The 54,465-nt window shown below is 59.3% G+C and carries 47 protein-coding genes, 2 tRNA genes, 1 pseudogene and 1 riboswitch (1 of these 51 running past the window's edge); of the genes and pseudogenes, 20 read left to right on the top strand and 30 right to left on the bottom strand.

Going from position 1 to position 54,465, the window contains the following annotated elements; genetic code table 11:
- The 6 genes from AC07N4_RS23525 to ltaE all read right to left on the bottom strand — a co-directional run bounded on the left by AC07N4_RS23525 (position 1) and on the right by ltaE (position 5,811).
- Positions 1-73, bottom strand: a tRNA-Arg gene (locus tag AC07N4_RS23525).
- 107 nt (positions 74-180) lie between these two features.
- Positions 181-271, bottom strand: a tRNA-Ser gene (locus AC07N4_RS23520).
- 62 nt (positions 272-333) lie between these two features.
- Entirely contained in the window at positions 334-522 is a 189-nt protein-coding gene (gene csrA / locus AC07N4_RS23515) for a carbon storage regulator CsrA (protein ID WP_002554426.1), read from the bottom strand.
- Between the two features lie 187 nt (positions 523-709).
- A complete protein-coding gene (locus AC07N4_RS23510; protein WP_096818090.1) occupies positions 710-1,951 on the bottom strand; it encodes an aspartate kinase in 1,242 nt (413 codons plus the stop codon).
- Positions 1,952-2,041: 90 nt separating this feature from the next.
- Positions 2,042-4,660, bottom strand: coding sequence for an alanine--tRNA ligase (gene alaS, locus AC07N4_RS23505; RefSeq protein WP_493065962.1), 2,619 nt, complete (start codon positions 4,658-4,660; stop codon positions 2,042-2,044).
- A gap of 146 nt (positions 4,661-4,806) precedes the next feature.
- Positions 4,807-5,811 (bottom strand): low-specificity L-threonine aldolase, encoded by a 1,005-nt coding sequence (gene ltaE / locus AC07N4_RS23500; RefSeq protein ID WP_102621025.1) that lies wholly within the window; start codon positions 5,809-5,811, stop codon positions 4,807-4,809.
- Positions 5,812-6,008: 197 nt separating this feature from the next.
- Positions 6,009-6,180: riboswitch (FMN riboswitch) on the top strand.
- A gap of 102 nt (positions 6,181-6,282) precedes the next feature.
- Between ltaE and AC07N4_RS23495 the strand changes: the two genes are divergently transcribed.
- Positions 6,283-6,792 (top strand): 6,7-dimethyl-8-ribityllumazine synthase, encoded by a 510-nt coding sequence (locus AC07N4_RS23495; protein WP_457383046.1) that lies wholly within the window; start codon positions 6,283-6,285, stop codon positions 6,790-6,792.
- A 120-nt stretch (positions 6,793-6,912) separates the two neighbouring features.
- Here AC07N4_RS23495 and astE read toward each other — a convergent pair whose 3' ends face one another.
- The 7 genes from astE to AC07N4_RS23460 all read right to left on the bottom strand — a co-directional run bounded on the left by astE (position 6,913) and on the right by AC07N4_RS23460 (position 14,623).
- Entirely contained in the window at positions 6,913-7,923 is a 1,011-nt protein-coding gene (astE, locus tag AC07N4_RS23490; RefSeq protein WP_493065963.1) for a succinylglutamate desuccinylase, read from the bottom strand.
- Between the two features lie 12 nt (positions 7,924-7,935).
- On the bottom strand, positions 7,936-8,226 hold the full coding sequence (locus AC07N4_RS23485) for a topoisomerase II (RefSeq protein WP_192558776.1): 291 nt from the start codon (positions 8,224-8,226) through the stop codon (positions 7,936-7,938).
- A 62-nt stretch (positions 8,227-8,288) separates the two neighbouring features.
- Positions 8,289-9,635, bottom strand: coding sequence for an N-succinylarginine dihydrolase (astB, locus tag AC07N4_RS23480; RefSeq protein WP_192558777.1), 1,347 nt, complete (start codon positions 9,633-9,635; stop codon positions 8,289-8,291).
- Between the two features lie 73 nt (positions 9,636-9,708).
- Positions 9,709-11,178: a succinylglutamate-semialdehyde dehydrogenase gene (astD, locus tag AC07N4_RS23475; RefSeq protein ID WP_176504809.1), complete on the bottom strand. Its 1,470-nt coding sequence runs from the start codon at positions 11,176-11,178 to the stop codon at positions 9,709-9,711.
- Entirely contained in the window at positions 11,175-12,200 is a 1,026-nt protein-coding gene (gene astA / locus AC07N4_RS23470) for an arginine N-succinyltransferase (protein WP_096818101.1), read from the bottom strand. The genes astD and astA overlap by 4 nt, the downstream gene beginning before the upstream one ends.
- 51 nt (positions 12,201-12,251) lie before the next feature.
- The gene (aruF, locus tag AC07N4_RS23465; RefSeq protein WP_096818103.1) at positions 12,252-13,271 is read right to left on the bottom strand and encodes an arginine/ornithine succinyltransferase subunit alpha; all 1,020 of its coding nucleotides are present in this window, start codon (positions 13,269-13,271) and stop codon (positions 12,252-12,254) included.
- A gap of 131 nt (positions 13,272-13,402) precedes the next feature.
- Entirely contained in the window at positions 13,403-14,623 is a 1,221-nt protein-coding gene (locus tag AC07N4_RS23460) for an aspartate aminotransferase family protein (protein ID WP_096818105.1), read from the bottom strand.
- A gap of 306 nt (positions 14,624-14,929) precedes the next feature.
- Here AC07N4_RS23460 and AC07N4_RS23455 point away from each other — a divergent pair, with 306 nt between their 5' ends.
- Positions 14,930-22,636: a dermonecrotic toxin domain-containing protein gene (locus AC07N4_RS23455; protein ID WP_493065964.1), complete on the top strand. Its 7,707-nt coding sequence runs from the start codon at positions 14,930-14,932 to the stop codon at positions 22,634-22,636.
- A 48-nt stretch (positions 22,637-22,684) separates the two neighbouring features.
- Here the strand turns inward: AC07N4_RS23455 and argR are convergent, their stop codons facing one another.
- The 7 genes from argR to acs all read right to left on the bottom strand — a co-directional run bounded on the left by argR (position 22,685) and on the right by acs (position 30,576).
- Positions 22,685-23,665, bottom strand: a complete 981-nt coding sequence (gene argR, locus AC07N4_RS23450) for a transcriptional regulator ArgR (RefSeq protein ID WP_273540237.1) — start codon at positions 23,663-23,665, stop codon at positions 22,685-22,687.
- Between the two features lie 111 nt (positions 23,666-23,776).
- A complete protein-coding gene (locus AC07N4_RS23445) occupies positions 23,777-24,541 on the bottom strand; it encodes an ABC transporter ATP-binding protein (RefSeq protein ID WP_003227281.1) in 765 nt (254 codons plus the stop codon).
- 23 nt (positions 24,542-24,564) lie between these two features.
- Positions 24,565-25,677, bottom strand: coding sequence for a succinylglutamate desuccinylase/aspartoacylase family protein (locus AC07N4_RS23440; RefSeq protein ID WP_493065965.1), 1,113 nt, complete (start codon positions 25,675-25,677; stop codon positions 24,565-24,567).
- Position 25,678: 1 nt separating this feature from the next.
- Positions 25,679-26,377, bottom strand: coding sequence for an ABC transporter permease (locus tag AC07N4_RS23435; protein WP_102621033.1), 699 nt, complete (start codon positions 26,375-26,377; stop codon positions 25,679-25,681).
- Complete coding sequence (locus AC07N4_RS23430) at positions 26,374-27,063, bottom strand: ABC transporter permease (protein ID WP_096818114.1); 690 nt, start codon at positions 27,061-27,063, stop codon at positions 26,374-26,376. Before AC07N4_RS23430 ends, AC07N4_RS23435 begins: the two co-directional genes overlap by 4 nt.
- Positions 27,064-27,154: 91 nt before the next feature.
- Complete coding sequence (locus AC07N4_RS23425) at positions 27,155-27,928, bottom strand: ABC transporter substrate-binding protein (protein WP_096818116.1); 774 nt, start codon at positions 27,926-27,928, stop codon at positions 27,155-27,157.
- A gap of 692 nt (positions 27,929-28,620) precedes the next feature.
- On the bottom strand, positions 28,621-30,576 hold the full coding sequence (acs, locus tag AC07N4_RS23420; RefSeq protein ID WP_102621034.1) for an acetate--CoA ligase: 1,956 nt from the start codon (positions 30,574-30,576) through the stop codon (positions 28,621-28,623).
- 394 nt (positions 30,577-30,970) lie between these two features.
- On the opposite strand from acs, the gene AC07N4_RS23415 reads away from it, so the two are divergent.
- The 3 genes from AC07N4_RS23415 to AC07N4_RS23405 all read left to right on the top strand — a co-directional run bounded on the left by AC07N4_RS23415 (position 30,971) and on the right by AC07N4_RS23405 (position 33,920).
- A complete protein-coding gene (locus AC07N4_RS23415) occupies positions 30,971-31,231 on the top strand; it encodes a DUF2790 domain-containing protein (protein ID WP_102621035.1) in 261 nt (86 codons plus the stop codon).
- 561 nt (positions 31,232-31,792) lie between these two features.
- On the top strand, positions 31,793-33,040 hold the full coding sequence (locus AC07N4_RS23410) for a ribonucleotide-diphosphate reductase subunit beta (RefSeq protein WP_096818122.1): 1,248 nt from the start codon (positions 31,793-31,795) through the stop codon (positions 33,038-33,040).
- A 346-nt stretch (positions 33,041-33,386) separates the two neighbouring features.
- Positions 33,387-33,920, top strand: a complete 534-nt coding sequence (locus AC07N4_RS23405) for a BRO-N domain-containing protein (protein WP_134334342.1) — start codon at positions 33,387-33,389, stop codon at positions 33,918-33,920.
- Between the two features lie 126 nt (positions 33,921-34,046).
- On the opposite strand, the gene AC07N4_RS23400 is transcribed toward AC07N4_RS23405, so the two are convergent.
- The gene (locus tag AC07N4_RS23400) at positions 34,047-34,859 is read right to left on the bottom strand and encodes an HNH endonuclease (protein WP_134334289.1); all 813 of its coding nucleotides are present in this window, start codon (positions 34,857-34,859) and stop codon (positions 34,047-34,049) included.
- A gap of 261 nt (positions 34,860-35,120) precedes the next feature.
- Here AC07N4_RS23400 and AC07N4_RS23395 point away from each other — a divergent pair, with 261 nt between their 5' ends.
- Positions 35,121-36,107: a hypothetical protein gene (locus tag AC07N4_RS23395; RefSeq protein ID WP_493065966.1), complete on the top strand. Its 987-nt coding sequence runs from the start codon at positions 35,121-35,123 to the stop codon at positions 36,105-36,107.
- Positions 36,108-36,110: 3 nt separating this feature from the next.
- Here the strand turns inward: AC07N4_RS23395 and AC07N4_RS23390 are convergent, their stop codons facing one another.
- The 3 genes from AC07N4_RS23390 to AC07N4_RS23380 form a co-directional block, all read right to left on the bottom strand.
- Positions 36,111-37,301 (bottom strand): hypothetical protein, encoded by a 1,191-nt coding sequence (locus AC07N4_RS23390; RefSeq protein ID WP_493065967.1) that lies wholly within the window; start codon positions 37,299-37,301, stop codon positions 36,111-36,113.
- A gap of 126 nt (positions 37,302-37,427) precedes the next feature.
- Positions 37,428-38,576: a hypothetical protein gene (locus AC07N4_RS23385; protein WP_493065968.1), complete on the bottom strand. Its 1,149-nt coding sequence runs from the start codon at positions 38,574-38,576 to the stop codon at positions 37,428-37,430.
- A 90-nt stretch (positions 38,577-38,666) separates the two neighbouring features.
- Entirely contained in the window at positions 38,667-39,482 is an 816-nt protein-coding gene (locus AC07N4_RS23380; RefSeq protein WP_493065969.1) for a sulfite exporter TauE/SafE family protein, read from the bottom strand.
- A 112-nt stretch (positions 39,483-39,594) separates the two neighbouring features.
- Here AC07N4_RS23380 and AC07N4_RS23375 point away from each other — a divergent pair, with 112 nt between their 5' ends.
- From AC07N4_RS23375 to AC07N4_RS23360, 4 genes are all read left to right on the top strand, one after another.
- Positions 39,595-40,362, top strand: a complete 768-nt coding sequence (locus AC07N4_RS23375) for an AraC family transcriptional regulator (RefSeq protein ID WP_493065970.1) — start codon at positions 39,595-39,597, stop codon at positions 40,360-40,362.
- Between the two features lie 93 nt (positions 40,363-40,455).
- Positions 40,456-40,773 carry a helix-turn-helix domain-containing protein gene (locus AC07N4_RS23370; protein ID WP_493065971.1) on the top strand — a complete coding sequence of 106 codons (318 nt, stop codon included), beginning with the start codon at positions 40,456-40,458 and terminating at the stop codon, positions 40,771-40,773.
- A gap of 42 nt (positions 40,774-40,815) precedes the next feature.
- Complete coding sequence (locus AC07N4_RS23365; protein WP_102621050.1) at positions 40,816-41,169, top strand: type II toxin-antitoxin system RelE/ParE family toxin; 354 nt, start codon at positions 40,816-40,818, stop codon at positions 41,167-41,169.
- 2 nt (positions 41,170-41,171) lie between these two features.
- Positions 41,172-41,492: a helix-turn-helix domain-containing protein gene (locus tag AC07N4_RS23360; protein WP_102621051.1), complete on the top strand. Its 321-nt coding sequence runs from the start codon at positions 41,172-41,174 to the stop codon at positions 41,490-41,492.
- A gap of 49 nt (positions 41,493-41,541) precedes the next feature.
- Here AC07N4_RS23360 and AC07N4_RS23355 read toward each other — a convergent pair whose 3' ends face one another.
- Together AC07N4_RS23355 and AC07N4_RS23350 are read right to left on the bottom strand one after the other, a co-directional pair.
- Positions 41,542-43,059, bottom strand: coding sequence for an amidase family protein (locus tag AC07N4_RS23355; RefSeq protein ID WP_493065972.1), 1,518 nt, complete (start codon positions 43,057-43,059; stop codon positions 41,542-41,544).
- A gap of 112 nt (positions 43,060-43,171) precedes the next feature.
- Complete coding sequence (locus AC07N4_RS23350) at positions 43,172-44,245, bottom strand: MBL fold metallo-hydrolase (RefSeq protein ID WP_493065973.1); 1,074 nt, start codon at positions 44,243-44,245, stop codon at positions 43,172-43,174.
- 214 nt (positions 44,246-44,459) lie between these two features.
- Here AC07N4_RS23350 and AC07N4_RS23345 point away from each other — a divergent pair, with 214 nt between their 5' ends.
- The 5 genes and pseudogenes from AC07N4_RS23345 to AC07N4_RS23325 all read left to right on the top strand — a co-directional run bounded on the left by AC07N4_RS23345 (position 44,460) and on the right by AC07N4_RS23325 (position 48,361).
- Positions 44,460-45,068 (top strand): TetR/AcrR family transcriptional regulator, encoded by a 609-nt coding sequence (locus AC07N4_RS23345; protein WP_096818148.1) that lies wholly within the window; start codon positions 44,460-44,462, stop codon positions 45,066-45,068.
- Positions 45,069-45,215: 147 nt separating this feature from the next.
- The gene (locus AC07N4_RS23340) at positions 45,216-46,268 is read left to right on the top strand and encodes a diguanylate cyclase (RefSeq protein WP_493066063.1); all 1,053 of its coding nucleotides are present in this window, start codon (positions 45,216-45,218) and stop codon (positions 46,266-46,268) included.
- A 184-nt stretch (positions 46,269-46,452) separates the two neighbouring features.
- Positions 46,453-47,226, top strand: a pseudogene (locus AC07N4_RS23335) (PAS domain-containing protein); the annotation flags it as partial.
- A gap of 87 nt (positions 47,227-47,313) precedes the next feature.
- Complete coding sequence (locus AC07N4_RS23330; RefSeq protein WP_493072592.1) at positions 47,314-47,772, top strand: methyl-accepting chemotaxis protein; 459 nt, start codon at positions 47,314-47,316, stop codon at positions 47,770-47,772.
- 61 nt (positions 47,773-47,833) lie between these two features.
- Positions 47,834-48,361 carry a DUF1003 domain-containing protein gene (locus AC07N4_RS23325; protein WP_273535638.1) on the top strand — a complete coding sequence of 176 codons (528 nt, stop codon included), beginning with the start codon at positions 47,834-47,836 and terminating at the stop codon, positions 48,359-48,361.
- Here AC07N4_RS23325 and AC07N4_RS23320 read toward each other — a convergent pair whose 3' ends face one another.
- Complete coding sequence (locus AC07N4_RS23320) at positions 48,362-49,303, bottom strand: LysR family transcriptional regulator (protein ID WP_493065974.1); 942 nt, start codon at positions 49,301-49,303, stop codon at positions 48,362-48,364.
- A gap of 15 nt (positions 49,304-49,318) precedes the next feature.
- On the opposite strand from AC07N4_RS23320, the gene AC07N4_RS23315 reads away from it, so the two are divergent.
- Positions 49,319-50,026: a CTP synthase C-terminal region-related (seleno)protein gene (locus AC07N4_RS23315; RefSeq protein WP_493065975.1), complete on the top strand. Its 708-nt coding sequence runs from the start codon at positions 49,319-49,321 to the stop codon at positions 50,024-50,026.
- Complete coding sequence (locus AC07N4_RS23310) at positions 50,023-50,343, top strand: antibiotic biosynthesis monooxygenase family protein (protein ID WP_493065976.1); 321 nt, start codon at positions 50,023-50,025, stop codon at positions 50,341-50,343. Before AC07N4_RS23315 ends, AC07N4_RS23310 begins: the two co-directional genes overlap by 4 nt.
- Here the strand turns inward: AC07N4_RS23310 and AC07N4_RS23305 are convergent, their stop codons facing one another.
- On the bottom strand, positions 50,344-50,670 hold the full coding sequence (locus tag AC07N4_RS23305) for a DUF2025 family protein (protein WP_085730336.1): 327 nt from the start codon (positions 50,668-50,670) through the stop codon (positions 50,344-50,346).
- A gap of 215 nt (positions 50,671-50,885) precedes the next feature.
- On the opposite strand from AC07N4_RS23305, the gene AC07N4_RS23300 reads away from it, so the two are divergent.
- Both AC07N4_RS23300 and AC07N4_RS23295 read left to right on the top strand, forming a co-directional pair.
- Complete coding sequence (locus tag AC07N4_RS23300) at positions 50,886-52,013, top strand: glycerophosphodiester phosphodiesterase (protein WP_493065977.1); 1,128 nt, start codon at positions 50,886-50,888, stop codon at positions 52,011-52,013.
- The gene (locus AC07N4_RS23295; protein WP_493065978.1) at positions 52,013-52,696 is read left to right on the top strand and encodes a helix-turn-helix transcriptional regulator; all 684 of its coding nucleotides are present in this window, start codon (positions 52,013-52,015) and stop codon (positions 52,694-52,696) included. Before AC07N4_RS23300 ends, AC07N4_RS23295 begins: the two co-directional genes overlap by 1 nt.
- A gap of 1 nt (position 52,697) precedes the next feature.
- Here the strand turns inward: AC07N4_RS23295 and AC07N4_RS23290 are convergent, their stop codons facing one another.
- Positions 52,698-53,576: a sterol desaturase family protein gene (locus tag AC07N4_RS23290; protein ID WP_493065979.1), complete on the bottom strand. Its 879-nt coding sequence runs from the start codon at positions 53,574-53,576 to the stop codon at positions 52,698-52,700.
- A gap of 154 nt (positions 53,577-53,730) precedes the next feature.
- On the opposite strand from AC07N4_RS23290, the gene AC07N4_RS23285 reads away from it, so the two are divergent.
- A complete protein-coding gene (locus AC07N4_RS23285; RefSeq protein ID WP_065259299.1) occupies positions 53,731-54,036 on the top strand; it encodes a PepSY domain-containing protein in 306 nt (101 codons plus the stop codon).
- A gap of 263 nt (positions 54,037-54,299) precedes the next feature.
- Here AC07N4_RS23285 and AC07N4_RS23280 read toward each other — a convergent pair whose 3' ends face one another.
- A protein-coding gene (locus AC07N4_RS23280; RefSeq protein WP_493065980.1) for a hypothetical protein crosses the window boundary here: on the bottom strand, positions 54,300-54,465 show its 3' end. 278 nt of this gene lie beyond the right edge of the window; only the last 166 of its 444 coding nucleotides appear in the window; the start codon falls outside the window, past its right edge; its stop codon occupies positions 54,300-54,302.

Here is a 54,465-nt window from a genome sequence, read left to right as displayed (position 1 = left end):
GTACTCGACAGGATTCGAACCTGTGACCGCTCGGTTCGTAGCCGAGTACTCTATCCAGCTGAGCTACGAGTGCATTTGTTGCGCCGCATTATAGCCCGTCTAATCTCTATTCCAACCACTTTTTCTATTAATTTCAACAACTTACAGAAAAAGCCAGATTACAACGTACTAAGCAAATAATGGCGGAGAACGGGGGATTCGAACCCCCGACACCCTTGTGAGGTGTACTCCCTTAGCAGGGGAGCGCCTTCGGCCACTCGGCCAGCTCTCCGCAACACGGGGCGTATCTTAACCAACCTTTTCCCCGTTTGCAAACATAAAAATCGATAAAAATTAATGGCTTGGTTCTTCGTCCTTCTCTTTCTTTATACGCAGGTAGATTTCCTCACGGTGCACGGCGACCTCTTTCGGGGCGTTGACGCCGATACGCACTTGATTTCCTTTGACGCCGAGCACGGTCACGGTGATTTCGCCATCACCGATAATCAGGCTTTCTGCGCACCGACGAGTCAGAATCAGCATACCTTTCTCCTCACGCGAATCATTTCAGGGACAACAGTCTGCAAAAAAAAGGCACCCGACCTACAACCGGAGCGATCGTAGCCCTACATGCCTGAGTATTGACCAGCGCGAGCAAAAGAACAGTTCAGGGCTCGCGCCATTCAAAAAATAAAGGGCGCGGTCAGACCGCGCCCTTCATTGACCAGGATTACTCGCCCTGACGGGCCGGAGCGTCCAGTTCGAAAGCCGTGTGCAGGGCGCGCACGGCCAGTTCCAGGTACTTCTCTTCAATCACCACGGAAACCTTGATTTCCGAAGTCGAGATCATCTGGATGTTGATGCTTTCCTTCGCCAGGGACTCGAACATGCGGCTGGCCACACCTGCGTGGGAACGCATGCCGACGCCGACGATCGAGACCTTGGCAATCTTGGTGTCGCCGACGACTTCACGGGCACCGATCTCGCGAGCGGTGTTTTCCAGCACGGTCTGTGCGGCCTGGTAGTCATTGCGGTGCACGGTGAAGGTGAAGTCGGTGGTGTTATCGTGCGCGACGTTCTGCACGATCATGTCGACTTCGATGTTCGCGGCACTGATCGGGCCGAGAATCTTGAACGCCACGCCCGGGGTGTCTGGCACGCCACGGATGGTCAGCTTGGCTTCATCGCGGTTGAAAGCGATGCCGGAAATGATCGGCTGTTCCATGGTTTCCTCTTCATCAATAGTAATGAGGGTGCCCGGACCCTCCTTGAAGCTGTGCAGTACGCGCAGCGGAACGTTGTACTTGCCGGCGAACTCCACCGCGCGGATCTGCAGCACCTTGGAACCGAGGCTGGCCATTTCCAGCATCTCTTCGAAGGTGATCTTGTCCAGACGCTGAGCGACCGATACCACACGCGGGTCAGTGGTGTAGACACCATCGACGTCGGTGTAGATCTGGCATTCGTCAGCCTTCAACGCAGCGGCCAGCGCCACGCCGGTGGTGTCGGAACCACCACGACCCAGGGTCGTGATGTTGCCGTGCTCGTCGACGCCCTGGAAACCGGCAACCACAACCACGCGGCCAGCCTTCAGGTCGCCGCGAATCTTCTGGTCATCAATCTGCAAGATACGCGCTTTATTGTGCGCACTGTCCGTCAGGATCCGCACCTGATTACCGGTGTACGACACCGCTGGCACACCGCGCTTGATCAGCGCCATGGCCAACAGGGCAATCGTCACCTGCTCACCGGTGGAAACGATCACGTCCAGTTCACGCGGAACCGGTTGATCTTCGCCACTGATTTGCTTGGCCAGATCGATCAGACGGTTGGTTTCGCCGCTCATTGCAGACAGCACAACCACCAGGTCATCGCCGGCATCGCGGAATTTCTTAACCTTGTCGGCGACCTGCTCGATTCTCTCGACAGTGCCGACCGAGGTGCCTCCAAATTTCTGTACGATCAAAGCCATTTCAAAGCCGCCTCTGCCCATGAAGGGCGCCCAATAATCACTCAAACAGCCGCCAGGCCCGCCACTAGACTGCGGGCCCGACGGGCCGTCTTATAAACCCTGCTCGACGAATGGAACGGTCAGCGCCAGTGCGCCATCCAGTGCGCCGGCGTCGATACCGCCGCCCTGCGCCATGTCCGGACGACCACCGCCCTTCCCGCCCACTGCCGCAGCAGCCTTTTTCATCAAATCACCGGCTTTGAGTTGGCCAGTCAGGTCCTTGGTCACGCCAGCGACCAGTACGACCTTTTCCTCATGGACACTGCCGAGCAGGATCACTGCGCGACCGAGTTTGTTTTTCAGCTGATCGACCAGCGCCAGCAGCGCCTTGCCGTCCTGACCATCCAGACGCACGGCCAGGACCTTCACGCCCTTGACGTCCACGGCCGAGGCCGACAGATCGTCGCCTGCGGCAGCAGCGGCCTTGGCCTGCAACTGCTCGAGCTGCTTTTCAAGCGCACGGTTGCGCTCCAGCACAGCCGACAGCTTGTCGATCAGGTTGTCGCGGCTGCCCTTGACCAGGCTGGCCGCTTCCTTGAGTTGTTCTTCAGCAGCGTTCAAGTAAGCCAGCGCCGCAGCGCCGGTGACCGCTTCGATACGACGCACACCCGATGCCACACCGCCTTCGCTGATGATTTTCAGCAGGCCGATGTCGCCGGTACGGTTGGCGTGGATACCGCCGCACAGCTCGACGGAGAAATCACCGCCCATGCTCAGCACGCGCACGTTGTCGCCGTACTTCTCGCCGAACAGCGCCATCGCGCCTTTCTGCTTGGCGGTTTCGATGTCGGTTTCTTCGGTTTCAACAGCGGAGTTCTTGCGGATCTCGGCGTTGACGATGTCTTCCAGCGCTTTGATTTGCTCAGGCTTGATCGCTTCAAAGTGGCTGAAGTCGAAGCGCAGGCGCTGGCTATCAACCAACGAACCTTTCTGTTGAACATGCTCACCCAGCACCTGACGCAATGCAGCGTGCAGCAAGTGGGTGGCCGAATGGTTCAACGAAGTCGCATGACGCACCTCGGCATCCACGTGGGTTTCCACTGGTGCGCCGATGAGCAGGCTGCCGGACGCCAGCACGCCGTGGTGCAGGAACGCGCCGCCGGTCTTGGTGGTGTCGCGCACGTCGAAACGGCTGTTGCCGGCCTGCAGATAACCGCAGTCGCCCACCTGGCCGCCGGATTCAGCGTAGAACGGCGTCTGATTCAGAACGATCACCGCCTCTTCGCCTTCATTCAAGACGTCGACCGACTGGCCATCTTTATAGATAGCGACAATTTTCGCCGAACCGCTGGTGTCGGTGTAACCGGTGAACTCGGTGGCCACATCGACCTTGACCAGCGTGTTGTAGTCCAGACCGAACGAACTGGCCGAACGTGCACGAACACGCTGGGCTTCCATCTCGCGTTCGAAACCGACTTCGTCGATGGTCAGGCTGCGCTCGCGAGCGATGTCCGCGGTCAGGTCCATCGGGAAACCGTAGGTGTCGTAGAGTTTGAACACCACGTCACCCGGCACCACAGTGCCTTTGAGCTCCAGCAGATCCTGCTCGAGGATCTTCAAGCCGTGATCCAGAGTCTTGGAGAACTGCTCTTCTTCAGCCTTGAGCACGCGCTCGATGTTGGATTGCTGCTTCTTCAGTTCCGGGAACGCTTCACCCATTTCGGCGACCAGCGCTGCAACGATCTTGTAGAAGAAGCTGCCGGTGGCGCCCAGCTTGTTACCGTGACGGCAGGCACGACGGATGATCCGGCGCAGCACGTAGCCACGGCCTTCGTTGGACGGCAGCACGCCGTCGGCGATCAGGAAACCGCACGAACGGATGTGGTCCGAAACAACCTTGAGCGACGACTGATCGCCATTTTCGCAGCCGATTGCTTCGGCCGATGCGCTCAGCAGGTTCTTGAACAGGTCGATTTCGTAGTTGGAATTGACGTGCTGCATCACCGCACTGATCCGCTCCAGGCCCATGCCGGTATCCACCGACGGCGCTGGCAACGGATGCAACACGCCGTCGGCGGTGCGGTTGAACTGCATGAACACGTTGTTCCAGATCTCGATGTAGCGGTCACCGTCTTCTTCCGGCGAGCCCGGAGGGCCGCCCCAGATGTGGTCGCCGTGATCGTAGAAAATCTCGGTGCATGGGCCGCACGGGCCGGTATCGCCCATGGTCCAGAAGTTGTCGGACGCGTAAGGCGCGCCTTTGTTGTCGCCGATGCGGATCATGCGCTCGACCGGCACACCGACTTGTTGGGTCCAGATGTCATACGCTTCGTCGTCGGAGGCGTAGACGGTGACCCAGAGCTTTTCCTTCGGCAGTTTCAGGACACCGGTCAGGAACGTCCAGGCGAAAGTAATCGCGTCGTGCTTGAAATAGTCACCGAAGCTGAAGTTACCCAGCATTTCGAAGAAGGTGTGGTGACGGGCGGTATAACCGACGTTTTCCAGGTCGCTGTTCTTGCCACCGGCACGCACGCATTTCTGGCTGCTGGTCGCACGGGTGTACGCGCGCTTTTCCTGGCCCAGGAAGCAGTCCTTGAACTGGTTCATCCCCGCGTTGGTGAACAGCAGGGTTGGGTCGTTGCCCGGAATCAAAGAGCTGGAGGCTACACGGGTGTGGCCTTGCTCTTCGAAGAAGCGAAGGAAGGCTTCACGGATTTCTGCGCTTTTCATTAGGTTCTTCCACGGAGGCTGCGGCCAAAGGCCTGTACGAAACGTCAACAGACGAAACGACGGCAAAGGGCCGCATTATATCGGCCCTGCGCGCGGGGTACAGCGTGTTTATACGATAGAAACGGTCAATTGAGGGGCTAACGCTGTCACTTGCGCGAAAACTCGACGAATGTCGCGATCACTTGCTCGATTTGCGAACGATTGACGTCCATGTGCGTGACCATCCGCAGACGGGCGGCAGCGCTCAATTTGATCCCGCGCTCGGCGGCAAACGCCTTGATCGCCTCGGCACGGTCGCCCATCTGCACGTAAACCATGTTGGTCTGCACCGGCTCGACGGTGAAACCGGCCGCACGCAGGCCTTCGGCCAGAAATTGCGCGTTGGCATGATCATCCGCCAGACGCTCGACGTGATGATCCAGCGCATATAACCCCGCCGCCGCCAGCAAGCCCGCCTGACGCATGCCGCCGCCGACCATCTTGCGCAGGCGCCGCGCCTTGCCGATCAACTCGACCGAACCGCACAGCACCGAGCCGACCGGTGCGCCGAGGCCTTTGGACAGGCACACCGACACCGAATCGAAGTGTTGCGTGATTTCCCGGGCATCGACCCCTAGCTTGACCGCCGCGTTGTACAGCCGCGCGCCGTCCAGATGCAGGGCCAGTCCGTTGTCCTGAGTGAACTGGCGAGCCCGGGCCAGATACTCCAGCGGCAGCACTTTGCCTTGCATGGTGTTTTCCAGCGCCAGCAGACGGGTGCGGGCGAAGTGGAAGTCGTCAGGTTTGATCGCCGCCGCCACCTGATCCAGGTCCAGCGAGCCATCGGCCTGCACTTCCAGCGGCTGCGGCTGGATCGAACCGAGTACCGCTGCGCCACCGCCCTCGTACTTGTAGGTGTGCGCCTGCTGACCAACGATGTACTCGTCACCGCGTTCGCAATGCGCCATCAAGCCCAGCAAGTTGCTCATGGTGCCCGTCGGGACGAACAGCGCCGCAGCAAAACCCAGCCGTTTTGCCAGTTCGGCTTCCAGACGATTGACCGTCGGATCTTCGCCATACACATCGTCACCGGTGGCCGCAGCGGTCATCGCGTCGAGCATGGCGGGAGTCGGTTGGGTGACGGTGTCGCTGCGAAGATCGATAACGCTCATGAACCTGGCCTCTAGTCAGCAGGGGAAATCCCTTTTCGTAGAGGAATTACTGCGGGCATGACGCGGATTAATCAACCCTCGCGCAAGGAAAAGTCGTTTCCACGCTTCGAAAAATCCGATGGCAATCATCACAAAGGCGCAATGCACAGCCCGCCGATCTGTGTTAAAAACGCTGCGCCGCCCGATAAAGGGCGGCGAAACGTTCTCAGGGCGGGGTGCAATTCCCCACCGGCGGTAATTGCGCGCAATGCGCATAGCCCGCGAGCGCTTGGTGTCAGGCACGGCAAAAGCCGTGAGCGGCGGCAAGGTCAGCAGACCCGGTGTGATTCCGGGGCCGACGGTCATAGTCCGGATGAAGAGAGAACGGGATTGACGCCAAAGGGCCGTCCGCCGTGTTCGCGCGAGCGTGCGTACCCTTGAATCCCTTTCGATTCATAACGCCCTGTTTTTCACACAAACAGGAGTCAGAACATGCAACCCACCGCTATCGACAGCAAAAGCAAACACACTCACGGCGAGCGCGTCGCGTTCATCCAGGCCTGCTGGCACAAGGAAATCGTCGACCAGAGCCGTAAAGGCTTCCTCGCCGAAATGATCGCCCAGGGCTATCAGGAATCGGACATCGATTTCTTCGAAGTCGGCGGCGCCTTTGAAATGCCTCTGCACGCCAAGCTGCTGGCCAAGACCGGTCGTTATGCCGGTATCGTTGCCGCCGCCCTGGTGGTGGACGGCGGGATCTACCGTCACGAGTTCGTCGCCCAGTCGGTGGTCAGCGGCCTGATGCAGGTTCAGCTGGAAACTGAAGTGCCGGTGTTCTCGGTGTCCCTCACCCCGCACCACTTCCATGCCGGCGAAGAACACCACAAGTTCTTTTTCGAGCATTTCGTGCACAAGGGTCAGGAAGCGGCGAAGACTTGCGCGGATACGCTGCAGAAAGTGCGTGCGTTGCGCCGCACCGAGCCGCGTGCTGTAGCGGTCTAAGCATCATAAAAACTGTGGGAGCGAGCTTGCTCGCGAAAGCGGACTGACAGTCAACATCAGTGTTGAATATCAGATCGCATTCGCGAGCAAGCTCGCTCCCACATCGGTGATACGGTGCTATCAGGCGAGATTTTCGTCAGTGGTCGGCACGATCAGAATGCCTGCCCGCAGGCCGTTCTTGACCTTGGGATTGGGGAAGATGATCCGCGCGCCCTGCTCTTCGATGATCCAGCGGGTATTGGCCAGGTCTTCGGCCAGCACATAACCCACATCCAGTTCCGAAAAGTTTTCGATGTCCGCCGGCAGGTTCAGGCGGAACGCATCGCTGTGCTTGATGATTTCCCGGGCCACGCTGAACAGTTGCAGACCGTCCAGCCCCTGCTCGGCCATCTCCGGCTCGGTACCTTCGATGATCTGCTTCAGACGGGTTTCCAGCAGCGACACATTGACCCCGGCGTTCTGCCCGAACGGCCGCGCCTTGCCCAGTTCCAGGGTGAAGGACTCGGCACCGAGCTTGTCGTAGGTGTAGGAACTGAACACGATCGACGGCTTGTTCTGCAACAGCACCGCCTCCATGCCGGCCGCACGCAGACGGGACAGTTCAAGACGGGAATGCTGGCGACCTTCCTTCCACGGATACAGGGCGAACTGCTCGATCTTCGAACCGCGAATCGCCGTGTGCAAGTCGTAGTGCAGACGCTGACGATCCGGCACGCTGAAGAAGCTCGCCGCCAGGCGTTCCAGCTCGCAGGCGCGCAGGGCTTCGGAGCCACTGCTTTGTTCATGACGGCCGTTGAACAGCCGATTGACGTCCTGCTCGATGAAACGCTCGCCCTTGCGAATCGCTTCCGGGTTGCCGAACAGGAACAGAATGCGTGCGCGCGGCTTCAAGTCGCCGCGGGCGATGTCATGCAGCAACCGGTCGAGCAATTCGATCGGCGCCGTTTCGTTGCCATGGATGCCTGCCGACAGCAGTAGATCCAGGCCATTGTCGCGTGCTTCGGGTGGCCGGACTTCCAGCGCACCCTCGCTCAACCAGCGCATGCGCACGCCTTCGACAGTCAGTTGAGTCTTCTCCGCCGGTTCGCGGCCGGCGAGGGTCAGTTCAAGCAGTTTGCCGAGGGCGAGCATAGAGCGGTTTCCTTAGTGGTCGTGGTTGCAATCCGGGCCGTGCACGTGACCGTCATCGTCGCCGAGGTCAGCCGGTTCCATCTCCAGTTGCAGACTTACCAGATTAGTCGCCAATGGGCGCAACAGCAGGTTGGCGTATTCAGCATCGCCTTCTTCGACGTCCACGCCGATCAACAGTTGGCCGCGGCCGTCCTGCTGTATCCACAGCTCTTTGCCTTGCCACATGACCGCGACGCGGGTGCAGGAAGTTTCCAGTTGCTTGCCGTCGGTGTCTTCAAGGATCAGCCGCAGGGAATCGCTCATGTCTTTTTTACGCTCTGTTGGGGTGACAAGCCGCGCGCCGCGTTCAGGCGGCGCGCCGGCCATCAATTGATCTGGAATGGATAAACCGCGCCCAGTTTAAGGATTTGCGTCAGTTCATCCAGTGCCGTCCGGCATTCAAGCAGCAATTGCGGGTCCGCCAGATCGCTTTCGCTCAGGCGGTCGCGGTAGTGCTTTTCAACCCATGCGGTCAACGAACCGTACAACGGGGCGGTCATGATAACCCCTGGGTTGACGGCCGCCAGCTCGGTTTCGTTGAGCGCGACGCGCAGTCGCAGGCACGCCGGGCCACCGCCGTTCTGCATGCTTTGCTTGAGGTCGAAAACCTTCACTTCACGGATCAGGCCGCCGGAGCTGGTCAGGCCTTGCAGGTAGTTCCACACGCGCTCGTTGCCACGGCACTCTTCCGGCACGATCAGCAGCATCGAACCGTCAGGGCGCGACAGCAATTGGCTGTTGAACAGGTAAGAACGCACCGCGTCGTCCACGGTGACCGCCGAGCGTGGCACGCAGACCGACTGGAACTTGCCGCCGACCTTGGCCAGCTTGGTTTGCAACTCGGCCAGCATCTGCTCGGTGTCGAGGAACGCGTCCTCGTGATAGAACAGCACCTCGCCGTTGCCTACCGCGATCACGTCGTTGTGGAACACGCCCTGATCGATCACGGCCGGATTCTGCTGCGCGTAGACCACGCCTTCGTCGCGCAAGCCGTGCAGACGGGCAACGGCTTGCGAGGCTTCGAGGGTCTGGCGCGCCGGGTACTTTTGCGGCGCCGGGTAACGGGTGTCGAACGCACTGCGACCGAACACGAAGAACTCGACGCCCGCCTCGCCGTACTCACGGCAGAAACGTGTGTGGTTGGCCGCGCCTTCGTCACCGAACTGCGCCACCGCCGGCAATGCGGCGTGGTGAGCAAAGTGTTGCTGGTCAGCGAACATCGCACCGAGCACGCGGCTGGTGGTCGGGTGCTCGATGCTGCGGTGATATTTGCAATTGAGGTTGGCGGCGGTGAAATGCACGCGACCGTCAGCGGTGTCGGCACTCGGGCTGACCGTGGCGGCGTTGGCCACCCACATGCTCGACGCCGAGCAGCTGGCGACCAGCAGCGGCATCGCGTCTTTCGCGGCGCGCTCGATGACCTGGGCGTCGGTGCCGCTGAAACCCAGACGGCGCAAAGCAGCCACGTCCGGACGCTCCTGCGGTGCGAGAACGCCCTGCTGAAAGCCCATTTCCATCAGCGCTTTCATTTTCGCCAGGCCTTGCAGCGCCGCTTCCTTCGGATTCGAGGACTGCTGGCTGTTGCTCTGGGACGCAACGTTGCCGTAGGACAGACCACCGTAGTTATGGGTCGGCCCCACTAGACCGTCAAAATTGACTTCAAAGGATTTCATCAGCGAGGCTCCACGAGAATCTGTTTTTATAGGCATCAAATAACAATCGAGTGCAATCGAGGCGCGACGCGCCTCACGCCATCTTCACGCCAGGCGTCAGGGCCGCCGGCATCACCAGGCTCGGGGTTTCCAGCGAGGCCACCGGGTACGCGCAGTAATCCGCCGCGTAGTAGGCACTGGCGCGGTGGTTGCCCGAAGCGCCGACACCGCCGAACGGCGCGCTGCTCGCAGCCCCCGTCAGCTGTTTGTTCCAGTTGACGATACCGGCACGGCTTTCCAGCCAGAACTGCTGGTAGCGCTCTTCGGAATCCGACAGCAGGCCAGCGGCCAGGCCGAAAGCAGTGTCGTTGGCTTCGGCGATCGCTGCCGCGAAATCGGCGTAGCGGATCACTTGCAGCAACGGGCCGAACAGTTCTTCGTCGGAGCGATCGGCAACCGCCGTCACATCAACGATGCCCGGGGTCAGCAGCGCCGACTGCGCCTGTGGCTGAGTCATTGCCAGCAGCGACACTGCGCCATTGGCCAGCAGATGTGCCTGGGCATCCATCAACGCTTTCGCCGCGCCGAGGGAAACCACCGAGCCCATGAACGGCGCCGGCTGCTGATCAAACGCGCCGACTTCGATGGTCGAGCTGACGTCCACCAGACGCTTGAGCAGACTGTCGCCCCACGCGCCTTGCGGCACCAGCAGACGACGGGCGCAGGTGCAACGCTGACCGGCGGAAATGAACGCCGATTGAATGATCGTGTACACCGCCGCATCGAGGTCAGCGACCTGATCGACCACCAGCGGGTTGTTGCCGCCCATTTCCAGCGCGAGGATCTTGTCCGGACGACCGGCGAACTGCTGGTGCAGGTGATTGCCGGTACGACTCGAACCGGTGAAGAACAGACCGTCGATGCCCGGATTCGCCGCCAGAGCGATCCCGGTTTCACGGGCGCCTTGCAGCAGGTTCAGCACGCCGGCCGGCAGACCGGCTTCGATCCAGCACTTGACCGTCAGCTCGGCGACTTTCGGCGTCAGCTCGCTTGGCTTGAACAGCACGCTGTTACCGGCCAGCAGCGCCGGCACGATGTGGCCGTTCGGCAAATGCCCAGGGAAGTTGTAAGGGCCGAACACCGCTACCACGCCGTGGGGCTTGTGGCGCAACACGGCGGTGGCGTCGCCCAATGGGCCGCTCTTCTCGCCAGTACGTTCGCGGTAGCTTTGCACCGAGATCGCGATCTTGTTGACCATGCTGGTGACTTCGGTCGCAGCTTCCCACAGCGGTTTGCCGGTTTCCTCACCGATGGTGCGGGCCAGTTCGTCGGCGTGGTTTTTCAGCGCGGCGGCGAAAGCCTCGAGCACGCTGATGCGATCTTCCAGGGTACGACGGGCCCAGCCCGGGAACGCCTGACGCGCAGCCTGCACGGCCGACTCGACCTGAGCGGCGGTGGCCCCCTCCCCCGACCACAGCACTTGCTGGGTCACCGGGTTCAGCGATTGAAAGGCCTCGCCCTGACCGGCCAGCCACTCACCTGCGATGTATAGCGAATTCATTATTTCGACTCCCGAGCAGCGGACAACGCCACGGCGCGAACCTGATCGCCAGCGTTGAGTTGAAGACGTTTGGCGGTCAGCGGATCGACCACCAGCGTGCCGGCGGCCAGACGGGCCGGCGCAGCCGTGATGCGGCAGTCTTCGCGTTTGCGGTTATGGATGATGAACGGCGTGGCGTCTTCGCCCGGCGTGCCGATGGCCAGCACCAGCGCCTCGCTGTCACGCACTGCGCGGATCTTGCTGGTCTCGCACTCGATGGCCGGGCCGGCATCGAAGATGTCGACATAGCCCTGATAGCTGAAACCTTCGCTCTTGAGCATCGCCAGCGCCGGCTCGGTGTCCGGGTGCACCTGGCCGATGACGTTGCGCGCGTCCGGCGACAGGAAGCAGGTGTACAGCGGGAATTTCGGCATCAGTTCGGCGATGAACGCCTTGTTGCCGACGCCGGTCAGGTAATCGGCCTGGCTGAATTCCATTTTGAAGAAGTGACGGCCCAGGCTTTCCCAGAACGGCGAACGGCCGGCTTCATCCGACACACCGCGCATCTCGGCAATGATCTTGTTGCCGAACAGCTGCGGGAATTCGGCGATGAACAGCATCCGCGCCTTGGACAGCATGCGACCGTTGAGGCCGGTGCGGTAGTCGGCGTGCAGGAACAGCGAGCACAGTTCGGAGTTGCCGGTCAGGTCGTTGGCCAGGAACAGCGTCGGGATCTCGCGATAGATGTTCAGCTCCTGCGAGGCGCTGACGGTCAGGCCGACACGGAAGTTGTACCAAGGCTCACGCAGACCGACGGCGCCGGCGATGGCGGAAATCCCCACCACGCGACCGTTGTCGTCTTCGAGCACGAACAGGTAGTCCGCGTCGCCACGGCCGGCTTCACCGCGAAAGGTCTTCTCGGCCCAGCCGACCCGGTGGGTCAGGCGCTCTTCGTTGGCCGGCAACGTGGTCAGGCCGGTGCCGGTGCTGCGGGCCAGGTCGATCAGAGCGGACAAATCGCTGCTGCGTACGGGACGAACAATCATGCTATCTCCTCAAACGGGCCGCCGTGGCCACCCGTGAAACTCGCTAAGGCGTTAAACCGCCACCAGGCGCACGCTGGCACCTTCACCGACGCCCAGGGCTTCGGCCGCTTCCAGATCCAGGGTCACCGGTTTGCCCGGCGCGTAATCCAGCTCCAGCAATACCGCGCGGTAATCCTGCAACTGGGCATTGGCTACCAGATACTGGCGCCCGGCACCTTTGACCGGCTCACCGATCTTCACCGGCACCACACGGCTCTGGGCGATCGAACGTATCCCCGAGACGCGTGCATGCAGGGTCGGGCCGCCGTCGAAAATGTCGATGTAGTGATCGGTCTCGAAGCCTTCGCGCATCAGGATGTCGAAGGTGATCTGCGCACGCGGGTGAACCTGGCCCATCGCTTCCTGAGCGGAGTCCGGCAGCAGCGGCACGTAGATCGGGTAATGCGGCATCAGTTCGGCGAGGAACGTGCGGCTTTTCAGGCCACACAGACGCTCGGCCTCGGCGTAGTTCAAGTCGAAGAAGTTGCGACCGATGGCGTCCCAGAACGGCGAGTCGCCGTTCTCGTCGCTGTAACCGACGATCTCGGTCACCACCGAATCGGCGAACCGCTCCGGGTGGCTGGCGACGAACAGCAGACGGCCACGGGAGTTGAGTTCCGAGAACGGCGAACCCACCAGCTCGCGCTGCACGTAGAAACTGGTCAGCAGACTGTTGCCGGTCAGGTCGTGGCATTGCGAGAGCACGTGGATCTTGTTGTGGATCTTCAGCTCGCGGGAAGCGTGCACGAAGGTCTCGTTGCGAAAGCTGTAGAACGGCTCGGAATAACCGGCCGAAGCGACGATCGCCGAGCAGCCCACCAGTTTGCCGGTGGCGGTGTCTTCAAGGACGAAGAAGTAACTTTCTTCACCGTTGAAGCTCACTTCGGCAGCAAACGAGGCTTCGCTCGCGGCGATCTTGTCGCTCAGGCGTTCAACGTCATCCGGCAAGGAAGTGACACCAATCGGGCTGTCCGCAGCCAGACGCTGTACCTCGCCCAGATCAGCCATTTGCGCGGGGCGCATCACCAGCATGGTGTCACTCCTTTCTCTACTTCAGGTCGGCGAAAGCGCCGACTCGGGAAAAAAATGCCGGGCAGGCCCGGCACAGGAAAATTGTCCCGGCGTCTGCCGATAACGACAGGCGCCGGGCGGTCTTGCATGAATCAGGCTTGGGTCAGTTTCGCTGCAGCACGTTCGAAGCGATCCAGACCGGCGTCGATATCCGCGTCTTCAACCACCAGGCTCGGGGCGAAACGGATCACGTCCGGACCCGCCTGCAGAATCATCAGGCCTTCTTTTTCAGCGGCGTTGAAGATGTCCTTGGCCTTGCCTTTCCAGGCATCGCTCAGCACGCAACCGATCAGCAGACCGAGGCCACGCACCTGGGTGAACAGGCCGTACTTCTCGCCGATCTGTTGCAGGCGGGTCTTGAACTTGTCGTGCTTGGCGTTGACGCCGTTCAGCACCTCAGGGGTGTTGATCACGTCGATCACCGCTTCGGCCACGGCGCACGCCAGCGGGTTGCCGCCATAAGTGGTGCCGTGAGTGCCGACGACCAGGTGCTTGGCCAGCGCTTCGGTGGTCAGCATCGCCGCGATCGGGAAACCGCCGCCCAGGCTCTTGGCGCTGGTCAGAATGTCCGGAACCACACCGTAATGCTGGTAGGCGAACAGGTTGCCGGTGCGGCCCATGCCGGTCTGCACTTCGTCGAACACCAGCAGCGCGTTGTTCGCGTCGCACAGTTCACGGGCGCCTTGCAGGTAAGCCAGCTCGGCCGGCAGTACGCCGCCCTCGCCCTGGATCGGTTCCAGAACGACCGCGCAGGTCTTGTCCGAAACAGCGGCTTTCAGTGCCGCCAGATCGTTGTACGGCACGTGGGTGATGCCGGTGATTTTCGGGCCGAAACCGTCGGAGTACTTCGACTGGCCACCGACGTTCACGGTGAACAGAGTACGGCCGTGGAAGCTGTTGAGCGCAGCGATGATTTCGTACTTCTCGGTGCCAAAACGATCGAACGCAACGCGACGGGCCAGCTTGAAAGCAGCCTCGTTGGCTTCAGCGCCGGAGTTGCAGAAGAACACGCGCTCGGCAAAGGTGGCGTCGATCAGCTTGTGCGCCAGGCGCAGGGCCGGTTCGTTGGTGAACACGTTGGACACGTGCCACAGCTTATTGGCTTGCTCGGTCAAGGCACCGACCAGCGCCGGATGCGCATGGCCCAATACGTTGACGGCGATGCCGCCGGCGAAGTCGATCAGCTCGCGGCCGGCCTGGTCCCAGACGCGGGAACCGGCGCCACGCACCGGAATGAAAGCGGCAGGCGCGTAGTTGGGAACCATAACCTGGTCGAAATCGGCGCGTTGTACCGCAGCGTGCTCAACGGACATCGGAGTCTCCTGATGAGGGCCACCCGCCTGAAACTGGCGAGCGATGGGGGGATTGTAAGGACAGTTTTCAGCCCGGCCTTGCCGCCAAGCGACAACTTCTTATAGCGCAAACCCCGGATTTTCCCGGGTTTACGGCAATGCGACATATAGCGTCGCAAAGGCGCAGTTTAAACTGCCGCCGGCCATTGCAGCACTCCTGCGAGCTTATCAATTACGAAGGCGCTTGCTGTCATACATATGTACCACCGGACACGGGATGCATTTTGCTCTGCTTGAGCTCCTTATCGACGCTCAAGGACGCCAACGATGTCTTCCACCACCGGGCAATCGCTCAACCCCGCTTCTCACTATGAACCGCTGGCCGAAGCGATCCCCGAATGGCTGGGCAAGGCCTCACCCGCCCGGCGCTCTGCATTGAAGAACAGCCGTCGCCCCCTCACCGACTCGCTCAAGTCAGCCCCGCGACCGCAGCACGACGCCCTCAGAAACGCCATCACCCAGCACATGACGGCACAAAATGCTGTCGATCAAATGCTCGACCGCGTGCAAAACGCCAGTACCTTCGCCGAGCCTCTGCTGACCGAGGCGCTGAAGTCGCGCTTCGACCTGGATCTGAATGTCAGGGAAACCTTTTTGCAGTTGTATATCCCCGTCACAGCGGCTGGCATGACCACCGGCACCCGGACGTGGACGGTGTCTCTGCTGGAGGCGGCGCTGCATAACTTCGAGGTTGGCGAAACAGAAGCCGGGGCGTATGCCAGCGGCTCCTCGTTCATCACCCGCCCGTCGGCGACGGGGCAATTCGAAACGCTGGCGCCGCTCAATGCGAAACCCGGTATCCAGGCCTTTACCCGCCTGTGCCGGGAGCTGGATATCGGCGCCCGCTACAAAATCTATCTCGAGGAAAACCTCGCGATCTCCAATCCGGTGGCGGCTGCTGTGCTGAGACACAAAGTCAACGCGGCGCAAAAAACCGCACTGCGAGTCGCACTGAAGATGGCCCGGATGAAGGGCGATATCAGTGAAGCGAATCTGCTGTCGATTGAAAGCCTGCTGGATGGCGCAACCACCGTATTGATGAACGGCCAGCCAATGCGGTGCCACGACCTGACGATGATGTCGGTCGCCCTGACCGGGATCGTGATATTTGCGCCAGACCTCGAACGCACGAAAACCGCAGTCAGCGTGGTGGCTTACTTACCGGATGACCCGGAGCATCCGATCAAGGAGTACCGCTCCACCGCAGACCTTGCAAAAGAACTGATCCGGCAATTGCGCGGGACCGACTATCAGCGATTCTTCAGCCGCTTTTTCGCTCACGAGCAGCGTGGACAATTTTTCGACCAGCTCAAGCAACGCCTGAGCGAAGTGAAATGGCACCCGCCCCAGGTCGGCAGTCAATTGCCGTCCTGGCGCGAGACGCCCATCGAAAAGCCTGACCTGCAACTCGCTGTCACGCCCATCGTCGGCGATCTTTGGGAACATCTTTATCAGGGCAAGCTGAACAAGATCCTCAACGATGGGGCGGTGATTGCAGTTCCAACCGCAATGGTCGATCGCAATGCACGCTGGAGGCGCTGGGATTCATTTGTCAGTGTCGCGGCGTCGATCCTGGAAATCGCCGCGTTCGTCGTTTTGCCGTTCGTACCGTTTCTGGGCGAAATGATGATGGCGTACATCGCTTACCAACTGCTCGATGAGGTCTTTGAATCGGTCATCGACTGGACTGAAGCTCAAACGACCGAAGCCTGCGAACATTTCTTCGCAGCACTCGAATCGCTAATCCAGCTCGGCGCTTTCGGGATCGGTACCAGTATCACCATGGCCGAATTGCCCAAGGTGTTGCCGGCCGAGGTGGTGGCGTTCATGGATCGCTTCCAGCCGGTGAAACTGCGCAACGGCAAAACCCTGTACTGGAAGCCGGATCTGCAAAGCTACGCCCGTGACATCGTGCCTGCGGCTGGCTCCACACCCGACGCGCAAGGCTTGCACTGGCATCAGGGTAAAAAACTGCTCCCGCTGGAGCAGGCGCACTTCGTCGTCAACGATCACGAGACACCCGGCAAGTTGCGGATCGAACACCCGGCGCGCACCGATGCCTATGAACCGATCGTGCGGCATAACGGCGAAGGGGCGTTTCATACCGAACTGGAAAACCCGCTGCAGTGGGACAGCGCTACCGTGCTGCGACGTATCGGCCCGCGCATGGAGCCGTTCACACCGGCCCGGCGCGAGCGAATACTTCAAGTCAGCGGCTACACCGAAGGCGGCCTGCGCAAGATGCACGTGAATCAGGAGCGCGTGCCACCGTTGCTGGCCGACACCATCGAGCGCTTCAGGATCGATCAGGATCTGCAGACGTTCATCGAGCAACTGACCAGCGACGATCCAGCGATTTATCGCAAGGCCGATCCGTTGATCCAGCTTCAATTGCTCAACGAGCAGGGCTTGTGGCCGGACACCAAACGGCTGCGCCTGATCAATGCCTTGGGCGAAACGGTCTGGCAGTCCTCCGACAATGCGCAGCTCCCCCTGACAGACATTCACGCCGACCGGCTTATCGACAGCGACCTGCTCAAGACTTTGCTGCAAACCCTCGGCGAAGCCGAAGTCCACGCCCTGCTCAATGAAGAGTTCGGGCAGAAAATCGCCCTCGAGGTACGCAGTCGTCAACTCAGGATCCGGCTCGCGCAGATCGCAGAACAGCAGCGCCCTGCCCTGTTCGAACAACGCTATCAGTCACTCCAGCATCACGATGCCCCGCTGGTGAAACAAGTGGCACGGCACGTACCTCAACTGCCCGTCAGGATCACCGAAGAACTCGTTCTCACCGCTACCGGCACCGAGCTGCTGCAACTGGGCGAAGGCGCGTTTGCAGAGCGTCAGCAGCGACTCTCTGAAAACGCCCTGCACGAATTGCGGATCACCCGTGCCTATGAAGGACTGGAAATCGATTCGGTGCACAACCCGGATTCCGAAACCCTGGCACTGCACAGTCTGCCGCTGCTACCGGGTTGGTCAGACGCGGTGAGTCTCGAAGTCCGAAACCAGTCGTTTGCAGGGAACAGGCTCGACACCACCGGTCCTGTGGGTGCGGCCATCGAGAAAGTTCTGGTGCGCCGGGCCGATGGCACCTGGCAACCGTTCGACCAGGCCGGACTGGAACTGCACGGCCCGACGGATTTCTACACCAGCGTGCTGCAAGCCTTGCCCGATGCCCAGCGCCAGGCATTGAATCTGCAAATCGGTGAAAGCCAAAAACTCCGCCAGCTCATTCGCGACAATCCCCTGCCCCGCGCCAACCTGCGTCTGACATCGATGGACGCATCTGTGCCGGCATCTGGCGTCGATACCTTGCGTCTGCTGGGTACAGACGGTTACGCACGTAATGTGTCGGCCGACGAGGCACCCCCAACCCTGGAAACGCGGGTGCGCGATGTTTTTCCCGGCATCACCCAGGACGGTCAACGGGCAATGGTGCAACACCTGCAAAGCCATCTGGAGAATCCGATTGCCGAGCTGTCGCGTCTTCGACTCGAATATTCGAACCTTGAAAACAGCCTTGATCAATGGCGGTTCAGGGAAGTGCGGATCGATCCAGCAACCGGTCTGCCACTTTCCCTGGCACGACGAGCAGCGGCGGCTCGCGATCGACAGGTTTTTGCCCGAACCCTGCTCAGTTGCTGGCGCCGGGAAACCCCGGAACGCTTTGGCTACCGCATGCGTTTTATCGAACCGCTGCTGGGCGATCTGCCGGTGCTGACGGCTGACTTCAGCCATGTCATCAGCCTGGAATTGAGCGGCAGCGGAACATCCGCAGGCATCGAGACTTTCATAGGTCGCTTCCCTCGATTGGCCCGTCTCGACCTGCAGAACTTTGACCTGCACAACCTGCCGCAAGGCATCTCGGTCATGCCCGCTCTGCGCCAATTGCGGCTGCGTAAATGTGGAATCACCCTGACCCCGGAAAACCAGGCGCTGCTGACATCACTCAACGAACTGGTGGAGCTGGATCTGAAGGACAACCCGCTGGGACCGAGCTTCGACGTGACCTTCATGCCTTCGCTGACCTACCTCAACCTGTCGCGCACCGGAATTGCCGAAGTGCCCGTCAGCTTGATCGATCACCCGCAGATCAGGAGCGCCTGGCTGACCGACAACCAGATCACCACGCTGCCCGCAGCGCTGTTCGAGTTCTCACCCACTGCCGGAGCCGGATACGATTTTTCCGGCAACCCGCTCTCCGCCGCCGCGCGCGAGCGTGTGAAAACCTATTTCACTCGTACGGGCGTCAATTTCGGCGTTCGCGCCGAACAGGCCGATATCGTCCGTACCCGAGCACTGTTTCCGGACGTCGACGAAGGCCAGGCCAGCGGCCTGATTTATCGCTTGCCCGGCTCACTGGTTCAGGGCCGCTTGCAATTGACGGCGTGGGAAACCGAGATAACTACGCTGAGCAATGATCTGACTCGCTGGGCCCGAGACATTCCAGACCGCGACCCGGACAGCGGCGCAACACTGGAGGCCAACGAGCGCTTCACCGAGCAAGACGCACGCGAGACTTTCGCCGGCAAATTGCAACAGCTTTGGCGTCACCGCTCGAGAATCCACCCGCACGCAAGGGCCGATATCTTCACTGCCGAGGCCACGTTCATCGGCGACCTGCCGGAAATGAGCGCTGACTTCAACCACATCACCGCGCTGACCCTCAACGGCAACAAAGGCCTGCGCGGCAACGCGCCATTCCTCAGAAGCTTCCCCCGACTCAAGCGCTTGTTTTTACGCAATGGCGAGCTTGATCAATTGACCCAAACCCTCACCGGACTGCCAATGCTGGAAGTACTGGTATTGGACAACTGCGGGGTGAGATTCAACGCCGAGTCGCTGACGGCGCTTGCTGCCATGTCGAAACTCGAGTCACTGGAACTGCCACGCAATCTGCTGGATCAGGTGCCCGACCTGCAAACCCTGAACACGCTGTCCTACCTTGACCTGTCGCGTACGGGCCTGCTGGAAATCCCGCCCGGTCTGATCGATCACCCAACCCTCAAGACCGCGATCCTCAGTGAAAACCAGATCACCGAATTGCCCGAGGCTCTTTTTGAGCTATCGGCCCAGGCCGGTGATGGCTACGACCTGTCGAACAACCCGCTGACCCTCGCCACTCGAGAAAGGATCAAACAGTACTGCCGTGAAACCGGCCAGGATTTCGCCGTCCTCGCCGACGCGGCCGATATCGAAACCACCCAGCAGCTGTTTCCCGACCTCGACGTGCAGGACGCCAGCGATGTGTTCTACAGTTTGCCGGGCTCACTGGAGAATAGCCGAAGCCAACTGCGGCACTGGCAGGCAGAAATCCGTCAACTGAACGCCGACCTTGCGCAATGGGCTGCGGCAGGGCCGAGCATTCACCCGACCACGGGGCAGTTACTCAATCCACGGCAGATCTTCGTGATGCAGGCGAACAGACGACTGTTCGCTCAGCGGATCGAAGAACTGTGGCGCTTCCGGGTTACCGAGAAACCCACAGAACGAGGCAATGTGCTGATCACGGATCTGCCCTTTGTCGGCGAGTTGCCCGTGTTGTCGGCAGACTTCAGTCATATCGCCGAACTGACCCTCGACGGCAACCCTACCCTGAGCGGTGCCGATGCCTTCCTTTCATCCTTTACCGGCGTGCGTCATCTGGAACTGCACGAGTTCAAACTGGAGCACCTGCCAGAGGCTTGCGAGCGCATGCCTTCGCTGGAACGGCTGGTGCTGGAGTATTGCGAGCTGGTCATGACGGATGAAACCCAGGCTCGCCTGTCATCGCTGACCCGATTACAGTTCCTCAACCTGAGCCACAACCCGTTGGGCGCTACACCGGAGTTGAAGGGATTGCCGGCGTTGACCCATGTGCGCCTGATCGACACCGGAATCACCCACCTGCCGGAAGGCCTGGTCGAACACCCGACACTGATCATGGCCAACTTCGATCACAACCGGATCAGCGAACTGCCCGACAGCCTGTTCGACCTTCCCGTGCTTTCGCCCAACCAATTCATCCTTGGCGAAAACCCGTTGTCCCCCGCCACGCGCGAACGTATCAAGGCAAGCTACCAGCGCAACCGGCAAAACTTCGGGGTATCGATGCCGCAGGCTGATATCGAGCGCGTGCTCGCGCTGTTTCCCGCGCTGGATACCGATCAAGCCAGTCGATTGTTGTATCTGCTGCCGGGGACGATTGATCACGGCCGCCTTCGAATCGGTCAGTGGGAAACGGAATGGCAACAGCTGGAGGCGACGCTTAACCGCTGGGTCGAGGAGACGCCCGATCAACATCCGTCAACTGGCGCACTGCTCACAGCCGAGGACAACGTCGTTGAGCGCTCCGGCCGCGATCAGTATCGCCGGGATCTGCAAGCGTTCTGGCGCGCCCGCTCAACAGCCCAACCCGAGGTGCGACCGGACAGGCTGGTTCTCAATCTCCCCTTCATCGGCGAACTTCCGCCACTGAGCGCAGACTTCAGCCATGTCACTACGCTGTCGATCACCGGCAATGCCCAACTGCGTGCCGGCGACGGATTCTTCGGCGCTTTCACAGGGCTGAAAACCCTGGAACTGCGCGACCTGGGCTTGCAACAAATGCCGGATTCATTCCGGCGCATGCCTGCCCTGGAAAGTCTCGTACTGAGCAACTGCGCGGTGGTGCTGGATACCAAAGGTCGCGCCACTCTTGCTTCGTTGACGCGCTTGAAGAAACTCGATCTGTACAACAATCCGCTGGGGTTGGCTCCGGACATCCGTTCCCTGCCGGCACTGGATTTTCTCGATCTGGCCGGTACCGCGATTGCCGAGGTACCCATCGGGATGATCAATCATCCGGAGCTGGAAATCGTCATCCTCAACAACAATCGCATCAGTGAGATTCCAGACGAAGTTTTCAACTTGCCGGCGGAAATCGGCAATGGCTACGACTTCGGCAACAACCCCCTGACCCCTGCGACTCGTGAACGGGTCAAAGACTACTTCAGGCGCACCGGCGGTGATCTCGGTGTACTTGCCGATGAGGCGGATCGCGCACGGGTGCAAACGCTGTACCCCGCGATGGACAACGATCAGGCCAGCACCTTCTTCTATCGCCTGAGCGGAACGTTGGCCGACGGTCGCCAGGAAGTGGCACGTCGGGAAACGGCGCTGAGTGATCTCACCCGCAGCCTCGCCCATTGGAGCGACGACATTCCGGCGAATCCGCTCAACGGCCAGCCACTGTCGGAAACCGCACGATTGCGACAGGAGCAACTGCGCTCACAGTTCGCCGAAGCGCTGCTGACCTGCTGGCGCAAGATCCCGATCGAGGATTCAAGTCTCGACAGTTACGGGTTCAGCCATACCGTGAGTTTCATCGGCGAACTGCCAACACTGGGCGCCCCATTCCCCTACGTGCCGGACCTGTTTCTGGTGGGTGACGGCCACTCATCACGCCTCGGTCGCTTCCTCGAAGCCTTTCCCGGCCTCGACAGCCTGGCCATTCGCGAATGCAATCTGGGCGATATTCCCAAGGATATTTTCACCATGAACCGACTGACGGCGCTGAGCCTGCCGGACTGCGAGATCAGCCTGACGCCCGAGTCAGTCGCGGCACTGGCGGGGATGGACAACCTCGAAGTGCTCAATCTGCGCGACAACCCACTGGGGCTGACGCCGGACGTCAGCAACCTGCACACCCTGACCGATCTGGATTTGAGCGATACCGGGATCACCGAGATACCAAAAGGGACCCTGGAAAACCTGCACTGGAACGAGCTTGACCTGTCCGGCAATGCGATCACTGACATACCGGAAGAAATTATGGATGTGCCCGCGACAGTCGGTGACCGCTATGACCTGCACAACAATCCACTGTCACCCCAAAGCCTGGCCCGGGTTCGGGCTTACTACCTGGAAACGGGTAACAACCTGAACGTTGCCGGCATCGACGGTACGCCGAGACTGCCGGAAATGAGGCCTGATCTGGAAATCGAAGACTGACCGAGACAGCGCCATGGCAGCCAAAGCCATGGCGTCGCTGGCAGCGGATCAACCGCGCTCTGGCGGCACCGACGACAGTTCGAACGGACTGCTGCTGCGCCGCTGGTTGCGGTCTTCCCGTGGCGTAGCGCCGAAGAAGTTGCGATAGGCGCTGGAGAAATGCGGCCCCGAGGAGAAACCGCAGGACAGGCCGATCTGAATGATCGACTTGCTGGTCTGCATCAACATCTGCCGGGCCTTGTTCAGGCGCAGTTCCAGGTAGTACTGGCTCGGCACGCGGTTGAGGTATTGCTTGAAGATCCGCTCCAGCTGGCGACGGGACACGCACACGTGCTGGGCGATTTCATCGGTAGTCAGCGGCTCTTCGATGTTGGCTTCCATCAGCAGCACCGCCTGGGTGAGCTTTGGATGGCTGGAGCCGAGACGGTTCTGCAATGGAATGCGCTGACGCTCGCCACCTTCACGGATGCGCTCGACCACCAGTTCTTCGGAAACCGCGCCGGCCAGTTCAGCACCGTGATCACGGGCCAGCACCGCCAGCAACAAATCGAGTACCGACATGCCGCCGCACGCTGTCAGGCGATCGCGATCCCAATCGAACAGATGGCTGGTGGCGATGACTTTCGGGAAGCGTTCGGCGAAATCGTCCTGCCAACGCCAGTGCACAGCAGCGCGATAACCGTCGAGCAGGCCGAGTTGCGCCAACGGATACACACCGGCCGACAGACCGCCGATCACACAACCGGCGCGCACCAGTTGTTTCAGCGCGCTGCTGAGTGCCGGCGCCAGTGTGGTCGGCGGCTCATCGGCGAGCAGGAACAGTTTCTGGAAGTTTTCGAGCTTGCCGGCCCAGGGTTCGCCGGGCAGTTGCCATTCGCCTTCAAGCGGTGGCTCGGCTTGCAGGAACGACAATTCGTAAACCACGTCCGGATGCACACGCTGGGCAACACGCAAGGCCTCCTCTGCCAGCGCCAAAGTCAGAGCTTTAGTGCTGGGCCAAATCAGGAAACCAATTCGATGGGCAGTCATGGCGGGCGATCCGAAACGTAAACAGAGGGAAAAACCGAAATCGGCTGCAACCAAATTAGACCATCTGGCGCGCTGCGCAGCATGACCTAATTTGGTGCATAACGGGAGCGATTACTTGAGGCTGCCCGAGAGGAATTGTTGCAAACGTTCCGACTGCGGATTGACCAGCACTTCACGCGGGTTGCCGCTTTCTTCCACGACGCCTTTGTGCAGGAACACCAACTGGTTCGACACTTCACGGGCGAAGCCCATTTCGTGGGTCACCACCACCATGGTCCGGCCTTCCTGAGCGAGGGCCTGCATGACTTTCAGCACGTCGCCGACCAGTTCCGGGTCGAGGGCCGAAGTCGGTTCGTCGAACAACATCACTTCCGGTTCCATCGCCAGCGCACGGGCAATTGCCACACGCTGCTGCTCGCCACCGGACATGTGCCCCGGGAACGCGTCTTTACGATGGGCCACGCCGACCTTGTTCAGGTAGTGCTCGGCTTTCTCGCGGGCTTCGGCCTTGGACACGCCCAGCACGTGAACGGGCGCTTCCATGATGTTTTCCAGCGCGGTCATGTGCGACCACAGGTTGAAGTGCTGGAACACCATCGACAGGCGCGAACGCATGCGTTGCAGCTGTTTCGGATCAGCGGCTTTCAGCGCGCCGTCCTTGTTCGCCACCAGCTTCAACTCTTCATTGTTGAGCAGGATCTTGCCCGCGTGCGGCTGCTCGAGCAGGTTGATGCAGCGCAGGAAAGTACTTTTGCCGGAGCCACTGGAGCCGATGATGCTGATCACATCGCCGGCGGCCGCTTTCAGGGAAACGCCCTTGAGCACTTCGTGACTGCCATAGCGTTTATGCAGGTCTTGGACTTCAAGTTTGTACATGCGGTCGGTTCTCACAAAAACAGTCAGTCGTTGAGCAAAGGGCCGTCGCGCAGCGCATCGCGCCCCGCCACTTTGGCCAGCCAGAAACCGGGTTGGGCGTAACGCAGCCGCTCAATGGCAAACAGCACCCCGGACGTACCAGCACACACCGTGCTGACCCGATCCGACAGCGGATCGATCACTTCAAAAATCTTGTCACCGGCTTCAACCCACTCGCCGGGCTTGCGCAGAAAGCTCACCACGCCAGGATGCGGCGGCAGGAGCAGTTCCGTGCCTTCGAACGGCATGCCTTCGCATGGTTCGCGCACGGCGCTTGGCCACTCGCCACGGATCAGGCCTTGCTCGGCGAGGAACGCCAGAATGCCCTCTGCCCAGGCCTCAGCCTGTGCAGGTGTGGTGTCAGCCTGACCGCCGAGTTCAACGGTGGTCGCCAGGCACGCCAGTGGAATCTGCGCGTCCGGGAACAGGCGCGACAGACGCAGCCACGGCAGCGAACAGGCTTCGTCGAACGAGCTGCCACCGGAATCTTCCGCCAGCAGGCCGACCTTCACGTCCAGGTGCGCAGCGAGCGAACGCCACTGCGGCCAGTGTTGCGGCAAGGCATACATGTGCAGTGCGGCTTCGCAGTCGCAATGCAGGTCCAGCACCACATCGGCGGTGGCGGCATGTTGCAGCAGGATGCGCTGCATGCCTTGCAACTGGCTGCTGGCCTCGGGCAATGCGCCCAGGTGATCGGCCATCGCCTGACGGATCAGACGGATGTTGGCGTGCGGATCATCACCGAGTTGTCCTTGAAGCTTAGCGGCCACCGGCGCGCTGAGCTCGACGAAATCACGGTTGAAATTCTTGCCGCTGCCGGCCTCGAAGCGCCCCTGGTGGTTGCCTTGCAGCAACTGGCCAAGACCCAGCGGGTTGGCCACGGGCACCAGCTCGATGACGCCGTTGAGCAGGCCTTTGGCTTCGAGTTCGCCGAGGCGTTTTTTCAGTTCCCAGGCGGTACGCATGCCGGGCAATTCGTCGGCGTGGAGGCTGGCCTGGATGTAGGCCTTACGCTCACCGCTACCGAAGCGAAATACCGAAATCCGGCGCTCGCTGCCCAGGTGGCTCCACGGCAGAACGTGGTCGATGCGTTCCATATCAGTGCTTCCTCGGGGCCAGGTAGCTCAGCCAGCGACGCTCGGCCAGCTTGAACAGGCGCACCAGAATGAAGGTCAGACACAGGTAGAACACGCCGGCGGTGATGTACGCCTCGAACGGCAGGTAGAACTGCGCGTTGACGGTACGGGCCGCGCCGGTGATGTCGATCAGGGTCACGATGGAGGCCAGACTGGTGGTCTGCAGCATCATGATCACTTCGTTGCTGTACTGCGGCAGTGCCCGGCGCAGGGCCGATGGCAACAGGATGCGCTGGTACATCTTGAAGCGCGACATGCCCATGGCCTTGGCCGCTTCGATCTCGCCGTTCGGCGTGGCCTTCAGGCTGCCGGCGATGATTTCGGCGGTGTAGGCGCTGGTGTTGATCGCGAATGCCAGGCACGCACAGAACGTTGCGCTGGACAGCCACGGCCAGAGGAAGCTTTCACGCACCGTTTCGAACTGAGCCAGACCGTAGTAGATCAGGAACAGCTGAACCAGCATCGGTGTGCCGCGAATCACGTAAGTGAAGAGCCACGCCGTCATGTTGACGACGGCATTCTTCGAGACGCGCATCAGCCCCAGCGGCAGTGCCGCGAGCAGACCGAAGAACAGCGACAGCGCGAGCAACTTGAGGGTGGTGACCAGACCGCCGAGGTACAGCGGCAGGGCCTCCCAAATGACGTTGTAGTCGAAGATCATAGATCAGCCGCCCTTACGCCTACCGAGTAGCGCTTCTCAAGGTGACGCAGCGCCAGCAACGAGACACTGGTGATCACCAGATACATCGCCGCCACTGCGAGGAAGAAGGTGAAAGGCTCGCGGGTGGCGTCGGCCGCCTGCTTGGCCTTGAACATCATGTCTTGCAGACCGACCACGGAAATCAGCGCGGTGGCCTTGGTCAACACCAGCCAGTTGTTGGTGAAGCCCGGAATCGCCAGACGGATCATCTGCGGCACCAGCACCCGGAAGAACACCTGGACACTGCTCATGCCGTACGCCATGCCCGCTTCGGCCTGACCTTTGGGGATCGCCATGAACGCGCCGCGGAAGGTTTCCGACAGGTACGCACCGAAGATGAAACCGAGGGTGCCGATACCGGCGGCCAACGGGTTCAGGTCGATGTAGTCGTCATAGCCGAGCATCGGCGCGACGCGGTTGAGCAAGTCCTGGCCGCCGTAGAAGATCAGCAGGATCAGCACCAGATCGGGAATCCCGCGGATCACCGTGGAATACAGATCGCCCAGCCAGGCCAGCCAGCGCACTGGCGACAGGCGCAATGCGACACCGATCAGCCCGAGAACGATGGCCAGGGCCATGGACGACAAGGCGAGCTGAAGCGTCAGCCAAGCGCCATCGAGGATGACAGCCCCGTAGCCTTTCAACATGATTCAGGTCCTCGAAAGTTGGGATGAAAAAATGGCGCAAACCGCAGAGATCCTGTTGCTTGCGCCATTTCGGACGGGTCGAGCGACGTCTTTACTTGCCGTAAATGTCGAAGTCGAAGTACTTGTCCTGGATTTGCTTGTACTTGCCGTTTTCGCGAATGGCCGCGATGGCAGTATTGATCTTGTCTTTCAGGGCGTCGCCCTTGCGCACCGCGATACCTACGCCGTCGCCGAAGTATTTGACGTCGGTGAAGGCCGGGCCGACGAACGCGAAGCCTTTGCCGGCGTCGGTTTTCAGGAAGCCGTCATTCAACAGCGTAGCGTCCGCCACGGTGCCGTCGAGGCGACCGGCGGCCACGTCGAGGTAGATTTCGTTCTGCGAGCCGTATGGCTTGATCTCGGCACCCAGCGGGGCCAGGACTTCGCGGGCGAAACGCTCGTGGATCGAACCACGTTGTACGCCGATGTTCTTGCCCTTCAGCTCGGTCAGGCCTTCGCTGACAGCGGTGCCTTCTTTCATGACCAGGCGAGCCGGGGTGTTGTAGTACTTGTTGGTGAAGTCCACGGACTTCTTGCGGTCGTCAGTGATGGACATGGACGACAGGATCGCGTCGATCTTGCGCACTTTCAGTGCCGGGATCAGACCGTCGAATTCTTGCTCGACCCACTGGCACTTGACCTTCATTTCTTCGCACAGCGCGTTGCCGATGTCGTAGTCGAAACCGACGATGCTGCCGTCCGGCGCTTTGGAAGCAAATGGAGGGTAAGCCGCTTCGATACCGATCTTCAGAGGCTTTTCATCGGCGAATGTCGGCAGGGACAGCACGGACAGTGCCAGGGCGCCAAGCAGCACAAGTTTCTTCATCTTGGGACTCCATCGGTAAAGGGCAAAAACGGCAGAGTGAGCGACAGCCCAATATGCGAATGGGTGAATCGGGAAAGCGGTGCTGCATCCGTGGGAAATCTCCCATTGAAACCGTCAGCGATTTCAACACGAGCCACGACGAGCGAGTGATCGGCATTCTAACGACAGGCCCGAAGCCGATATTTCTTCAATGCGACAACTAATTACAGATGCACCGAGAAACCCGCCTGAGCACATTGACAGCTCCGCAATTTCATGCAAGAGCGAAAGACAGTGAACCGATCTATGCTGCAAATTGCGGGCCTATTATTCGCAAACCCTTCTAATCCGGCAAGCGCGGGGTGATGTCTTATTTTTCACAGGGCGTTTTGAGGCCCTGAAACAGGGCGCGACGTTTCCCATCGCCCCGTTGCGGAGCAGGCGGTTACACATTCAGTTACTTGAAGGCTGAGGGGTAACAGTGGGAATAGGCTGACAGAGCAATTCGATAATTATTGGCCGAAGATCCCCCCCCCCGTAACTGATCGTTCCCACGCTCCGCGTGGTAACGCCTCCCTCGACGCTCTGCGTCCGCTCTTGGGACGCAGAGCGTCCCGGGCTGCATTCCCACGCAGAGCGTGGGAACGATCGAAAACAAAAAGCCCCGCCCGGCGCGATGCCGGACGGGGCTTTTCAGCCTTCAGACCCGCCGCTTACGCGACGTTCATGGTCTTGTGCGTATCGATCAGATGCTGCACCACACCCGGATCGGCCAGGGTGGAGATGTCGCCCAACCCGTCGTATTCGGCCGTAGCGATCTTGCGCAGGATGCGACGCATGATCTTGCCCGAACGGGTCTTCGGCAGCCCCGGCGCCCACTGGATCACGTCCGGCGAAGCGATCGGGCCGATCTCCTTGCGCACCCAGTTCTTCAGTTCCAGGCGCAGCTGCTCGCTCGGTTCTTCGCCATTCTTCAGGGTGACGTAGACATAAATGCCCTGCCCCTTGATGTCGTGCGGCACACCGACCACCGCCGCTTCGGCGACTTTCGGGTGAGCGACCATCGCGCTTTCGATCTCGGCAGTGCCCATGCGGTGGCCGGACACGTTGAGCACGTCGTCCACGCGACCGGTGATCCAGTAGTAACCATCGGCATCGCGACGGGCGCCGTCACCGGTGAAATACATGCCACGGAAGGTCTTGAAGTAGGTGTCGACGAAACGGTCGTGGTCGCCGTACAGAGTGCGCGCCTGACCTGGCCACGAGTCGAGAATCACCAGATTGCCTTCGGCCTCGCCCTCGATGATGTTGCCGAGGTTATCCACCAGCGCCGGCACCACACCGAAGAACGGACGCGCTGCCGAACCCGGCTTCAGGGTATGAGCGCCCGGCAGCGGGCTCATCATGTTGCCGCCGGTTTCGGTCTGCCACCAGGTATCGACGATCGGGCAACGGGACTTGCCGACATTCTTGTAGTACCAGTCCCAGGCTTCCGGGTTAATCGGCTCGCCCACCGAACCGAGCAGGCGCAGGCTGCTGCCGTCCGCGCCTTCAACAGCGGCGGTGCCGGAAGCCATCATCGCGCGGATTGCGGTCGGCGCGGTGTAGAGGATGTTGACCTTGTGCTTGTCGACGATCTTCGCCACCCGGGTGATGTCCGGATAGTTCGGCACGCCTTCGAACAGCAGTGTGGTCGCGCCATTGGCCAGCGGGCCGTAGACAATGTAGGAGTGACCGGTGACCCAACCGACGTCGGCGGTGCACCAGTAGATTTCGCCCGGGCGGTAGTCGAACACGCGCTCGTGGGTCATCGCTGCGTACAACAAGTAGCCGCCAGTGGTGTGCTGCACGCCTTTCGGCTTGCCGGTGGAGCCGGAGGTATAAAGGATGAACAGCGCTTCTTCGGCGCCCATCTCTTTCGGCGCGCAGACAGTGCCCGCCACTTTCATCAGGTCTTCGTACCAGATGTCGCGATGCTGGTTCCACTTGATGTCACCGCCGGTGCGCTTGCACACGATGACTTTCTGGATGCTGCTGGTTTCCGGGTTGGTCAGCGCGTCGTCGACGTTGGCCTTGAGGGAAATCTTCTTGCCGGCACGGATGCCTTCGTCAGCGGTGATCACCACTTTCGAGCGGCAGTCGATGATGCGACCGGCCAGGGCTTCCGGCGAGAAACCACCGAACACCACCGAGTGAATCGCGCCGATCCGGGTGCAGGCCAGCATGGCGACCACGGCTTCGGGAATCATCGGCATATAGATGGTCACCACGTCGCCGCGGTGCACGTCCTGGCCACGCAGGGCGTTGGCGAACTTGCAGACTTGTTCATGCAGTTCGCGGTAGGTGATGTTGCGGCTTTCGGAAGGATCGTCGCCTTCCCAGATGATGGCGACCTGATCGCCGCGCTCGGCCAGATGACGGTCGAGGCAGTTGTAGGAAACGTTCAGGGTGCCATCGGCAAACCACTTGATGTCGACATGGTGGTCGTCGAACGAAGTCTGTTTCACCGTGGTGAAAGGCTTGATCCAGTCGAGGCGCTTGGCTTGTTCGCGCCAGAAGCCGTCAGGGTTGACGACCGACTGTTGGTACATGGCTTTGTAGGTCGCCTCATCGGTCAGCGTATTGGCCAGAACCTCGGGGCGAACGGGATACAGGGAAGCCGCACTCATCTTTCCTACCTCGGTGTAATAGTTGTTTTTGTATGACCCTGTTGTAGCCGGGGCGCCCGTATAGAACCATTCGACGATGGTAGTAACAAGCCCCTACATGTCGTGGCGATAATCCCGATGCTCACCCTCAATGCCCCCGCAGGCCTTGAATGTACTGGCCTGGCAGCGATTGTTACCAAATCTGCCAAAGGTGTTTATCAAAACCACATCTGTTTACACCCACCCCGTCTCCCTAAAATCTGCCTCGCCGACAAGGCAAAGTGATTAACAACGTTACAGCCCCCACGAAGGCCGTTAATCCAGCTCTGAAGTAACAAACCAAAACGATGAAGTTCCACACGCAACCCCAAAAAGGTTGCGTGACCCCACTCGACCTCAAGAAGGTAAATTTCAAATGAAAGCTTTATTGGTTCTGGCCCTCAGCAGTCTGTGCGCAACCGCCATGGCAGACGAGGTCCCGACTGATGTCGCACAGCAACAACCGGCCATCGAGGAATACACTTACTCCACTCACCTGGACATCGCCAACGTTGTATCGATGAGCGAAGTTCCGAATGTCTGCGAAGTGGTTCCGATGAAAATGGAGTACGACGACTCCACCGGCCAGCGCCACATCCTGCGTTACAGCGTGATGGGTAACGGCTGCACCAATTGATGGTTTGAGACTGCACCGAATCGGATCACTCAGCGCAACATCGAGGGTCGATTCCAGCCCGGCTTCGGTCGGGCTCAGTTGTGTTTGAAGGGACGTAAAAGGGTTGCAAAACACAAGATATAGTGAAAAACGCGGTTTTTTGCTCGTTTTTTGAGCAACCAATCACACGCAGAAAAATTAATGAAAAAATTTTCTCCGGGGTCAATCCCGGCGAAAGCCCTGTAAACCCTCGCTCCAAACGAAATCACCCTCCCGCTCGACCGCCCTGCGCTGTTTCGCCCTCCCCCACGCCGGTGTTTTTTTCCCTATAATGCCGCCCAATCGGGTCAGCAATATTCCCTTACAGGGATCAAAGCCATTCTGAAGCCCCGCAGCAGCGACAACGCTGACCTGCGCCCGTCAGAGGCTCTCGGAAACCCGTACAAAATTCTGTTTTATTGCCTGCCTTAGCTGCTGCAAAAAACGATTCCTTAAGATCCAACGCGGCCAGTACGGTCGTGTGAAAAACCAACCATCAGTTTTCACACGGGCATCTGGCCCTCACGCAGGAGACGACACGTCATGCTGAGCTGGGACGAATTCGACAAAGAAGACAGTGAAGTAGCCGTAAAAGGCGCCAACGCCGGCCACGCTACCGAAGCCAACATGGACCGCCTCGACAGCGCCGGCGGTGCCGCTGCTCTCGAAGCCCGCGCCGTGACCGCCGCTGACTCGGCCGCCGTGGCCCGCGCCAAGGCTGCACTGGATTCCCTCGACGTCGCCGAAGGCCTCGCCGAACTCGAAGGCTCCGCCGCCCGTGTCGCCGTTGACGAAAAGCGCATGATCAACTGCCGCGCCGACCTCAACCAGCTCGTGCCATTCAAGTACGACTGGGCCTGGCAGAAATACCTGGACGGCTGCGCAAACCACTGGATGCCGCAAGAAGTCAATATGACCGCCGACATCGCCCTCTGGAAAAACCCGGAAGGCCTGACCGACGACGAGCGCCGCATCGTGATGCGCAACCTCGGCTTCTTCTCCACCGCCGACTCCCTGGTTGCCAACAACCTGGCCCTGGCCGTGTACCGCCTGATCACCAACCCGGAATGCCGCCAGTACATCCTGCGCCAGGCATTCGAAGAGGCGATCCACACCCACGCCTACCAGTACTGCATCGAATCGCTGGGCATGGATGAAGGCGAGATCTTCAACATGTACCACGAGATCCCGTCGGTCGCGAAAAAAGCCGCTTGGGGCCTGAAATACACCCGCGCCATCTCCGACCCGGAATTCAACACCGGCACCGTCGAAACCGACAAAGAACTGCTGCGCAACCTGATCGCCTACTACTGCGTTCTGGAAGGCATCTTCTTCTACTGCGGCTTCACCCAGATCCTCTCCATGGGCCGCCGCAACAAAATGACCGGCGTCGCCGAGCAGTTCCAGTACATCCTGCGCGACGAATCCATGCACCTGAACTTCGGCATCGACGTGATCAACCAGATCAAAATCGAAAACCCACACCTGTGGGACGCCGAAATGAAGGAAGAAGCCTCGCAAATGATCCTGCAGGGCACCCAGCTGGAAATCGAATACGCCCGCGACACCATGCCTCGCGGCGTGTTGGGCATGAACGCGGCGATGATGGAGGACTACCTGAAGTTCATCGCTAACCGTCGTCTGTCGCAGATCGGCCTTAAAGAAGAATATCCAGGGACGACTAACCCGTTCCCTTGGATGAGCGAGATTATGGACTTGAAGAAAGAGAAGAATTTCTTTGAGACTCGGGTGATTGAGTATCAGACTGGTGGTGCTCTGAGCTGGGACTAATCGTCTCGCGCGTCACGATTTGACGATTGCTGCTTGAGTCGTCGAATTGAGAAAGCAAAAAGCCCCGATTTGATCGGGGCTTTTTTATGGGCGACTGGTTGCCCTTTTCCGTCCCTACGTTGCAGAGTTCAATCTCCTACAGCACTTACAGCCGCTTCGCATTGAAGCCAACTGCAAGCACCTCTAAGCTCAATTGCAGGTGCCTAAGAAACACCCAACGTAGAAAGCTTGGCCAGTTACACAGACGTACATGTCGTCGGTGGAGCTGCCCCGCTCGTTGGGATTTCTTAAGTCCACTCTACGTTGGGGTCAGGCCCTCCAAAAATCTAACGTAGAGGTAATGGATATGCCCGATCCTTTTTCTGTAACAGTCTTCTCTCGTCACAACCTCGCACTACACGCCCTTCTGCTCGAAAACCAAACGTGGTTCTGCGCTCGCGATGTCGGCCGCTTGATGGGTGTCCATCTGTGCGAACGCATGGTCAATAAGCTAGACAAGGATCAACGTCGCGTTTTGTGGATTGAGTATTTTCGGCAACCTGAAAAGCAACTGATGCTCAGCGAGTCCGGTGTGTATGCGCTGCTGGTGTACCACTACGTTCCCGGGAATCGGTTGTTACGTGAATGGCTGACTCATCAGGTGGTACCGGCCTTGCGTGATGCAGAACACTCGGGACATTCAGATCGGCCGATGCTGAGCTTGTTAGATTGGCCGGAGATGTCATTGAGTCTGCTGCATTGGCAGGATGAAGGCTGGATTCGGCTGCGGGATATGCCTTATCTGCTATTCGATCAGACTCAACGGCAGGCGACAGTGGTTAAACCTTGGTGGAGGAGAGTCACCCAGCTGTTTCCGTCATCTAAGCACTCGATCGGTTAAGTATCGCGCTCGCAGGATCGCGGGATTTTCGCTGTCATTTTTTCATGTTTCGTATGCAGCGCTAGCTTCCGCAACTACCGAGGGTTCTCAATCCTCGGTAGCTGATCTATTAATCCATTTCGCACATTAGGTTAAATCGTCAAAAACCCAACGCCCACTGAGAATTCCTTTCAATTGCTCAACGCTTAGTAGCTGCTGGGGCTTTCTATGAATAATCGCGTGGCAATTTGCACAAAGCGGGATCAAGTCAGTCTCGGGATCCACAATCTGATCCTCGTCAAATTCGGAAATGGGCTTCACGTGGTGCACATGAATAAACCCCTTTGCATGAGCTCCGTATGCTTTCTCAAAATCAAAATCACAAGCTTTGCATTGAAGCCCGTGAATAGCGATTGCCTGCGCCCTCAGCTTTAGACAGCGTTCATATCTAACACCGTAGTAAATTATTTTTTTCCCTTCAGTACCAACGATCTTGGTTTCAAACTCCTGCGTGATATTGCTTGGACTGAACTCATCAATCGGAACTGACGTCAACGTCGCTCGGGATAAGATTTGGTCGAATACGGTTTGACCGATTGGGCGAACGCCATTCCACCAATAGTTTTTCTCAAGTTTTACAGGAATCTGCTCAAAATACTCTCCATCAGCTTTGATCGGGATCGCTGATTCAAATGGTTGGAAATCTTCAATGACAGCAAACCAATCACCCTGCTTGCTGTTCACATCCGCGTAAACCTTACCTATTCGAGCAACCCCAAAATAATGAGGCTGAGTACTCAGACGCTGCCCTGAAAAAGCCTTATTTTTCATCTTCCCTTTGTAATACAGCACCCTCGTTCCTTCGGCCAGAATCGCTCGGTACTGCTTCGGAAAGTGATAAGAGACTCCTGTTTCGTCGTCCCACTTTGACTCATCATTTTCGGCAATTACAGCTGGCATCCACTCACCTCCCTATCAGAGGGTAAAGACTACCAAATTTCAGGAAATCTCCTACACGATCAACAGAAGGCTCTCACTCGCAATTTAAAACAGAACCTAGAAAGCAGCGATCGAGCCTGTGTCGCAAAGAAAGCCCTTCCGAGATGCCGAACTTGGGCCGAAAAAATGAAGATGCTGGCTACTAAAGTGAATTAACAGGTGCGCCATCACGTACCTCCCGCTATTAATACCCCTCCCCCACTCAAGGACCCGAGCCCCACCATGAAATTCGACCTCGCCTACTGCCTCAGCCTCGACGACAAACTGTCGATCTATGACGTTCGCGATCTCAATTTCGATGAGACGGTGGCGTTCGATTCCGCGAAGGAACACTTCCAGTGTCCCAACGACGCCTGTCGTTCGGCCTTCGATGCTTCCAACGAGTTGGGCACGTTCAACGCCAAGAACGTGAATTACGTGCGCACGCCGCACTTCAAGAATCTGCCCGGTACGCAGCATGTGGCGGGTTGTCCGTATGTGAGTGTGAAGACGTCGGCGTCGGGGGTTGAGGCGGCGGATGGGGAATTGGATGACGGGCGAGAGGAGCATTTCCCCTCGGAGTTGTTGCTGACGCGCCGTGAGTATGTGCGCAAGCCTGCCGCGCCAGCGGGGTCGGCGGATGTGTTGCGGGATGATCCGGTGCGGGTGGCAACCTCCCCTTCAAAAGAATCGCCGAGTCGTGAGTCAGCGCCGGACAAGACCAGTGTCTTCGCTCATCCCGTGGAGTGTTTTGTGTCGAACTTCGCGGACAAGGATTTGCTCAAGCGCATGCCATTGAAGATTGGCGAGCATACGGCGCCTTACAGTTCGTTCTTCAAGAAGATCGAGTACTTGATGGACAACAAGGGGCTGATTTACTGGGGCCGGATCAAGAAGATCGAGGACTTTCACAGCGCCAGTTTCCGGATCGACTTCGAGGACAAGGTCTGGTTCAAGAAGCCGGATGACAGCAAGAAGAAGCCTTACCCGGTCAGTGTTTATCTCAACAAGAAGCTGATCGACAACTACCGCAAGCGCAAGGCGTTTCTGGAAGAGATCAAGCACGCCATCGACAGTGATAAGGAGTTGTTCTGCTTCTTCTATGGTGTGACGCCGGAGTTGAAGCAGGTGCCGGGCAAGAAGAACCCCGAAAAGCCTTTCGAGGTCTTCAATGCCAATATCGAGAACCTGGATCACTTCATCATTCGTGAAGCGCCGGGTCTGGCGTGATGGTCAGCCCTGGGGCAGTTGCAGTTTGACGGCGCCGGGGTGTTGTTTGATCAGAGAGTACGGCAGGATCGACCAGTCTGGTCTATCGCAAGAACGTTGTACGCGGGCGAAGTAAGCGCCCAGGTATAAGCCTTTCGCAGTGAAGTACCACGGCGAAGAACCCCAAACGCTTTCTTCCGTGAAGTCGCAATCATCATCTTGCGTCGGCTTCTTCATTTCTGCGGGGTACAGGGCAGTGAATTGCCTGATCAGCCAAGGCACCAGCTCCTTGTTTTCATACTGATAACGCGCGTTACTTTCAGCCGGGCTCAAAGGCTTGTCACCCAGGCTGTCTCGTTCGGCATGCAGAAGTGGCTTGCCCTCACCTACCCACAGCACATCTTCGAGCGACAACGGATGGCCTGTGCTTACATCAATGTTAAGGGGCGAATCACCGAAGTCCGGATGCGCGCCACCGCAGAAATAGCTGGTCGAGATGTTCAGGCTGACCACGGCCTGCGAAATCATTTTGGGCTCTGCGTCCTGCATGAAGTCGACGTTTTCCCCGCCCTGTAGTTGGCAACCGTGATAGCGGATGACTTCATTCCACAATCGCCCAAGCAACTGCTGGTTAACCCGTTGCAGATCATTTTTTGGCAGACCGGACTCTACGCTGAACAGCGAAATCTTCGACTCCGGCTCTATCCACCATTGCAGGGTGTAACCCATGAAGTCTTGTTTCTTCAGCGGTTTGAGCTTGAGTCCCTGTAGTCGCAAATACTCATACGGCTCGCCGTTTGGCAACGCGGCGATGAAGGGCAGCGTAGAAGTTGTCGGCGCTGGAAGCCTGGCCTCGGAAAGTTGCACTGTAAGCTTCTTGCCCTTCGGACTTTGCCACTCGCCCTGCCAGCCAGTGGCAGTTTCTTCCAGTTTCAAAGTTGGCAGTGGCTTGTCGTCACCGTAGCGATTGTTGCCTTCAACCAGCGTCAGGGTGCTGTCCTGCAATGACCCGCTGAGGGGCAGGTCCCGATGGTATTTTTCGTAGAAGTAACGACCGGTCACTTCATCCGGGTTCTGGGTATTGAGCTCGACCACAATCGGCGTCTTGCCCAGCGTGCCGGTGAACACGCGCCGGCCATCTTCGGCATTGGCGGTGGAAATCAGTGTGAACAACGCCACGGCATATGGCGCCAGGCGTAACAGTCCCTTGAGCATGGATCGGTCCCTGAATGAGTCGGAAGTTGCGCCGGGACGTGGGTGTCGGCGCTGGAAAATTCGCGGCGGATTATGGCGGGGTTGTGCCCGGTAATCGAGAAATGTAATTCGAGATGCAACGTCGCGTCATGGCAGTTGCAGCGCAACACCACCCGGATGTTGTTTGACGATGTTGTACGGCAGAACACTCCAGTCCACGAATCCGCACACCGCTGCTACATGCGGAAACGATGGATCGAGCTTGATGCCTTGCTGTGTGAAATACCAACCCGGGAAGTCCCAAGGACCTTCATCGTTGTAGCCGCAGTCGTCTGTGCCTTCCGGCGTGATGGTCATGTCTTTCGGGTAGAGCCTGGTCAATTGGGCAACCAGCCAAGGCGCTAACTCCGTGGTGCGGTACTTTGACCAGACATCAGACGAACCGGATGATGTGTCGATGTAGTCGTCGCGCTCTTCATGACGTACTGGCTGGCCCTGCCCGACCCACAGGACATCTTCGAGGGTCAGTAACTTGCCGCTCTTTGTATCGATATTGAGCGCTTCCTGGTTTTGATCCGGATAGGCCCCGCCACAGAAGTATTCGGTTGAAATGCGCACGCTCATCACTGCCGATGACATCCACAGTGGTTGACTGGATTGAGCGTAATAACCGCCGCAGCCATATGACGACAACACTTGACCCCACAAACGCGCCATCAACTGCTGATTGATACGCTGACGCTCCTCAGGGGAGTAACCCGAGACCACTTCGAAGAGTGAAGTTTTGGTCTGCGGCTCGCTCCACCATTGCAGCGTATAGCCCATGAAAGTGTCGACCTTGCCTTTCTTGAGCGTGACGCCCTGCAACCGCAAGTACTCGTAAGGTGCATGATCATGCAACTTGGCCAGATAGGGTAAGGAGCCGGCGGGTACTTCGGGAATGATGGCTGGCTTCAACTCTATCCCCAGAGATTTACCGGCGGTACTTGTCCACTCGCCACTCCACCCATCAAGTGCTGGCTGCAGGCGAAGGGTCGGGCGGGAGTTCTCCATCCGTGAACCTTCTTCCAGCACAAGTGTTTCCCCATCCATGGCACCGTCGAGTGCCAGATCCTTGCGGTACTTTTTATAGAAGTACCGCCCCTCTCCGGTGCGAGCATTTATTTCGAGGACGATGGGCGATTTACCCAGAGTACCGGTGTACACCTGCGCGCCGTTGTCGGCCCAGGTCGGCGTCGGCACAAACAAACCCGTCAGCAAAAAAACACCGAAAAGGCGCAACAGTCCTCGGAGCATCACTTCATCCTTGAGTAAACGAGCCGTTGCTCGCAAAAAGTAGCCGCGGATTATGTAGTGGTTGCAGTGGGGAATCGAGCAACTTCAGATTCAATTCACGCACATGCTGATCATCACAATCACTAGTAGCGCGATATACACCCATGCATGCACCCGATCCGGTATCCGCCCGATCCACGGCGTCGCCAGTCGAATCCCCAGCATCGAGCCCAGCGTCAGTACCGCAAACGCCAGCAGATCCACATACCCGATAAACCATGGCCCCAAGTCGGTCTCGCTGAAACCGGCCAGCGCCATGTAAGTCAGGGTGCCCGCCAGTGCCACCGGCACGCTCAGCGGATTGGCCATCGACGTCGCCTGCGACATGCTCAACCCGCAACGCCGCAACAACGGCACAGTCATGACGCTTCCTCCTACGCCGAGAAAGGTCGCGATGGCGCCAATGCCTACACCACCGCCGGACGTTTCCACCGTTCCCAATCGCCGTGGGATGACGCCTTCGGACTGTGTGAGAAAGCCGCGTCGCAGCAGGCAGTCGACAATCGTCACACCTAGGTAGGCGATGAAGGCATAACGAATGACTTCGCCACTGACCCATACCGCCGCCATTGCGCCGACGATAGCGCCCAACCCGATGAACCCGCCCAAGGGCCACAGGTAATCCCGGATCAGGTTGCCGGCGCGGCGGTGTTTGTCGGCAGCAATCAGGGCGTTGACGATCATCACGCAGGTCGAGGTGGCGACGGCGATGTGCATTGCGGATTGGCTGATCGGGTCGTCAGCGCCGTGGCTCGCGGTAAGCATGCGGTACAGCAGCGGCACGACGACGAAGCCGCCGCCGAAACCGAAGAGCACGGCGGTGACGCCTGTCAGGCAGCCGAAGAGTGTCAGCAGGAGGTAGAACATGGCGCGTCGTCCGTTGGTGGGGATCGGTCGACGATAGAGCGGCGGCGCTTGGCCTGCCTCAGCAAGTCAGCCAATAATGTTTGCGTTTACGCCAATTGCTGGGTGCCGCTCGATGCGCAATGTTTCGATCAATCTGCTGGATGACACACCACGCCCGGTGGTGGCGATCGGTACGGATTATTCCCACGGCTATCTGTTGCCACGTCATACGCATCGGCGGGCGCAATTGTTGTACGGCGCGACCGGGGTGATGCAGGTCAGCACGCATGACGGCAACTGGGTGGTGCCGCCGCAGCGGGCGGTATGGATTCCGCCGGGGGTGGCGCATGAGGTGTTGATGCTGGGAGTCAGCACTCGCAGTTTGTATATCGAGCCGGGGGCGGTGGATCTGGGTGAGCGTTGTCAGGTGATCAGTGTGTCGCCGTTGATGCGGCATTTGCTGATGGAGGCGGTGGAGCTGCCGCTGACTTATGACCTGGCCGGGCGTGACGGCGTGCTGATCGATTTGTTGCTGCATGAATTGGTGCGCAGTGCACCGCTGCCGTTGCATATACCGCTGCCGTCTGACGGAAGACTGCTCGAACTGTGTCAGAAATTTCTGCATCAGCCGAACGCCCACCAGTCGCCCCTGCAATGGGCCGATCAGCTGCACGTAAGCTTGCGCACCTTCAACAGACTGTTTCGTCAGCAGACCGGCCTGAGTTTCAGTCTATGGCGCCAACGCGCCTGCGTGGTACTGGCGCTGGCACGGCTGGCGGCGGGTGAGGCGGTGACGCGGATTGCCCTGGATTTCGGCTATGACAGCCCGGCGGCGTTCTCGACGATGTTTCGTCGGATCCTCGGTCAGGCACCGTCCGTCTGGTTGGAGGCGGCGAACTAGGGCAAATCAAAAAATGCGTTTGATCCCGGCCGAAAACAACTGTACAAAAACACAGTACATTTTCCATCAGCACTCTCGAGCCCGGAGCACACCATGGCCTCTTCAGCGATGAACCTCATCCTCGAACGTATCGCCCTTTTCCAGTTCACCCCGACGCATTGCGCCCAGGCCCGAGGGATGTTGGGCTGGAGCGTGGAACAACTGTCGCGGGAGGCAGGGGTTTCGGTAGACGATATTCAGCGATTCGAAGCGCAGCAGGACGTGGCGGATTCGGCGCGGCTGGCGTTGACCTATCGGTTTGAGGCGCAGGGGCTGGTGTTCTTTCCGGGGTTTGCGCCGGGGCGTGGGGGGAATGTCAGAGGTGCGATGCCGGAATCAGCGATTCATGGAGATTATGCGATGGCTGACTGAACCAATTGATTGAGATTATCCCAATATAGGTATATTTTTCGCATGAGTACAAGGAAGCCACTCCTGTGGGTTAGCAGTAGCAAGAAAGATCTCAAGCAGATGCCCACTGATGTACAGGATGTTTTTGGTTACGCAATGGATTTGGCCCAAAGCGGTCTCAGACATCCAGATGCAAAACCTCTGAAGGGGTTTGGAGGCGCGGGCGTCCTCGAGTTGATTGAGGACTTTGATACGAATACCTACCGCGCCGTTTACACGGTCCGTTTTGGCAATGCGATTTACGTCCTGCATTGTTTTCAGAAAAAGTCGACCACGGGCATAAAAACCGCGCAGTGCGATGTCGATCTGATCCGAAAGAGACTTCAAGCCGCTCAGGACCATGCGAAAGGAACTTAGAAATGATTGAAATCGAAGAAGGCAGCGGCAACGTCTATCAAGACCTCGGCTTGCCCAACGCCAGTGAAATGCAGGTCAAGTCTCAACTCGCCGCAAAGATCGGTGAAATCATCAAAGCGCGTCATCTCACTCAATCTCAAGCTTCTGAAATCTTGGGGCTATCACAACCCAAGCTGTCCGAAATGCTGAGAGGAAAATTCCGCGGCATCAGTGAAGCCAAGATGATGGAATGCCTTTCCCACCTCGGCCGAGATGTGCAGATTGTGGTCAAACCGGCCCCCCGCTCTCGCAAAGAGGGCCGAATTGAGGTGGTGTTCGCGTGATACGGCAGTGCATCAAATAGTCGAAGACAACGCAGTGCCAACAAGGTGTTTAATCCTTGAACCCTGGATGCCGCAATTCCATCGAAGCCTGTTCGTAGCTGTATGCCATCGCAAACAACTGAGGCTCGCTCCACTGCTGGCCGTAAAAGAACACGGAGGTCGGCGTGTCGTCATCGCTCATGCCCGAGGGCAAGGTGATTGCCGGGTAGCCTGCGGCCGCAGCGGAGAACTGGGAAAAGCCATCCGACTCGGCGAACAGGGCATCCAGATTGTGCTCACGCACCTGCTCATCGATAGCGCCTTTGAAGTTCTGGCTGATGGTTGTAATCAGTGCGCTCGCCTCCTGATGGGAAAGCGCCGACGCGTTGATAGCCTCCAGCATCTGCTGGCCGTGTTGCTCCTCACCGGGGTTGGCCCGGTTGAAGTCGATCAGGGCCTGCAATGAATTGATCGGCAAGCCCTGGCGACTGGCGAGATATTCGGGCAGTTCATGCTTCATCCCGCCCATCAGGCCGTTAACGTAGTCATCGATGTCCGGCAGACGAACAGTCAACGGGACCAGCGTAGCGCCCTGCTCTTCCAGGGTGGCCATTGCGGCAAGCATCTCCAGACTCGGGTTCAATACCGTATCGTGGGACCCTGTGTACGCGATCGGATAACCGATCCGTTTGCCTTGCAAGGCTTCATTGGCAAGCAATGCGGTGTAGTCAACGCCTGTAGGAGCGTTGGCAGTGGCGCTGTCCGAAGCATCGGTGCCTTGCATGACGTTGAACAGCAGCGCGGCATCCCGCACGGTGCGGGTAAGCGTACCTGGGGTGTCTTGCAATCGAGTGATCGGCACAATGCCGGAGCGACTGAACAACCCCAGCGTCGGTTTGACGCCAATCACGCCGTTGGCCGACGCCGGGCAAGTGATCGAGCCATTGGTTTCAGTCCCCACGGCCAGCGGTGTGAAGCCTGCGGCTACCGCTACCGCCGGGCCGGAGCTGGAACCACAGGTGCTTTCACTCAGTACATGAGGATTTTTACCTTGGCCGCCGCGCCCGCTCCACCCCAATGGCAGAGACATATCACGCATACCCGACCATTCGCTCATGTTGGCTTTGCCCAGCAGGATGGCGCCGGCATCGCGCAGTTGTTTAACCGTAAAAGCATCTTGAGCCGCCGGCTGCCCGACCATGGCCAGTGACCCGGCACTGGTTTGCAGGCTGTCAGCGGTATCGAAGTTGTCCTTCAACAGGACCGGAATTCCGTGCAGCGGGCCACGGATGTTGCCTTGCGCACGCTCTTCGTCCATCGCAGTCGCGATGTCGAGGGCCTGGGGATTCATTTCAATGATGGCGTTGAGGGTCGGACCTTGCTTGTCCAGATCCGCTATGCGCGTGATGAGGTGTTGAACCAGCGCGACCGATGTCAGTTCGTTGCTGACCATCATCGCACTCAGCTCGCTGGCGCTTGCGTATTCAAGTGCTGCACTGGAGGGTGCCGCGAGGGCGACGCCGCTGCTCAGCGAAAACACGATGGCCTGCGCCAGCGTATTCATGTTGCGTTTAAAGCGGTATTTCATTTTCCAATCCTTGTTTAAGCCAATCACGAGTGAGTCATTTCACTCGCGACCAAGCCTACCGAAGCCGCAGGAAACGGCTGTCAGCAACAAGAACCAGAGCTGGTAGGAAAACTCACCCAGCCTTGTAGCTGCTACAGGCAACACGCCCTTTTTCTGACACCTCTTGTTCCACTTCCAACCACCATGCGTCCCCACGTTGCGGTTGCATCAGGTTAAACGCCTCGCCCATTTGCGGCGTGGTAATGGAAACGCTGCGCTCCCAGGCCAGTGCAAGAATGCGATCAAACGGTTCGTGCCACGCATGCATCGCCAGATCGAACGTGCCGTTGTGAATCGGAAATAACCAGCGCCCCTTGAGGTCGATGTGGGCTTGCAGGGTTTCTTCCGGTTGCATGTGCACGTGGGGCCATTCGACGTTGTAGGCGCCGGTCTCCATCAGGGTCAGGTCGAACGGGCCGTATTGTTCGCCGATGCGTTTGAAGCCATCGAAGTAGCCGCTGTCGCCGCTGAAGAAGATTCGTGTATCGCCATCGATAATCACCCACGAAGCCCACAGGGTCTGATTGCCATCGAACAGGCCACGGCCGGAGAAGTGCTGCGACGGGGTGGCGATGAAGCGGATGCCGGCGACTTCGGTGCCCTGCCACCAGTCGAACTGGCGGATCTTGCTGGCATCGATGCCCCATTTGACCAGCGTGTCACCGACGCCCAGCGGAGTCAGGAACACGTTGACCTTGTCCGCGAGTTTCAACACCGCTTCGTAGTCGAGATGGTCGTAATGGTTGTGCGACAGGATCACCGCTTCGATCGGTGGCAACTCGTCGATGCTGATCGGTGGCTGGTGGAAGCGTTTCGGGCCGGCCCATTGCACGGGCGAGGCGCGCTCAGCGAACACCGGGTCGGTGATCCAGAATTTGTCTTGCAGCTTCAGCAGCAAGGTCGAGTGACCGAGGCGAAAGACGCTGTGATTGGGGGCGGCGATCAGGTCGGCACGGGTCAGTGACTGCACCGGAATGGCCGACGCCGGACGGGTATTGCGCGGTTTGTGGAAGATCATGTTCCACATGATGCGCAGCATCTTGCGCACACCTTCACGTTGCACTGGAGCGTGGTTACGGAACGTCCCTTCTGCCTGGCGCGAAGCTTCAGGTACAGGACTGACCGCGGAAGAAATTGATTTGGCCATGACTGAATGACTCCAGAAAAACCGTGCAATTCACGGTTTTCCACGGTGGGACGATAAATGGCCAAGGCACGCACGCATCAGCCGGACATCTGGTTTTAGGTTGCACCGATTAACGCAACATTACACTGATCGGTGTACTTTCTAGGTTGCATCAAACCGGATGACAAGTAAACTGCCGAGTGTAATTTCATCTATTTCCTGCCGAATCGAATTTATGACAGCTCCAACGCGCCTCACCGACCGCAAACGCGAAGCCATCATCCTGGCGGCCATCACCGAATTCCGTGCCAACGGTTTCGAAGTCACCAGCATGGACAAGATCGCGGCCACTGCCGGGGTGTCGAAGCGCACGGTGTACAACCATTTTCCGAGCAAGGAAGAGCTGTTCGCCGAAATTCTCAACCAGTTGTGGGCACGAATCAGCACCGAGCAAGCCGTGTCGTATCAGCCTGATCACCCCTTGCGCGATCAATTGCGAACGATGCTGCTGGCCAAACTGCAGATGATGGCGGACGACAATTTCATGAATCTGGCCCGTGTCGCCATCGCGGCCGCGATCCACTCGCCCGAACGCGCACAGAACATGGTGGCGCGCATGGGCGAGCGTGAGGAAAGCGTGACCGTGTGGATTCGCGCCGCTCAGGCAGACGGTCGGCTGAAACCGGTCGACCCGGAATTCGCCGCGCATCAGGTACAGGGCCTGCTCAAGTCTTTCGCCTTCTGGCCACAGATTTCCATGGGCCAGCCGGCGCTCGACAACGCAACGCAAAATGCCGTGGTCGAATCGGCGCTGGACATGTTCCTGGCCTGTTATCAGCTCTAGATCGAGCCTGCGCCACGATTAAATGGCTCACAAGGACACTGAATTTTCCCGCTGGAATAAATGACAATATCTGTCATTGACCGATGAACGGTCGCTCTGAAGAATTACACTGGAAAGTGTTTCAGAATGAATCTGGCGAAGAACCTCATGGATAACCAACGCGGCAAAGGCTTGTCATTCGCCAGACGCATTTACCTGCCACGCGCCATCGGTTTGGGCGTCGGTTTCTTCAGTGTCGGCGCCGCGCTGTATCCGTTGAACATGCCGGCCTGGCTCTGGGCGCTGTTGCTGTTCAACGGTTTTCTCTGGCCCCACGTCGCCTATCAATGGTCGACCCGTTCGGCCTTCCCCTATCGCGCCGAGCGTCGCAACCTGCTTTACGACTCGGTGTTCGGTGGTTTCTGGACCGCGTGTTTCCAGTTCAACCCGCTGACCGCCGTGACCATTCTGTCGATGATGACCATGAACAATGTGGCCGCCGGTGGCCGGCGGCTGTTCCTGCTCGGCGCCCTCGCCCAGGTGATCGGCGTGCTGTTGGGCTGGTCAGTGTTCGGGGTCAAGTTCAACCTGACCACCACGCAAACCCAGGTCTGGGCGTGCCTGCCGATGCTCACTCTTTATCCGCTTGCACTGGGGATGGTCTGTTACCAACTGGCGATCAAACTCGCCGAACACAAACGCACCTTGAGCGCCCTGAGCCGCACCGACAGCCTCACCGGCCTGCTCAACCACGGCGCCTGGAAAGACCTGTTGCACCTCAAGTTCCAGCAGTGCCGCGACCACAACAGCCAAGCCACCCTGGCACTGATCGACATCGATCATTTCAAGGTGATCAATGACAGTTACGGGCACATCATCGGCGACGCGGTGCTGCAACAACTGAGTCGCGAACTGAAATCCGTGCTGGATGAAAGTGAGCTGGCCGGGCGTTACGGCGGCGACGAATTCTGCGTAATCCTGCCCAACCTGCCGCTGAGCAAAGCCGAAGCCCTGATGGAGCAACTGCGCCAGGCTCTGCATCAGTACCGCCATCCCGAGGTGCCCGAGTTGCGGGTCAGCCTGAGCATCGGACTGGCGCGTTTCCAACTGACCTGCCCGGACGCCCTCGACTGGCTGGATGACGCCGACAAAGCGTTGTACACCGCCAAGCACACGGGCCGTAACACGATCAGCGTAGCGTTGAGCCGTTCCAGCGCCTGACAAGCGTTGTACAAGATCCGGACCAACCACTTTCTTGTACAACTTTATAAACTTTGTATAAGATCGAGCTGTCAGCCTGGATGCTGGCACTATGAAGTCAACGCCGAACGTCGCCAGCATCTTCGGCCTGCCGCCGCGGGAACAGGGACAACACCTCTAGCCCTATTTCCGGAGCGCACCCAGCATGTTTTTCAATCGCCAGAAGTCTGTTGTCGACGACCTGCAACACACCCTCGCCCAGCAAACCGGCCTGCTCGAAGCCATCGACCGCTCCATGGCGGTGATCGAATTCAATCTCGACGCGGTGGTGTTGCGCGCCAATGACAACTTTCTCAAGACCACGGGCTATACCGCCGAACAGGTGATCGGCCAGTCCCACCGCCAGTTCTGCCCACCGGAATTTGCCCGCAGCAGCCAATACACCGAGCTTTGGTCGAAGCTGAAAAACGGTCAGTTCCAGTCCGGCACCTTCGAGCGCCTCGACAGCCAGGGCCGGCCGATCTGGCTCGAAGCCAGTTACAACCCGATCAAGGATGCTTCGGGTCGCGTGGTGAAAGTGGTCAAGTACGCCATGAACGTCACCGCCAAGGTGCAGCAGGAAAGCGAAGCCAACGCCAAGTTGCAGGCCATCGACCGCGCCATGGCAGTGATTGAGTTCGACCTCAATGGCAATGTTCTTACAGCCAATCAGAATTTTCTGACGCGCATGGGTTACACGCTCGCCGAGCTCAAAGGTAAACATCACCGCTTGTTCTGCACCGCAGAGCTGGTCAACAGCAGTGCTTATGATGACTTCTGGCGCCGGCTCAATCAGGGTGAGTTTTTCCACGGCCAGTTCGAACGCGTCGACAAGCGCGGGCAAACCGTTTGGTTGGAAGCCAACTACAACCCGGTCTACGACGCCGCCGGCCGCTTGTGCAAAGTGGTGAAGTTTGCCTCGGACGTCACCGCCCGGGTCGAGCAGCACGAGCAGGATGCGCGCAGCGCCAGCGCCGCTTATCACATCTCTGTCGCCACCCGAAAAGTCGCCGAGCAAGGCACGCAAGTGATCCAGCAAACCGCCAGCGAAATGCGCGAGATCGCCGAAGACATCGCCGAATCTTCGAACCTGATCGCACAACTCGGCGAGCGCTCCGAACAGATCACCACCATCGTCAACACCATCCGTGCGATTGCCGATCAGACCAATCTGCTGGCCCTGAACGCCGCGATCGAAGCGGCACGGGCCGGCGAGCAAGGTCGTGGTTTTGCCGTGGTGGCCGATGAAGTACGGCAACTGGCGGCCCGCACCAGCGGCTCGACGGCGGAGATTTCCAACATGATCGGCCTGATCCAGAGCGAAACCCGTCAGGCGATCAAGAGCATGGACGGCACTCGTGGACGCGCGGCGCAAGGCGTCGAACTGGCGGATCAGGCGGGGACGGTGATTCTGCAGATTCGCGATGGCGCCAGCGAAGCCGTGGAAGCGGTGAGCATGTTTGCCAACGAGCGTGCGCCGGGATAAGGCCAACACGGGCGACGCAGGGCTATAGTGACTCAACGTCCCAAGCCTTGCCGAGTCCGTCATGACCACCGAAAAAACCGAATCCGCCGCCCCTGTCGATCACCTGCGCTTCCACCGCCCCCACGCCCACCTCAACACAACCTTCGGCAACGACAAGTTCGCCTTGCGGGCCGAGGCGTTTGCGCGATTCTTCGGTACGCCGACCTTCCTCGGCGCGCAGACCCTGATCGTGGTGCTCTGGGTGTGCCTCAACATGTTTGGCGTCACGAACTTCGACGTCTATCCGTTCATCCTGTTGAACCTGGCGTTCAGCCTGCAATCGGCCTATGCCGCACCGCTGATTCTGCTGGCCCAGACCCGTCAGGCCGCGCGGGACAAGGCGCAATCCGACGCCGACGCGCAGCATCGCGAAGCCCTGGCCGTGGCCAATTCCGAGCGTCAGGCGCAGGCCGCAAAGAACACCGCGCAGTTGCTGGAACTGCTGGAGCAGAACACCCGGCTCACCGAAATGACCAAGAACCTCACCGAGCGCATCGAAGGCCTGACCCGCGAACTGCACGATCACATGCGTCAGAACCCGCAGGCCTGATCACGGCAAACGCAGCGCCCGCCCGAGTTCATCGAACAGTGTGACCACCGAGCGCAACGCACGGCAGTCCGGGCGGGTCAGCAACCAAAGCGCGGTGTCGTAGCCGTGCAGCGGTTCGCTCAAGGCTCGCAGGCCTTCGGTGATCAGAAAGTCCGGCAACGCCGCGACGCCCAGTCCGGCACGCACCAGTTCCGTCACCGATAACATGCTGTTGCAGCGATAGCCCGATGTCACGCCCGGCAAGTGCTGGCGACGCCAGACGACGGTCGGGTGATCGGGCAGGAAATCGTCCGGGGCGATCCAGGTCAGGACGTTCAGATCGACCGCTTCAACATTTTGCAGATAATGCTCGCTGGCACAGACCCGGTAGGAAATCTTCGCCAGCTCCCGTCCGACCAGGTGCTCCGGTGGCGTGCGCGTCAGGCGCAAGGCGATGTCGGCGTCGCGACGGCTGAGGTTGGCAAAGTCGTTGGAGGTGCTCAGTTCGATGGTCAGCGCCGGGTAGTTCGGCATGAACTGCGCCAGTGCCGGCAGCAGCAGACCTTGCAGCACCGAGTCGGTACAGGTCAGGCGTACCGTGCCGCTGATCACTTCGCCGCCCTGCTCCACACCGATTCGCGCCGCCTCCAGTGCCTGCTCGGCGCGCTCGGCCTGCTCGGCTAAAGTCTGCGCAAGGCTGGTGGGCAGGTAACCGGCGCGGCTTTTTTCGAACAGTTGCTGACCGAGCGCGGCTTCCAGTCGGCGCACGGCGCGAAACACCGTCGACACGTCGACCTTCAGCAGCTGCGAGGCCCGGGCCAGAGAGCCGCCTCGCACCAGGGCGAGAATCAGCGCCAGATCCGGGAAGTCGAGTCGATAGTGCGTCGCTGCATTAATCACTTGGGGAAACGCCCATATTGAGTGCGTGAACGCCAATCTATAGTGAGCGTCATCCCTCAACAAGCACAGCGAACACTCATGGAATCCAGAGCCCTGCGCATCGCCCTGATCGGTGACTACGACCCAAAAGTCACCGCCCACCAAGCCATCCCCGTCGCCCTCGGGCTTGTGGCGGAACACATCCGCCGAGCAGTCGATTTCGAATGGCTGCCCACGGACGGGATTCACCTCGATACACCGCTCGAGGGTTTCGACGGTTTCTGGTGCGTCCCGGCCAGCCCCTACAAAAGTGAAGACGGCGCACTAAGAGCGATCCGTTTTGCCCGCGAACAGCAACGACCGTTCCTCGGCACCTGCGGCGGTTTTCAACATGCGGTGCTGGAGTTTTCCCGCCACGTACTGGGCTGGGCCGATGCAGAGCACGGCGAAACCTCGCCCGATTCCAGCCGCGCGGTGCTCACGCCGCTGACCTGCTCGCTGGTGGAAGCGGTGGACAGCATCCATCTGGTGCCCGGTTCGTTGATCGCCAAGGCGTACGAAACGTCCGAGACCCGTGAAGGCTATCGCTGCCGTTTTGGTGTGAATCCGCAGTTCGAACGGGAATTGCTGACCCATGACCTACACGCCGTGGGCCACGATTCGGCGGGCGATCTGCGCGCCATCGAACTGAAAAACCATGTGTTCTTCGTCGCAACGTTGTTCCAGCCGGAACGTGCGGCGCTCAAAGGTCTATTGCCACCGCTGGTGCGGGCATTTGTCGAAGCCTGCGCGGAGCAACGGGCATGATCGCCGAAACGCCAGAAGCGCCGTACTACGCGGTGATCTTCACCTCGACCCGTACCGAAGGTGATCAGGGATATGCCGAAGCTGCCGAGCGCATGGTTGTACTGGCGCGCGAGCAACCGGGATTTCTCGGCGTGGAGTCGGCCCGAGGGGCGGATGGGCTCGGGATCACGACCTCCTATTGGAACAGTGAAGCGGCGATTCTGGCGTGGAAACACCATCCCGAGCACCAGGCAATTCGCGAGCGCGGACGTTCGACCTGGTACTCGGCATGTCATACGCGGGTGTGCAAAGTGGAGCGCGATTATCGATTCGGATAGTCAGCCCTTCACCAGACTGCGCACCGCCACAATCTCCGGCACTTCACGCTTGCTCATGTAAACCCGCAACGGCTCGGTGATGTTGATCCGGTCATCGATGTGCTGATCGAGCAGCAACTGGATCAACTCGCGCTTGAGGGTCATGGTCTGTTCGGTGGCCGGTGCCCAGACGAATTCGCTGGCGGGAATGATGCCGTCATCGGCCACGTCCATGCCGAACGAGTCTTCGCTGAAACGCACGATGTATTGGCCGGTCTTGCGATTGAGGCCGACAAAACCCTTGAGGTCGTCGGCCGCCTGGCAGATGAGTTGGGATGTGATGCGCATGGTAAACCTCACAAGAGTGATCGAAGGTTTACACGCAGGGCATTGAGGCACACCCTCTGCCGGGGTGGTCGCCGTGGCCAAGCGTACTGCAAACAAACGCACAAAAGTGCGGAAATTTTCGCTTTCAGTACGTTTATGTCGGTCTTGCGATAGCACGTTTTCGTTTGAGTTGCTAAAAGGGACATCTTCGAAAATACCTGCGAAAGGACCTCGACATGCCCGCCACGTTTACCAAAAGCGCTCTGCTGCTGAGCCTGATGCTCGGCCTCGGTCAGGCCCATGCTGCCAGCCAGCCAAACCCGGTTGCGCTCGCTGCCTCCGAGGGCATTCCGCACCCGGCGGTGATCGCCCACCGTGGCGCCTCCTTCGATGCACCGGAATCCACCGCAGCCTCCTACAAACTGGCCCGCGACCTCGGCGCCGACTACCTGGAAATGGACCTGCAGCGCAGCAAGGACGGCGTGCTGTTCGCCCTGCACGACAACAACCTGCAACGCACCACCGACGTCGCCAGCAAGTTCCCGGACCGCAAGGACAGCCCGGCCAACGCCTTCACCATGGCCGAACTGAAAACCCTGGATGCCGGCAGCTGGTACAACAAGGCCTACTCGGATCGCGCGCGTCCGTCCTACGCCGGCCTGAAGATTCTGACCCTGGACGAAATCATCGACATCGCCCAGGCCAACCCGCAGCACAAGCCGGGCCTGTACATCGAGACCAAGGAACCGCAACTGTTCCCCGGTATCGAGCACGACCTGAAGGAAAAACTCCAGGCTCGCGGCCTGCTGATCCCGGCCGGCGCCAAGCAGCCAAAAGACGCCACCAGCGTCGGCGCGGGCAACGGTAAAGTGATCCTGCAAACCTTCGAGAAGAACAGCCTCGAACTGCTGCAAAAGGAAATGCCGCAGGTGCCGAAGATTCTGTTGCTGTGGGTTGGCGAAGGCAGCATCGAGCCGAAATCCAAAGTGACTTTTGCCGACTCCGGCGAGAAGGACAAGAACACGTTCTACGGCAAACAAGAGCCGAAATCCGAAGCTGAATTCAAGCAATGGGTCGACTACGCCAAGGCTCAGGGCGCCATCGGCACCGGTCCTTCGGCCAAGCTGACCCACGGCGGCGATCAGAGCTATTCGGACCTCGTGCAGCCTTGGATGAACAAGTACACCCACGACAAGGGCATGCTGGTGCACGTCTACACCGTCGATGAGCCGGTGGACTACGAGAAAGTCATGGCTGCCGGCGTCGACGGCATCTTCACCAACCGTGCCAGCGAACTGCTGAAGTTCTACAAACGCCCGGCCGCCGCCAGTGTGGATCAGGTGTTGAAGAACAACGGTTTCTGATGCAACCGGACACCCCGTGGACAGGCCGCCTCTGGCTGGGGCACGACTATGGCCTGATCCACGGGATGTCGGGGCGCACTGCGCCCCACTCCCACTACGCTCACCAACTGATTCTTGCGCCTGACCGGCCGTTGACTGTGCTGGTCGAGAGCGTACCCGTCACCACTTCCCGCCTGCTGATTACGTCCCAGACTCGTCATGCGATTGTCGAGGCGCCGGACCCTGTGTTCACCGTGTACGCCGAACCGTTGCGGTTTGAGGCCCAGACGTTGCGCGATGCGCTGTTCGACGTTGAGTTGTCGCTGGCGGCACTGGATCACGCCATTGGCCAATGTCCGCGTCGTGAGTTGAGCGATCCGCGAATCGAACGAGCCCTCGCCACTGTCGATGCCTCGCTGTCGAGCAAAGTTGCCGCCAGTGCCGTGGCTGATTCCGCCCATGTTTCCCTGAGCCAGTTGCAGCGGCTGTTTGTCAGTCAGGTCGGACTGCCAGTACGGCGACTGGTCCTGTGGCGACGACTGCGACTGGCGATGGCTTTAATAATCGCCGGCAGCCCGGTGACCGACGCCGCCCACGACGCCGGGTTTGCCGATTCCGCGCACTTCTCCCGCAGCCTGAAAAAACTCTTCGGCGTCACCGCCCGCCAGGCGTTGCAACACATCGAATTGCGTCTGCTGGACTGACTCAACGTCTCAAGCCCTCCGGCACTTTCGGTTCCTTGCCCAGCGTTGCCGGTTCGAACGGATCGAACAACTGCGCCATATAGTCCCGTGGAAAATCCGGACGACTGCCGATGCCCAGATCGCCCGCGCCGATCCGGTAATTCTCCGTGTAAAAACCGGTGCCCAGCAGCCAGTCCCAGAGGGTAAAGAACAGCCCGAAATTGACGTCACCGGCACGCCCGTACTTCATATGATGAAAACGGTGCAGCGGCGCCCAGGCGAAGATCCAGCGCAGCGCGCCGACTCGCATGTCGACGTTCGAATGCTGCAGCAACAGCTGAATCGCAATGGCGAATGCCAACAACACCGCGACCTCGGACGGAATGCCCAGCACCAGCAACGGCAGCAGCCCCGCCGTCGCCTCCAGCAATTGATGCAGCGGATGTTTCATCAAACCGTTGAACCCGTAGAGCCGCTCGACGCTGTGATGAATCGCGTGCAGCCGCCACATCCACGGCACGCGATGGCTGGCGTAATGCATCAGGCTCACGCCCGCATCGGCAATGAAAATCGCCAGGCCGACTTGCAGCCACAGTGGCCAGCTCGACGGCCAAGCACCGTCAATCGCAATCAGCGTCACCAGCCCCGGCAATGCCAGCAGGCCGAGGGCGTTCAACGCTTCGTTGATCAACGCGTGGAGCATGTCGCGACGGCGATCGCCGGTCGGGCGGTTCCAGCTCACTTCATAGGGCAACACCCATTCCGCCACGAACGACACCGCCAATGCCACAGCAAACAACGGCATCAACCACAGTAGCGAATGCCCCGCCAACCCAATCCCGCCGCCGATGAATCCAAGCCAGAACAACGGCGCATACAACCACGAAAAGATGCGTTTCATGTCCACCTCCATTAATCGAAGGCAGAGCATGAAAGTTACCCGCGAACGGCGATTGAACAAACGACGCAAACACCCACGGCGTTTTTTTAAGGGTGAATTAAGTTGCGGTGGCTAACCTGAACTCACTTGAACGAATCACCCAAAGGAATAACCGATGAAAACCTTGACTGCCCTGTTTACCGCTGCCGCCCTGACCCTCACCGCTGGCCTGGCCCAGGCTGACGTTCGCGTCGATCAGATCCCTGAGCTGGTCAAGTCCGGCAAGATCAAGCCACTGGAAGAATTGAACAAGATTGCCCTGGCCCTGCACCCGGGCGCGACCATCGTCGACACCGACCTGGACAACCATTTCAACGGCTATGAGTACGAAGTCGAGCTGCGTACTGCCGATGGCAAAGAATGGGACGTGGATCTGGATGCGGCAACCGGCAAGGTCCTGAGCAACAAGCAAGATCACTGATTGCCCCGCAAGACAAAGCCGCACGATTTTCGGATCGTGCGGCTTTTTTGTGTCTGGCGTTTGGCTGAAACCATGTTTCGCCAGGGAGCCCCTACCCCCTCACCCCAGCCCTCTCCCCCAGGGGGGCGAGGGGGAAAGGGAGCCGATCGGGGGATGCTCCAGTCCTGAGTTCAACACAAGATTTTCAGGTCGGTGTACTTCGAACATTCAACTCCGTCAGTCCCCTCTCCCTCGGGGAGAGGGCTAGGGTGAGGGGAACGGCTTCACGCGGTCGTGCTGACCAGCGAGCCAGACGTACTCGAATCAGACTCCTGCAACGCCGCCAACAACGCCGCCGTCGCCGTCTGCAACGAAGCCGAAGTCGTCGCGATCTGCGACTGCGCAGCCGCAACATCCGCCGCCTTGGCATCCTGACTTTCCTGTTTGGCC

The sequence above is a fragment of the Pseudomonas sp. GW821-FHT09E04 genome (assembly GCF_059416185.1).
This window is presented reverse-complemented; position numbering and strand designations above follow the sequence as displayed.

Coding starts and splice junctions, on each gene's coding strand:
- AC07N4_RS23430 (WP_096818114.1), bottom strand. CDS start 27,063: ATGTTGAAAGGCTACGGGGCTGTCATCCTCGATGGCGCTTGGCTGACG.
- AC07N4_RS23380 (WP_493065969.1), bottom strand. CDS start 39,482: ATGTTCTACCTCCTGCTGACACTCTTCGGCTGCCTGACAGGCGTCACC.
- AC07N4_RS23440 (WP_493065965.1), bottom strand. CDS start 25,677: ATGGAACGCATCGACCACGTTCTGCCGTGGAGCCACCTGGGCAGCGAG.
- argR (WP_273540237.1), bottom strand. CDS start 23,665: ATGACTGCCCATCGAATTGGTTTCCTGATTTGGCCCAGCACTAAAGCT.
- alaS (WP_493065962.1), bottom strand. CDS start 4,660: ATGAAAAGCGCAGAAATCCGTGAAGCCTTCCTTCGCTTCTTCGAAGAG.
- AC07N4_RS23460 (WP_096818105.1), bottom strand. CDS start 14,623: ATGTCCGTTGAGCACGCTGCGGTACAACGCGCCGATTTCGACCAGGTT.
- AC07N4_RS23345 (WP_096818148.1), top strand. CDS start 44,460: ATGACAGCTCCAACGCGCCTCACCGACCGCAAACGCGAAGCCATCATC.
- AC07N4_RS23425 (WP_096818116.1), bottom strand. CDS start 27,928: ATGAAGAAACTTGTGCTGCTTGGCGCCCTGGCACTGTCCGTGCTGTCC.
- aruF (WP_096818103.1), bottom strand. CDS start 13,271: ATGCTGGTGATGCGCCCCGCGCAAATGGCTGATCTGGGCGAGGTACAG.
- AC07N4_RS23405 (WP_134334342.1), top strand. CDS start 33,387: ATGCCCGATCCTTTTTCTGTAACAGTCTTCTCTCGTCACAACCTCGCA.
- AC07N4_RS23510 (WP_096818090.1), bottom strand. CDS start 1,951: ATGGCTTTGATCGTACAGAAATTTGGAGGCACCTCGGTCGGCACTGTC.
- AC07N4_RS23305 (WP_085730336.1), bottom strand. CDS start 50,670: ATGCGCATCACATCCCAACTCATCTGCCAGGCGGCCGACGACCTCAAG.
- AC07N4_RS23360 (WP_102621051.1), top strand. CDS start 41,172: ATGATTGAAATCGAAGAAGGCAGCGGCAACGTCTATCAAGACCTCGGC.
- AC07N4_RS23385 (WP_493065968.1), bottom strand. CDS start 38,576: ATGCTCCGAGGACTGTTGCGCCTTTTCGGTGTTTTTTTGCTGACGGGT.
- AC07N4_RS23290 (WP_493065979.1), bottom strand. CDS start 53,576: ATGAAACGCATCTTTTCGTGGTTGTATGCGCCGTTGTTCTGGCTTGGA.
- acs (WP_102621034.1), bottom strand. CDS start 30,576: ATGAGTGCGGCTTCCCTGTATCCCGTTCGCCCCGAGGTTCTGGCCAAT.
- AC07N4_RS23365 (WP_102621050.1), top strand. CDS start 40,816: ATGAGTACAAGGAAGCCACTCCTGTGGGTTAGCAGTAGCAAGAAAGAT.
- astE (WP_493065963.1), bottom strand. CDS start 7,923: ATGCTCGCCCTCGGCAAACTGCTTGAACTGACCCTCGCCGGCCGCGAA.
- AC07N4_RS23325 (WP_273535638.1), top strand. CDS start 47,834: ATGACCACCGAAAAAACCGAATCCGCCGCCCCTGTCGATCACCTGCGC.
- AC07N4_RS23495 (WP_457383046.1), top strand. CDS start 6,283: ATGCAACCCACCGCTATCGACAGCAAAAGCAAACACACTCACGGCGAG.
- AC07N4_RS23390 (WP_493065967.1), bottom strand. CDS start 37,301: ATGCTCAAGGGACTGTTACGCCTGGCGCCATATGCCGTGGCGTTGTTC.
- AC07N4_RS23300 (WP_493065977.1), top strand. CDS start 50,886: ATGCCCGCCACGTTTACCAAAAGCGCTCTGCTGCTGAGCCTGATGCTC.
- AC07N4_RS23415 (WP_102621035.1), top strand. CDS start 30,971: ATGAAAGCTTTATTGGTTCTGGCCCTCAGCAGTCTGTGCGCAACCGCC.
- AC07N4_RS23395 (WP_493065966.1), top strand. CDS start 35,121: ATGAAATTCGACCTCGCCTACTGCCTCAGCCTCGACGACAAACTGTCG.
- ltaE (WP_102621025.1), bottom strand. CDS start 5,811: ATGAGCGTTATCGATCTTCGCAGCGACACCGTCACCCAACCGACTCCC.
- AC07N4_RS23350 (WP_493065973.1), bottom strand. CDS start 44,245: ATGGCCAAATCAATTTCTTCCGCGGTCAGTCCTGTACCTGAAGCTTCG.
- AC07N4_RS23485 (WP_192558776.1), bottom strand. CDS start 8,226: ATGAGCGATTCCCTGCGGCTGATCCTTGAAGACACCGACGGCAAGCAA.
- AC07N4_RS23375 (WP_493065970.1), top strand. CDS start 39,595: ATGCGCAATGTTTCGATCAATCTGCTGGATGACACACCACGCCCGGTG.
- AC07N4_RS23410 (WP_096818122.1), top strand. CDS start 31,793: ATGCTGAGCTGGGACGAATTCGACAAAGAAGACAGTGAAGTAGCCGTA.
- AC07N4_RS23310 (WP_493065976.1), top strand. CDS start 50,023: ATGATCGCCGAAACGCCAGAAGCGCCGTACTACGCGGTGATCTTCACC.
- AC07N4_RS23285 (WP_065259299.1), top strand. CDS start 53,731: ATGAAAACCTTGACTGCCCTGTTTACCGCTGCCGCCCTGACCCTCACC.
- AC07N4_RS23340 (WP_493066063.1), top strand. CDS start 45,216: ATGGATAACCAACGCGGCAAAGGCTTGTCATTCGCCAGACGCATTTAC.
- AC07N4_RS23315 (WP_493065975.1), top strand. CDS start 49,319: ATGGAATCCAGAGCCCTGCGCATCGCCCTGATCGGTGACTACGACCCA.
- csrA (WP_002554426.1), bottom strand. CDS start 522: ATGCTGATTCTGACTCGTCGGTGCGCAGAAAGCCTGATTATCGGTGAT.
- astA (WP_096818101.1), bottom strand. CDS start 12,200: ATGATTGTTCGTCCCGTACGCAGCAGCGATTTGTCCGCTCTGATCGAC.
- astB (WP_192558777.1), bottom strand. CDS start 9,635: ATGAAATCCTTTGAAGTCAATTTTGACGGTCTAGTGGGGCCGACCCAT.
- AC07N4_RS23370 (WP_493065971.1), top strand. CDS start 40,456: ATGGCCTCTTCAGCGATGAACCTCATCCTCGAACGTATCGCCCTTTTC.
- AC07N4_RS23355 (WP_493065972.1), bottom strand. CDS start 43,059: ATGAAATACCGCTTTAAACGCAACATGAATACGCTGGCGCAGGCCATC.
- AC07N4_RS23445 (WP_003227281.1), bottom strand. CDS start 24,541: ATGTACAAACTTGAAGTCCAAGACCTGCATAAACGCTATGGCAGTCAC.
- AC07N4_RS23400 (WP_134334289.1), bottom strand. CDS start 34,859: ATGCCAGCTGTAATTGCCGAAAATGATGAGTCAAAGTGGGACGACGAA.
- AC07N4_RS23435 (WP_102621033.1), bottom strand. CDS start 26,377: ATGATCTTCGACTACAACGTCATTTGGGAGGCCCTGCCGCTGTACCTC.
- AC07N4_RS23295 (WP_493065978.1), top strand. CDS start 52,013: ATGCAACCGGACACCCCGTGGACAGGCCGCCTCTGGCTGGGGCACGAC.
- AC07N4_RS23455 (WP_493065964.1), top strand. CDS start 14,930: ATGTCTTCCACCACCGGGCAATCGCTCAACCCCGCTTCTCACTATGAA.